The sequence below is a fragment of the Thermovenabulum sp. genome (genome assembly GCF_049723235.1).
In the GTDB taxonomy this organism is placed as follows: Bacteria; Bacillota; Thermosediminibacteria; order Thermosediminibacterales; family Thermosediminibacteraceae; genus Thermovenabulum.
The window spans coordinates 1-55,701 of sequence record NZ_JBNARB010000006.1 but is presented as its reverse complement, the minus strand read 5'-3'; the positions used below and the strand labels follow the sequence as shown (position 1 = coordinate 55,701).

General features: G+C 34.0%; 73 protein-coding genes (1 of these 73 only partly in view). 70 read left to right on the top strand and 3 right to left on the bottom strand.

The features are described from left to right. The 3 genes in view from ACPLOV_RS04870 to rd are tightly spaced (at most 13 nt apart) and all read right to left on the bottom strand, a layout consistent with a single transcriptional unit that may run on beyond the window. Positions 1 to 413 carry the 5' portion of an FprA family A-type flavoprotein gene (locus ACPLOV_RS04870; RefSeq protein ID WP_424908309.1) on the bottom strand. It extends 763 nt beyond the left edge of the window, so the window shows 413 of its 1,176 coding nt (coding positions 1-413); its start codon is at positions 411 to 413; its stop codon lies beyond the left edge, outside the window. A 13-nt stretch (positions 414 to 426) separates the two neighbouring features. Continuing rightward, complete coding sequence (locus tag ACPLOV_RS04865) at positions 427 to 930, bottom strand: ferritin family protein (RefSeq protein WP_424908308.1); 504 nt, start codon at positions 928 to 930, stop codon at positions 427 to 429. Between the two features lie 2 nt (positions 931 to 932). Next, complete coding sequence (gene rd / locus ACPLOV_RS04860) at positions 933 to 1,094, bottom strand: rubredoxin (RefSeq protein ID WP_068748602.1); 162 nt, start codon at positions 1,092 to 1,094, stop codon at positions 933 to 935. A 192-nt stretch (positions 1,095 to 1,286) separates the two neighbouring features. Here rd and ACPLOV_RS04855 point away from each other — a divergent pair, with 192 nt between their 5' ends. The 70 genes from ACPLOV_RS04855 (at position 1,287) to ispG (ending at position 55,662) form a co-directional block, all read left to right on the top strand. Beyond that, on the top strand, positions 1,287 to 1,667 hold the full coding sequence (locus ACPLOV_RS04855) for an RrF2 family transcriptional regulator (RefSeq protein WP_424908307.1): 381 nt from the start codon (positions 1,287 to 1,289) through the stop codon (positions 1,665 to 1,667). Positions 1,668 to 1,687: 20 nt separating this feature from the next. Beyond that, positions 1,688 to 3,316 carry a hydroxylamine reductase gene (hcp, locus tag ACPLOV_RS04850; RefSeq protein WP_424908306.1) on the top strand — a complete coding sequence of 543 codons (1,629 nt, stop codon included), beginning with the start codon at positions 1,688 to 1,690 and terminating at the stop codon, positions 3,314 to 3,316. Positions 3,317 to 3,450: 134 nt separating this feature from the next. Further along, positions 3,451 to 3,963: a YqeG family HAD IIIA-type phosphatase gene (locus ACPLOV_RS04845; RefSeq protein WP_424908305.1), complete on the top strand. Its 513-nt coding sequence runs from the start codon at positions 3,451 to 3,453 to the stop codon at positions 3,961 to 3,963. A gap of 82 nt (positions 3,964 to 4,045) precedes the next feature. Then, the gene (locus ACPLOV_RS04840; protein ID WP_424908304.1) at positions 4,046 to 5,731 is read left to right on the top strand and encodes a GspE/PulE family protein; all 1,686 of its coding nucleotides are present in this window, start codon (positions 4,046 to 4,048) and stop codon (positions 5,729 to 5,731) included. Positions 5,732 to 5,733: 2 nt separating this feature from the next. Beyond that, complete coding sequence (locus tag ACPLOV_RS04835; protein WP_424908303.1) at positions 5,734 to 6,786, top strand: type IV pilus twitching motility protein PilT; 1,053 nt, start codon at positions 5,734 to 5,736, stop codon at positions 6,784 to 6,786. Positions 6,787 to 6,795: 9 nt separating this feature from the next. Next, positions 6,796 to 8,001: a type II secretion system F family protein gene (locus ACPLOV_RS04830; protein ID WP_424908302.1), complete on the top strand. Its 1,206-nt coding sequence runs from the start codon at positions 6,796 to 6,798 to the stop codon at positions 7,999 to 8,001. Between the two features lie 62 nt (positions 8,002 to 8,063). Beyond that, on the top strand, positions 8,064 to 8,411 hold the full coding sequence (locus ACPLOV_RS04825) for a type II secretion system protein (RefSeq protein WP_424908301.1): 348 nt from the start codon (positions 8,064 to 8,066) through the stop codon (positions 8,409 to 8,411). Between the two features lie 101 nt (positions 8,412 to 8,512). Then, positions 8,513 to 9,244, top strand: coding sequence for a prepilin peptidase (locus ACPLOV_RS04820; protein WP_424908300.1), 732 nt, complete (start codon positions 8,513 to 8,515; stop codon positions 9,242 to 9,244). Positions 9,245 to 9,266: 22 nt separating this feature from the next. Then, entirely contained in the window at positions 9,267 to 9,713 is a 447-nt protein-coding gene (locus ACPLOV_RS04815) for a GspH/FimT family protein (RefSeq protein WP_424908299.1), read from the top strand. 25 nt (positions 9,714 to 9,738) lie between these two features. After that, positions 9,739 to 10,122: a prepilin-type N-terminal cleavage/methylation domain-containing protein gene (locus tag ACPLOV_RS04810; RefSeq protein ID WP_424908298.1), complete on the top strand. Its 384-nt coding sequence runs from the start codon at positions 9,739 to 9,741 to the stop codon at positions 10,120 to 10,122. Beyond that, positions 10,094 to 10,621: a PilW family protein gene (locus ACPLOV_RS04805; RefSeq protein ID WP_424908297.1), complete on the top strand. Its 528-nt coding sequence runs from the start codon at positions 10,094 to 10,096 to the stop codon at positions 10,619 to 10,621. The genes ACPLOV_RS04810 and ACPLOV_RS04805 overlap by 29 nt, the downstream gene beginning before the upstream one ends. 31 nt (positions 10,622 to 10,652) lie before the next feature. Continuing rightward, positions 10,653 to 10,925, top strand: coding sequence for a late competence development ComFB family protein (locus tag ACPLOV_RS04800; protein WP_068748591.1), 273 nt, complete (start codon positions 10,653 to 10,655; stop codon positions 10,923 to 10,925). Between the two features lie 12 nt (positions 10,926 to 10,937). Continuing rightward, the gene (gene pilM, locus ACPLOV_RS04795; protein ID WP_424908296.1) at positions 10,938 to 11,813 is read left to right on the top strand and encodes a type IV pilus biogenesis protein PilM; all 876 of its coding nucleotides are present in this window, start codon (positions 10,938 to 10,940) and stop codon (positions 11,811 to 11,813) included. A 1-nt stretch (position 11,814) separates the two neighbouring features. After that, entirely contained in the window at positions 11,815 to 12,342 is a 528-nt protein-coding gene (locus ACPLOV_RS04790; RefSeq protein WP_424908295.1) for a PilN domain-containing protein, read from the top strand. Between the two features lie 26 nt (positions 12,343 to 12,368). Beyond that, positions 12,369 to 12,926 carry a type 4a pilus biogenesis protein PilO gene (pilO, locus tag ACPLOV_RS04785; RefSeq protein WP_424908294.1) on the top strand — a complete coding sequence of 186 codons (558 nt, stop codon included), beginning with the start codon at positions 12,369 to 12,371 and terminating at the stop codon, positions 12,924 to 12,926. A 78-nt stretch (positions 12,927 to 13,004) separates the two neighbouring features. Continuing rightward, positions 13,005 to 14,078, top strand: a complete 1,074-nt coding sequence (locus tag ACPLOV_RS04780) for a M24 family metallopeptidase (RefSeq protein WP_424908293.1) — start codon at positions 13,005 to 13,007, stop codon at positions 14,076 to 14,078. 45 nt (positions 14,079 to 14,123) lie between these two features. Beyond that, positions 14,124 to 14,681 (top strand): elongation factor P, encoded by a 558-nt coding sequence (gene efp / locus ACPLOV_RS04775; RefSeq protein WP_068748586.1) that lies wholly within the window; start codon positions 14,124 to 14,126, stop codon positions 14,679 to 14,681. 18 nt (positions 14,682 to 14,699) lie between these two features. Then, positions 14,700 to 15,212, top strand: coding sequence for a CD1247 N-terminal domain-containing protein (locus ACPLOV_RS04770; protein WP_424910730.1), 513 nt, complete (start codon positions 14,700 to 14,702; stop codon positions 15,210 to 15,212). A 101-nt stretch (positions 15,213 to 15,313) separates the two neighbouring features. Then, positions 15,314 to 16,330, top strand: a complete 1,017-nt coding sequence (gene spoIIIAA, locus ACPLOV_RS04765; protein WP_424908291.1) for a stage III sporulation protein AA — start codon at positions 15,314 to 15,316, stop codon at positions 16,328 to 16,330. Further along, positions 16,320 to 16,841 carry a stage III sporulation protein SpoIIIAB gene (spoIIIAB, locus tag ACPLOV_RS04760; RefSeq protein ID WP_424908290.1) on the top strand — a complete coding sequence of 174 codons (522 nt, stop codon included), beginning with the start codon at positions 16,320 to 16,322 and terminating at the stop codon, positions 16,839 to 16,841. Before spoIIIAA ends, spoIIIAB begins: the two co-directional genes overlap by 11 nt. Before the next feature lie 17 nt (positions 16,842 to 16,858). Then, positions 16,859 to 17,059, top strand: a complete 201-nt coding sequence (gene spoIIIAC / locus ACPLOV_RS04755) for a stage III sporulation protein AC (RefSeq protein WP_068748582.1) — start codon at positions 16,859 to 16,861, stop codon at positions 17,057 to 17,059. Positions 17,060 to 17,088: 29 nt separating this feature from the next. Further along, entirely contained in the window at positions 17,089 to 17,475 is a 387-nt protein-coding gene (gene spoIIIAD, locus ACPLOV_RS04750; RefSeq protein ID WP_424909044.1) for a stage III sporulation protein AD, read from the top strand. 13 nt (positions 17,476 to 17,488) lie between these two features. Next, positions 17,489 to 18,661, top strand: a complete 1,173-nt coding sequence (spoIIIAE, locus tag ACPLOV_RS04745) for a stage III sporulation protein AE (protein ID WP_424909045.1) — start codon at positions 17,489 to 17,491, stop codon at positions 18,659 to 18,661. A 4-nt stretch (positions 18,662 to 18,665) separates the two neighbouring features. After that, complete coding sequence (gene spoIIIAF / locus ACPLOV_RS04740; RefSeq protein WP_424909046.1) at positions 18,666 to 19,256, top strand: stage III sporulation protein AF; 591 nt, start codon at positions 18,666 to 18,668, stop codon at positions 19,254 to 19,256. Then, positions 19,256 to 19,828: a hypothetical protein gene (locus ACPLOV_RS04735; RefSeq protein WP_424909047.1), complete on the top strand. Its 573-nt coding sequence runs from the start codon at positions 19,256 to 19,258 to the stop codon at positions 19,826 to 19,828. The genes spoIIIAF and ACPLOV_RS04735 overlap by 1 nt, the downstream gene beginning before the upstream one ends. A 13-nt stretch (positions 19,829 to 19,841) precedes the next feature. Beyond that, a complete protein-coding gene (locus ACPLOV_RS04730) occupies positions 19,842 to 20,357 on the top strand; it encodes a SpoIIIAH-like family protein (protein WP_424909048.1) in 516 nt (171 codons plus the stop codon). A gap of 88 nt (positions 20,358 to 20,445) precedes the next feature. Beyond that, on the top strand, positions 20,446 to 20,814 hold the full coding sequence (locus tag ACPLOV_RS04725) for an Asp23/Gls24 family envelope stress response protein (RefSeq protein WP_424909049.1): 369 nt from the start codon (positions 20,446 to 20,448) through the stop codon (positions 20,812 to 20,814). 49 nt (positions 20,815 to 20,863) lie between these two features. Then, positions 20,864 to 21,388 (top strand): alkaline shock response membrane anchor protein AmaP, encoded by a 525-nt coding sequence (amaP, locus tag ACPLOV_RS04720; RefSeq protein WP_424910729.1) that lies wholly within the window; start codon positions 20,864 to 20,866, stop codon positions 21,386 to 21,388. A 16-nt stretch (positions 21,389 to 21,404) separates the two neighbouring features. Then, positions 21,405 to 21,620, top strand: coding sequence for a DUF2273 domain-containing protein (locus ACPLOV_RS04715; protein ID WP_424909051.1), 216 nt, complete (start codon positions 21,405 to 21,407; stop codon positions 21,618 to 21,620). A 21-nt stretch (positions 21,621 to 21,641) separates the two neighbouring features. Further along, complete coding sequence (nusB, locus tag ACPLOV_RS04710; RefSeq protein ID WP_424909052.1) at positions 21,642 to 22,058, top strand: transcription antitermination factor NusB; 417 nt, start codon at positions 21,642 to 21,644, stop codon at positions 22,056 to 22,058. A gap of 23 nt (positions 22,059 to 22,081) precedes the next feature. After that, a complete protein-coding gene (gene xseA / locus ACPLOV_RS04705) occupies positions 22,082 to 23,296 on the top strand; it encodes an exodeoxyribonuclease VII large subunit (RefSeq protein ID WP_424909053.1) in 1,215 nt (404 codons plus the stop codon). Further along, entirely contained in the window at positions 23,293 to 23,529 is a 237-nt protein-coding gene (locus ACPLOV_RS04700) for an exodeoxyribonuclease VII small subunit (RefSeq protein ID WP_424909054.1), read from the top strand. The genes xseA and ACPLOV_RS04700 overlap by 4 nt, the downstream gene beginning before the upstream one ends. Continuing rightward, the gene (locus tag ACPLOV_RS04695; RefSeq protein ID WP_424909055.1) at positions 23,517 to 24,407 is read left to right on the top strand and encodes a polyprenyl synthetase family protein; all 891 of its coding nucleotides are present in this window, start codon (positions 23,517 to 23,519) and stop codon (positions 24,405 to 24,407) included. The genes ACPLOV_RS04700 and ACPLOV_RS04695 overlap by 13 nt, the downstream gene beginning before the upstream one ends. 714 nt (positions 24,408 to 25,121) lie before the next feature. Next, the gene (locus ACPLOV_RS04690; protein ID WP_424909056.1) at positions 25,122 to 25,754 is read left to right on the top strand and encodes a hypothetical protein; all 633 of its coding nucleotides are present in this window, start codon (positions 25,122 to 25,124) and stop codon (positions 25,752 to 25,754) included. 13 nt (positions 25,755 to 25,767) lie between these two features. After that, positions 25,768 to 26,565: a TlyA family RNA methyltransferase gene (locus tag ACPLOV_RS04685; RefSeq protein WP_424909057.1), complete on the top strand. Its 798-nt coding sequence runs from the start codon at positions 25,768 to 25,770 to the stop codon at positions 26,563 to 26,565. A 4-nt stretch (positions 26,566 to 26,569) separates the two neighbouring features. Continuing rightward, complete coding sequence (locus ACPLOV_RS04680) at positions 26,570 to 27,418, top strand: NAD(+)/NADH kinase (protein WP_424909058.1); 849 nt, start codon at positions 26,570 to 26,572, stop codon at positions 27,416 to 27,418. Between the two features lie 18 nt (positions 27,419 to 27,436). Beyond that, positions 27,437 to 27,880, top strand: a complete 444-nt coding sequence (locus tag ACPLOV_RS04675; protein ID WP_424910728.1) for an arginine repressor — start codon at positions 27,437 to 27,439, stop codon at positions 27,878 to 27,880. 24 nt (positions 27,881 to 27,904) lie between these two features. Beyond that, positions 27,905 to 29,632, top strand: a complete 1,728-nt coding sequence (gene recN / locus ACPLOV_RS04670; RefSeq protein ID WP_424910727.1) for a DNA repair protein RecN — start codon at positions 27,905 to 27,907, stop codon at positions 29,630 to 29,632. A 160-nt stretch (positions 29,633 to 29,792) separates the two neighbouring features. Then, positions 29,793 to 31,082 carry a SpoIVB peptidase gene (spoIVB, locus tag ACPLOV_RS04665; protein WP_424909061.1) on the top strand — a complete coding sequence of 430 codons (1,290 nt, stop codon included), beginning with the start codon at positions 29,793 to 29,795 and terminating at the stop codon, positions 31,080 to 31,082. A 105-nt stretch (positions 31,083 to 31,187) separates the two neighbouring features. Further along, entirely contained in the window at positions 31,188 to 32,000 is an 813-nt protein-coding gene (spo0A, locus tag ACPLOV_RS04660) for a sporulation transcription factor Spo0A (RefSeq protein ID WP_424909062.1), read from the top strand. A gap of 93 nt (positions 32,001 to 32,093) precedes the next feature. Then, a complete protein-coding gene (gene steA, locus ACPLOV_RS04655) occupies positions 32,094 to 33,221 on the top strand; it encodes a putative cytokinetic ring protein SteA (RefSeq protein WP_424910742.1) in 1,128 nt (375 codons plus the stop codon). Between the two features lie 15 nt (positions 33,222 to 33,236). Next, positions 33,237 to 33,854 (top strand): copper transporter, encoded by a 618-nt coding sequence (locus tag ACPLOV_RS04650; protein ID WP_424910726.1) that lies wholly within the window; start codon positions 33,237 to 33,239, stop codon positions 33,852 to 33,854. 27 nt (positions 33,855 to 33,881) lie between these two features. Next, positions 33,882 to 34,700 (top strand): glycosyltransferase, encoded by an 819-nt coding sequence (locus ACPLOV_RS04645; RefSeq protein ID WP_424909064.1) that lies wholly within the window; start codon positions 33,882 to 33,884, stop codon positions 34,698 to 34,700. Beyond that, complete coding sequence (locus tag ACPLOV_RS04640) at positions 34,697 to 35,767, top strand: DUF3866 family protein (protein ID WP_424909065.1); 1,071 nt, start codon at positions 34,697 to 34,699, stop codon at positions 35,765 to 35,767. Before ACPLOV_RS04645 ends, ACPLOV_RS04640 begins: the two co-directional genes overlap by 4 nt. 17 nt (positions 35,768 to 35,784) lie before the next feature. Beyond that, a complete protein-coding gene (locus ACPLOV_RS04635) occupies positions 35,785 to 36,330 on the top strand; it encodes an NUDIX hydrolase (protein WP_424910725.1) in 546 nt (181 codons plus the stop codon). Next, complete coding sequence (locus tag ACPLOV_RS04630) at positions 36,331 to 37,494, top strand: TIGR00375 family protein (protein ID WP_424909002.1); 1,164 nt, start codon at positions 36,331 to 36,333, stop codon at positions 37,492 to 37,494. A gap of 66 nt (positions 37,495 to 37,560) precedes the next feature. After that, entirely contained in the window at positions 37,561 to 38,190 is a 630-nt protein-coding gene (spoIIM, locus tag ACPLOV_RS04625; RefSeq protein ID WP_424909003.1) for a stage II sporulation protein M, read from the top strand. Between the two features lie 15 nt (positions 38,191 to 38,205). After that, positions 38,206 to 39,093, top strand: a complete 888-nt coding sequence (xerD, locus tag ACPLOV_RS04620) for a site-specific tyrosine recombinase XerD (RefSeq protein WP_424909004.1) — start codon at positions 38,206 to 38,208, stop codon at positions 39,091 to 39,093. 57 nt (positions 39,094 to 39,150) lie between these two features. Next, entirely contained in the window at positions 39,151 to 40,311 is a 1,161-nt protein-coding gene (locus ACPLOV_RS04615; RefSeq protein WP_424909005.1) for a D-alanyl-D-alanine carboxypeptidase family protein, read from the top strand. A gap of 131 nt (positions 40,312 to 40,442) precedes the next feature. Further along, on the top strand, positions 40,443 to 40,787 hold the full coding sequence (gene spoIIAA / locus ACPLOV_RS04610) for an anti-sigma F factor antagonist (protein ID WP_424909006.1): 345 nt from the start codon (positions 40,443 to 40,445) through the stop codon (positions 40,785 to 40,787). Positions 40,788 to 40,798: 11 nt separating this feature from the next. Beyond that, on the top strand, positions 40,799 to 41,233 hold the full coding sequence (gene spoIIAB / locus ACPLOV_RS04605) for an anti-sigma F factor (protein WP_424909007.1): 435 nt from the start codon (positions 40,799 to 40,801) through the stop codon (positions 41,231 to 41,233). Positions 41,234 to 41,243: 10 nt separating this feature from the next. Continuing rightward, a complete protein-coding gene (locus tag ACPLOV_RS04600; protein WP_424909008.1) occupies positions 41,244 to 41,963 on the top strand; it encodes a SigF/SigG family RNA polymerase sporulation sigma factor in 720 nt (239 codons plus the stop codon). An 89-nt stretch (positions 41,964 to 42,052) separates the two neighbouring features. Continuing rightward, positions 42,053 to 42,250, top strand: coding sequence for a hypothetical protein (locus tag ACPLOV_RS04595; RefSeq protein ID WP_424909009.1), 198 nt, complete (start codon positions 42,053 to 42,055; stop codon positions 42,248 to 42,250). Between the two features lie 2 nt (positions 42,251 to 42,252). Next, complete coding sequence (locus tag ACPLOV_RS04590; RefSeq protein WP_068748550.1) at positions 42,253 to 42,465, top strand: dodecin family protein; 213 nt, start codon at positions 42,253 to 42,255, stop codon at positions 42,463 to 42,465. Between the two features lie 47 nt (positions 42,466 to 42,512). Then, positions 42,513 to 42,971: a stage V sporulation protein AC gene (gene spoVAC / locus ACPLOV_RS04585; protein ID WP_424909010.1), complete on the top strand. Its 459-nt coding sequence runs from the start codon at positions 42,513 to 42,515 to the stop codon at positions 42,969 to 42,971. A 9-nt stretch (positions 42,972 to 42,980) separates the two neighbouring features. Next, positions 42,981 to 43,991 carry a stage V sporulation protein AD gene (gene spoVAD, locus ACPLOV_RS04580; protein ID WP_424909011.1) on the top strand — a complete coding sequence of 337 codons (1,011 nt, stop codon included), beginning with the start codon at positions 42,981 to 42,983 and terminating at the stop codon, positions 43,989 to 43,991. Positions 43,992 to 44,005: 14 nt separating this feature from the next. Next, positions 44,006 to 44,359, top strand: coding sequence for a stage V sporulation protein AE (spoVAE, locus tag ACPLOV_RS04575; RefSeq protein WP_424909012.1), 354 nt, complete (start codon positions 44,006 to 44,008; stop codon positions 44,357 to 44,359). Positions 44,360 to 44,368: 9 nt separating this feature from the next. Next, entirely contained in the window at positions 44,369 to 44,740 is a 372-nt protein-coding gene (locus tag ACPLOV_RS04570) for a hypothetical protein (protein ID WP_424909013.1), read from the top strand. 51 nt (positions 44,741 to 44,791) lie between these two features. Then, complete coding sequence (locus tag ACPLOV_RS04565; protein WP_424909014.1) at positions 44,792 to 45,739, top strand: acyl-CoA dehydratase activase-related protein; 948 nt, start codon at positions 44,792 to 44,794, stop codon at positions 45,737 to 45,739. A 3-nt stretch (positions 45,740 to 45,742) separates the two neighbouring features. Beyond that, positions 45,743 to 46,861, top strand: coding sequence for a CoA protein activase (locus tag ACPLOV_RS04560; protein ID WP_424909016.1), 1,119 nt, complete (start codon positions 45,743 to 45,745; stop codon positions 46,859 to 46,861). Next, positions 46,824 to 47,822: an acyl-CoA dehydratase activase gene (locus ACPLOV_RS04555; RefSeq protein ID WP_424909017.1), complete on the top strand. Its 999-nt coding sequence runs from the start codon at positions 46,824 to 46,826 to the stop codon at positions 47,820 to 47,822. Before ACPLOV_RS04560 ends, ACPLOV_RS04555 begins: the two co-directional genes overlap by 38 nt. Before the next feature lie 118 nt (positions 47,823 to 47,940). Further along, positions 47,941 to 48,648 (top strand): 30S ribosomal protein S2, encoded by a 708-nt coding sequence (rpsB, locus tag ACPLOV_RS04550; RefSeq protein ID WP_424909018.1) that lies wholly within the window; start codon positions 47,941 to 47,943, stop codon positions 48,646 to 48,648. 63 nt (positions 48,649 to 48,711) lie between these two features. Further along, positions 48,712 to 49,323 (top strand): translation elongation factor Ts, encoded by a 612-nt coding sequence (gene tsf, locus ACPLOV_RS04545; protein WP_424909019.1) that lies wholly within the window; start codon positions 48,712 to 48,714, stop codon positions 49,321 to 49,323. 73 nt (positions 49,324 to 49,396) lie between these two features. Further along, entirely contained in the window at positions 49,397 to 50,110 is a 714-nt protein-coding gene (gene pyrH, locus ACPLOV_RS04540; protein ID WP_068748540.1) for a UMP kinase, read from the top strand. 39 nt (positions 50,111 to 50,149) lie between these two features. After that, on the top strand, positions 50,150 to 50,671 hold the full coding sequence (gene frr / locus ACPLOV_RS04535) for a ribosome recycling factor (protein ID WP_424909025.1): 522 nt from the start codon (positions 50,150 to 50,152) through the stop codon (positions 50,669 to 50,671). Between the two features lie 251 nt (positions 50,672 to 50,922). Continuing rightward, positions 50,923 to 51,651: an isoprenyl transferase gene (locus tag ACPLOV_RS04530; RefSeq protein WP_424909020.1), complete on the top strand. Its 729-nt coding sequence runs from the start codon at positions 50,923 to 50,925 to the stop codon at positions 51,649 to 51,651. Continuing rightward, complete coding sequence (locus ACPLOV_RS04525) at positions 51,638 to 52,465, top strand: phosphatidate cytidylyltransferase (protein WP_424909021.1); 828 nt, start codon at positions 51,638 to 51,640, stop codon at positions 52,463 to 52,465. The genes ACPLOV_RS04530 and ACPLOV_RS04525 overlap by 14 nt, the downstream gene beginning before the upstream one ends. Beyond that, entirely contained in the window at positions 52,456 to 53,508 is a 1,053-nt protein-coding gene (gene ytvI, locus ACPLOV_RS04520; protein ID WP_424909022.1) for a sporulation integral membrane protein YtvI, read from the top strand. The genes ACPLOV_RS04525 and ytvI overlap by 10 nt, the downstream gene beginning before the upstream one ends. A 21-nt stretch (positions 53,509 to 53,529) precedes the next feature. Continuing rightward, positions 53,530 to 54,525: an RIP metalloprotease RseP gene (gene rseP / locus ACPLOV_RS04515; protein WP_424910724.1), complete on the top strand. Its 996-nt coding sequence runs from the start codon at positions 53,530 to 53,532 to the stop codon at positions 54,523 to 54,525. 48 nt (positions 54,526 to 54,573) lie between these two features. Beyond that, positions 54,574 to 55,662 (top strand): flavodoxin-dependent (E)-4-hydroxy-3-methylbut-2-enyl-diphosphate synthase, encoded by a 1,089-nt coding sequence (gene ispG, locus ACPLOV_RS04510; RefSeq protein ID WP_424909024.1) that lies wholly within the window; start codon positions 54,574 to 54,576, stop codon positions 55,660 to 55,662. The last annotated feature ends 39 nt before the right edge of the window (positions 55,663 to 55,701 follow it).

Genomic DNA, 55,701 nt, shown 5'->3' with positions numbered 1-55,701 from the left:
GTTTCATAAATTTTTATTGAAAAGTCTTTTAATTTAATTACATCATTATCTTTTATTATATTTATCTTTTCTTCAGGTATTTTATAAAGCCTTTTTATAAAACCGGCACATTTTTTTGTACAGAGGATTTTTGCCTTCTCGGCGTAATTTAAAATATGGGGCAGGGAAGAGGAATGATCGTTTTCCGAGTGAAGTAAAAATATATAGTCTAAATTTTGAGCGGGTATTATTTCTTCTATATTTTTTAAAAAATCTTCTGCGTATTTTTCGTAAACCGTGTCTATTAATATATTTTTATCACTTAACACGAGATAGGAGTTATAGGACCCTCCGTTAACGGTAAGTCCGTGAAAATCCCTGAGTTGCCAGTCGTTCACTCCTACCCAGTAAATACCTTCCTGAATTTTTCTCATACAAAAACACCCCTTACATGTTCATCCAGTTCCAAACCTTACTTTCTTCTTCAGAATACCAGATTTCCGATTCCGATAAGTACCTGTAAACATTGTTTAAGGATTCGAAATGTTGTTTCTCTTGTTCCATCAAAGTTTCGAAAAACTCTTTTTCTGTTCCGATTGAATTTTTAGCAAAATCTTTATACATTTCATACCCCTTTTTTTCAAGCTCCATAGCAAGTTTATACCCTTCGATATGGTCAAGGGGTGCCTTTCGCTTTTCTTCATCCATTTCAAAATACACTTTTTTAATATCTTCTTCCATGTTGTTTATTTGCTTCAATTCTGTTAGTCCAATTTCAAAATTACCTTTTTCATAAATCTCTTCAATAAAACGGATATGTTCCTTTTCCTGCTCTGCCAAGGATTCAAAAAGTCTTTTAGCAAGGGGCTGATTCATCTTTTCAGCAATTTCTTTATAAAATTCAAAGCCTTTCCTCTCAAATTCAATGGCCTTTTTATATATTTCGTTCAATGTTAAGCCTCCTCTTTAAACATATCTTTGCCTGCACCGCAAACAGGGCAAGTCCAATCTTCGGGCAGGTCTTCAAAAGATGTTCCCGGTTTTATTCCATTTTCCGGATCGCCTTTTTCAGGGTCATATACATAACCGCAAACATCGCAAATGTATTTTTTCATTGTAATTTCCTCCCTTTGTATTTTTTTTATTTAATATATCAGTAATTCCATTATTTTTCAACATTATTTTAACGTTATTTTAAAATAATTTCAAAAACTATAAAAAAGATATTGACTAAAAGGAATTTAGGTATTAAAATACCTAAATAGAGGAGGTGAAAGAAAATAACCAATATCTTTAAAATGTCGGAAATGCTTTCTCTTGCTTTTCACAGTATGGCTTTAATTGCTTCAACGAAAGATGGAGAATTTCTAAACGTAAAGTCTATGTCGAAAAAACTGAATGCATCCGAAGCACATCTTGCAAAAGTAATGCAAAGGTTATCCAAATCCGGACTTTTGCGTTCCGTAAGAGGACCAAAAGGTGGATTTATTCTTGCAAAGAAACCCGAAGAAATTTCTTTGTACGAAATTTACGAAGCTGTAGAAGGCCCAATTAAAGAAAGTGATTGTCCTTTAGGATACGATAAAAAATGCTTTTTTAACGATTGTATTTTTGAAGATATTCTTGGAAAATTGAATAATGACTTTTTAGCTTTTATTAAAAATAAAAAATTAAGCGATTATATTTAAATAATTTGAGGAGGGGAAATATGTCCATGTTTTGCTTTCAGTGCCAGGAAGCGGCAAAAAATCAAGGGTGCACATTAAGGGGTGTATGTGGAAAATCGCAGGATACAGCCAAATTGCAGGACTTACTTATTTACACATTAAAAGGAATCTCTTATGTTAATCAAAAGGCAAGAGAAAAAGGAGTTGCCAATGAAAAAGTTGAAAAATTCATAATAGAGAGCCTCTTTTCAACTTTGACCAATGTAAATTTTGATGAAGAGTACTTTGTAAAAGCTATTGAAAAGGGATTATCAATCAGAGAAGAGATAAAATCGAAAGTAAAATTAGATGAAAATGAATTACCCGATGCAGCTACCTGGAAAGGCACAAAAGAGGAATTTCTTATGAAGGCGGAAAAGGTAGGAATTCTTTCCGAAGAAAACGAAGATATAAGGTCTTTAAAAGAATTACTAACCTATGGAGTTAAAGGAATAGCAGCTTATGCCTATCATGCATATGTTTTGGGTTATAAAAACGAAGAGATTTTCAAATTCATCGAAAAGGCTTTAGCTCAAACACTAAGAAAAGATATTTTTGCTGACGAACTTTTTTCTCTTGCTATGGAATGCGGAAAATATGCGGTAGAGACCTTATCACTTCTTGACGAAGCAAACACTTCTACCTACGGCAATCCGGAAATAACAAAAGTTAACATCGGTGTAAGGAATAATCCGGGAATATTAATCTCCGGCCACGACCTGAAGGATTTAGAGGAACTTTTAGAACAAACAAAGGGAACAGGGGTTGATGTTTATACTCATGGAGAAATGCTACCGGCCCACTATTATCCAGCTTTTAAGAAATATCCTCATTTTGCTGGAAATTACGGAAATGCATGGTGGATGCAGGATAAAGAATTTGAAAGCTTTAACGGGCCCATAATAATGACAACAAACTGCTTAGTACCTCCGAAGGAAAGTTATAAAGATAGGCTATATACTACAAATGTAGTAGGTTTCGAAGGGGTAAAATATATTCCAACAGGTCCGGATGGGAAAAAAGATTTCAGCCAGGTAATAGATCATGCTAAAAAATGCCAGCCACCGGTAGAAATAGAAAAAGGTGAAATTATCGGTGGTTTTGCTCACAATCAGGTGCTTGCATTGGCGGACAAGGTAATTGAGGCAGTAAAAACGGGGGCAATTAAAAAGTTTGTGGTAATGGCAGGGTGCGACGGAAGAATGAAAAGCAGGGAATATTATACTGAATTTGCAAAGGCCTTACCAAAGGATACGGTAATACTTACAGCGGGTTGTGCCAAGTACAGGTATAATAAATTGAATCTTGGCGATATAAACGGTATTCCAAGGGTCCTGGATGCCGGACAGTGCAACGATTCTTATTCCCTGGCGGTAATAGCCCTGAAATTAAAGGAAGTTTTTGGTTTAAACGATATTAATGAACTTCCCATAGTCTATAATATTGCATGGTACGAGCAAAAAGCGGTAGCCGTATTGCTGGCTTTGCTTTACCTGGGTGTAAAAAACATACACCTTGGGCCTACACTACCTGCATTTTTATCCCCCGGAGTGGCCAAAGTTCTCGTAGAGAAATTCAATATCGGAGGAATTTCTGATGTACAAAGTGATATAAAGTCTATGATCGGGTAGTAGAAATTTGGGAAGGGAAAAATTTCCCTTCCTTTTTTTGATATAAAAATTTGAACATAGATATGAAAGTTTCGAAGCAAATATATATATGCTATAATAAAATATATTGTATTTTGAGAAAGGGTAAAGTTTATATGATAAAATTTCTTGTGCCCGATATTTATTTAAACAGTGTTTATGATCTGGACTTAGAATTATTAAAACAAAAAAATATTAAGGGAATCTTGATTGATCTTGACAATACCCTGCTTCCCTGGAATTCTACAAAGATAGATGAAAAAATGACCGAATGGCTTATAAATGCAAAAAAAATGGGTTTCAAGTTTTGCATTATCTCCAACAACAGGGCGAGTAGAATTAAGGAATGCGCAGAAAAATTGGGAATACCTGCGGTCGAAGGTATTGCCTTTAAACCTGCAAAAAGGGTATATATTAAAGGTATGAAAATTCTTGGAACTGAAAAGGAAGAGACAGCGGTAATAGGAGACCAGCTTTTTACCGATATTTTGGGTGCCAAACGGCTTGGACTTTTTGCTATACTTGTTAGACCATTGGTGGAAAAGGAGTTTTTCTTTACCCGGTTTATGAGGAGGATTGAAGCAAAGATTCTTAAAAGGGTTTTGAAAAAAGAATCTGATAAAAATTGATATAAATCGTCAAAAAATGAAGGAATTATTCATAATATGTTGAAATAAAATATTAATCTTTAAAAGGTTTTGAGGTGCGAAAATGACAAAAAACAGGAAACGTCTTGGGGATATTCTTTTAGAAGGAAAACTGATAACCCCCGAACAATTAAATAAAGCCCTGGAAATACAGAAAAAAACCGGTGAAAGATTGGGAGAAATTTTGATAAAACAAGGTTATATAAGCGAAGAAGAAATGGTGGAAATTTTGGAATTTCAGCTGGGGATTCCCAAAATTAATTTACATAAATACCTTATTGAACCTGAAATAGTAAAGCTTTTACCGGAATCCATAGCAAGAAAATACACGGTATTTCCCGTAAAAGTTGAAAACAATACCCTCACCCTTGCTGTGAATGACCCTTTTAATATTATTGCAATAGATGATATAAAGATGCTTACCGGTTTAAATGTGGAAATAGTTCTGGCTACAAAGTCGGAAATAGAAAAAGCGATTGATAATTATTACTCATCCAAAGAAGTAATTCAAAAAGTGCTTCAGGAAATAAAAACCGAAATCGGAGCGACTGAAGATGAAAGCATTGGCATTGTTGATATCTCTGAAGAAGAGACCGCACCTGTTATAAGGCTTATTAATACCGTTATTAATCAGGCAGTAAAAGAAAACGCCAGCGATATACATATAGAACCTCAGGAAAGAAACATACGGGTTAGGTTCAGGATAGATGGTGAACTTTATGAAGTAATAAGATGGCCCAAAAATTTGCTTCCTTCGGTTCTAACGAGGATAAAGATCCTTGCGGGTATGGACATTACCCAGCGCCGTTTGCCTCAGGATGGGCATTTAGAACTTCAGATAGAAAACAACAACATTGATGTGAGGGTGTCCACCCTCCCAACCGTCCACGGGGAAAAAATAGTTTTGCGTATTTTTAATAGAAAACATTCCCTTTTGGGGCTTGAAGAACTGGGCTTTAATGGCGAACAAATCGAAATAATAGAGAGGATTCTAAAAATTCCTTACGGAATGATCCTTGTCACCGGCCCTACTGGGAGCGGAAAAACCACAACCCTTTATTCCATGCTGAACAAGATAAATAGCCCTACAAAAAACATTATTACTTTAGAAGACCCGGTGGAATATATATTAAACGGTATAAATCAGGTGCAAATAAATATGAAGACGGGTTTTTCATTTGCCAGCGGTTTGCGTTCGATTTTAAGGCAGGATCCGGATATTATTATGGTAGGAGAAATACGGGATGCAGAAACCGCAGATATAGCGGTTCGAGCAGCATTAACAGGGCATTTAGTGTTTTCAACCCTTCATACCAATAATGCAATAGGAACAATTACAAGACTTTTAGATATGGGGCTTGAACCCTATCTTGTTGCTTCATGCCTGGTAGGAATTATTGCACAAAGATTGGTGCGGAAAAATTGCCCTTACTGCAAGGAAAAATACGAACCCTTGCCCCACGAAAAGGCATTTTTTGATGATGAGAAAGCACTTTTTTTGTATAAAAGTAAGGGTTGCAACTTCTGCAGCAATACTGGATTTAAAGGTAGAACGGTTTTGGCGGAAATTCTACCTATAAGCGCTGAATTAAGGGAATTAATCGCAAAAAAAGCCCCCACCAGGGACATCGCAGAAAAAAGCCAAAAGATTGGTTTTAAGTCAATGAAAGATGTCGGACTGGAAATGGTTAAAAATGGGGTAACTACTTTAGATGAAATATTAAAAGTACTTTATTCGGAAGAGGATTGAATATGGAAGAAAAAAGGTTTTTGAAGATATTAGAAAAAGCTTTAAGTAAAAGAGCCTCGGATATACATATTTCGGTGAATCTTCCTCCAGTTTTAAGAATTGATGGAAAACTTTCCATAATGGAAGATGAAGAAAAATTTTCCGTGAAAGATTTGGAAGGGTTAACAAGGATTATATTGACCAGAGAAAAATTTGATAAATTTAGAGAAAACGGAGAAATAGATTTTGCCTATTCAGTTAGCGGTTTGGGGAGATTCAGGGTAAATTTATACCTGCAGAGAGGCACTCCTGCCCTTGCCATTAGGACAATTTCTGACAAAATCCCCTCTTTTGAAGAACTTGAAATTCCTTCTATTTTAAAAAACTTTGCTTTAATGGAAAAAGGTTTAATAATAGTTACGGGACCTACTGGCACCGGCAAATCTACTACCCTTGCCGCTATGATAGATTATATAAACAAAGAGAGAAATTGCCATATAATAACCATTGAGGATCCGATAGAGTACCTCCACCGGCATAACAAAAGCATAATTCATCAGAGGGAATTAGGAGAAGACACCCGATCCTTTGATAGGGCTCTGGTTTCAGCCTTAAGGGAAGATCCCGATGTTATAATGATAGGAGAAATGCGGGATTTGAATACCATGGCTGCTGCTATTACCGCTGCAGAAACCGGGCACCTTGTCATGTCCACTTTACATACTTCCAGCGCTGCGGGTGCAATAGAAAGGATTATAGACATATTTCCACCCCATCAGCAAAATCAGATCAGGGTCCAGCTTTCAGATATTTTGCTCTGCGTGGTGGCCCAAAAGCTTTTACCTAAGGAGGATGGAGAAGGCAGGGTTGCGGCTTTTGAGATTTTAATTGCAACCCCTGCGGTAAAGAATCTAATAAGAGAAGGCAAAACGCATCAATTATTTTCGGCAATTCAGACTGGAGCAAGATTCGGTATGCAAACAATGGAACAAGCTATTCAAAACCTGTTTCAAAGGGGATTAATATCAAAAGAGGTTCACGATAAACATATTGCCGAGTTAAGCTTCATACAGTAGGTGAATTACATGTTAAATTTTTACTACAAGGGAATAAGTCCTCAGGGAGAAATAATTGAAGGTTTTTTTGAATGCAGCGAAAAAAGCGAAGTAGCAGAAATGCTCAAAAAAAAGGGATATATTCCCGTTAGGATTGAAAAAAGAAAAAATAAAAGCCTGATGGATACTCTGAGGCTATTCACATCCCGTATTGGTTTTAAAGATTTTGCGGTATTTTGCCGGCAGTTTGCCATTATGCTGGAAGCGGGAATTCCGTTAATTGATTGCTTAAATATTATTTCTCAACAAACTGCAAACCCGGTTTTCAAAAAGACCTTAGAAAAGATGGTGTACGATCTAAAAAGAGGCTTGACCTTAGCGGAAGCCTTTAAAAATCAAAGCAATATCTTTCCGGAAATTCTCGTAAACATGGTGGAAGCAGGAGAGGTAAGCGGTAGGCTGGATGATGTCTTGAAAAAAATTTCCGTTTACTTTGAAAACCTTTCAAAGCAGACGGAAAAAGTAAAAAATTCCTTAACCTATCCAATTGTGCTAAGTATCGTAGCTTTTTTGGTAGTTGTATTTTTAATGAACAGCGTAATTCCTACTTTTATCAACCTATTTTCGGAAGCAAAGGCAGAACTTCCCTTTACCACAAAGTTGCTATTGATGATAAGTCAGAAATTTAATATTATCTTGTTAATAATGTTACTAACAACAATATTATTAATTGTTACATATTACAAATTAATGGAAAATCCCCAGATAGCATTAAAATTGGACTACTATAAGCTTAACATACCTATAATAGGCAGGTATATAAAAAAAGGGATAACAGCAAACTTTGCCAATACCCTTGCGATACTTATTGCCAGCGGTATACCCATTTTAAAATCCTTAGAGGTTGCGGAAAGGGTAATACAAAACAGGGTGTTCAAAAAGGATCTGGAAAAGGCAAGAGAAGATTTAAGAAAGGGAAAAAGTTTATATGAAGCCCTTGAAAATAGTGAACTACCGGTGATGCTTATAAAAATGATAGGAGTAGGAGAGGAAGCAGGAGCTCTGGAAGATATGCTTACAAAAACCGCGGGATTTTTCGAAAACGAAATGGAATTTGAAAGGGAAAGACTGATGAGCTTGATAGAACCCGTGATGATAGTTTCTTTAGCATTAGTTGTAGGTTTTATAGTAGTAGCGGTAGTCATGCCCATATTTACAATATATAATTTTTATTAAGTCAAAAAATTTTTATTTAAAATTTCAATATAGAAAGAAAGGGGGTGCAAGGGGGCATGTTAATGAGAATTAGAAAAATGTTAAAAGAGAAAAAAGGGTTTACATTGATTGAATTGATTGTAGTTGTCGCAGTTCTTGGTATTTTGGCAACAATAGCAATACCGAGGGTTAAGAATATTACTGGAGATGCTGAAAGAAAAACTGCAGATCTTAATGCTGCTCAAATTAATAATGCTTTAGAAAGGTATTATGTGGAGAAAAATAATTATCCTGATGCTACAGATATAGATACTTTATTGGCTGATTCAGAATTTAAAAATTATATTTCAATCGATAGTAATGGAATAGCAAATTTAAAAAAATATTATCAATATGATTCTACAAATCATAGAATAGTTCCAAAATCCTAACAAAATCTAATCCCAACAAACTTCTTTTTAAATAATTATTGAATTCTTAAATAATTTATTTAATTCAAATATTATAATAATAATTGTTTCGGAGGGGTATAATGCTTTTTTCCTTTATCCTGGGTGCAGTAATCGGAAGTTTTATAAACGTTGTAGTCCACAGGGTTCCTCAGAAGATGTCCATTGTATATCCCTCCTCTCACTGTCCTTTTTGCAAAAAACGGCTTGGGGTTTTTGAGCTTATACCCATTGTAAGCTTTCTTTTACAAAAGGGACGGTGCAGAAATTGCGGTGAAAGGATTCCCATAAGGTATTTTTTTATAGAGCTCTTAACCGGAATCCTTTTTGGTCTTTTATTTTTTAAGTTCGGTTATAATTTAAGTTTTTTAAAATTCGCCCTTTTCGTAAGTGTACTTTTATCTTTAACCTTTATAGATCTGGAGTATTTCATTTTGCCCGACGAAATTATTATATTCGGGTTAATTTGCGGTATTATTTTTATTTTTATCGAGAAAAATTTTTATACTTCGCTTTTGGGCGGATTAATAGGATTTACCTTTATGGCAGTGATTTTCCTGCTTTCTCAGGGAGGAATGGGGGGCGGGGATGTGAAACTCGCCTTTTTGATAGGTCTTTTTACCGGGAAAAGCTTAATACTGCTGTCAATTTTAACTTCTTTTGTGATAGGGGCCTTTATCGGGATAATATTAATTCTCATCAAAAGAAAAAATTTAAAAGATCCCATCCCATTTGGGCCTTTTTTGAGTTTAGGCGCTATATTTTCGATACTTTTCGGGGAAGAATTACTAAACTATTATTTTCACCTTTTTTAAGAAATTTTGGAAAGAGGTTTAAATGAATAAAAATTCAGGTTTTACATTAATTGAATTGCTTATTATTATTACTATTTTTGGCATAATTACAACCCTTGCCCTGCCCAAATTTGAGTATACCTTAGAAAATTTTAAGCTAAATCTTGCCAGCGAGCAGGTGGCAAGGCATATTGCTTTGGCAAGAGAGAAGGCTTTGTCGGAAGGGGTTACGGTAAGATTAATTTTTGATTTGCATTCTAAGGACAATTATCAAATATTAGTTTCTATTCAGGGGAGCAAATTCGTTTTACCTCCCGGAGTAAAATTTTCATATACCAATTTTCCGGGTAATACTTTAGAGTTTTACCCTTCAGGAGTGCCTTCCCAGGGAGGAACCGTTGCAATTGCCGGTAAATATAAGACCTTTTATGTTATAATAACTCCCGTAACTGCAAGGGTAAGAATAGGCAATTCTCCTCCGGTTTATTAAATTTTTTGTATAATGGGGTTTTATTATGAAAGGGTATACCCTGGTGGAAGTTGTTTTAGCTGTTGCCCTCTTAGCTTTGATTTTTGTACCGGGCTATATGCTGTTAAACGATAATTTACTTACTGAAAGCGTAAGCGTGGATAAAACCGTTTTGACTTTTTTTGCAAAGCAAAAAATGGAAGAAATGCTTGCAAAAAGTTTCGGAGAACTTTACGCAAAAATTCCCGCTAATGAAAATTATTACGAAGAGGAAGAAAAGGATATCGAATATAATGGTCTTTTATTCAACAGAAAAACAAAAATTATTTTAAAAAATAACTACTTGCTTCAGCTGGTCGTAACTGTTGAGAGGAAAAACGGAAAAGGCGGGGCGGTTACAATTGCGACTTTTAAAGGAAGGTTTGATTAAAATTAAAAGGCATGAAAAGGGTTTTACCCTGATAGAGGTTATATTAACCGTTGCCATAATGGGACTGATTATATCAGCTGCTTTAGGGGCCTACAGAGGAACCTTATCAACCTACGGAGTAATATTAAAAAAAAGCGATATCTTTTTAAATGCCAGGACTGTTTTAACAAGAATTGAGGAAGATATTAAATATGCAAAAGAGTTAAATTTACTGGATGAAACGTATTCGGGAAGCGGTAATTATAAAAAAATAGAGATCGCATATATAAATTCCCAGGGGCAAAGAGAGACTGTATATTATTATTTTAATAGTGCCAGTAAGACGGTATTAAGAGAAAGCAACGGAACATCTAATCCTGTTGCACAAGTGGAAGATTTATTTTTTTCCTGGGAGGATAGGAATCTGAGTAAGGTAAAAATTGCTTTAAAATTGAAATACAATGAAACAGAATATGTTTTTTATTCCCAAATTATCCCTTTATCGTTATTATTGGATTAATAACATGATGATTTAAAGAGAGGATGAGGGGATGAAAACTTTAAAATTAAAAAATTTTATGGAAGATGTGGTCATTCAGATATTGGATGAAATTTTAACGGAAAAGAAGGATTTTTGTAACTGCGAAAGGTGCAGGCTGGATATCATGGCAATAGCATTAAACCATCTGCCTCCCAAATACACCGTTACGGAAGAAGGGGAGGTTTTTACCAAAATCCAATTATTAAGCCAGCAATTCAGGGCAGATGCCCTGGTAGAAATCGTAAAAGCGATAGAAATAGTGTCAAAAAATCCGCATCACTGATGAGGTGTAAACATGGCGTTTTATAAATCAAGGATTGGTATAGACCTGGGTAGTTTTTATATTAAAGCAGTTGAAGCTTATAAAACAAAAAATGGAATTTATATAAAGAAATTTATTAAGCTGGAAAAAAAAGAGAATGAGGAGATAATCCCGCTTTTGAAGGATATTCGATCTAAATTAGGGAAAAAAAGTGTAATTTTTGGCCTTCCATCAAAACATATTATATACAGGAATATTTCCCTCCCCAAAATGAAGCCCAAGGAGCTGAAGGAAGCGGTTTACTGGGAATCTCAGGATTTTACAATGGTTATAAAGGATGACTATACTTTTGATTACGAGATAATTTCTGAAAACGAACAAAGTGTACAGTTACTCTTAGCTGCAGCCCCCACTTCGGTAATAAAAGAATATATCGAGTCCTTTGAAAAAGCGGGTTTTTATGTAGAAGCGGTAGATGTTTACCCTTTGGCAGTAAGCAGGGTTTTTAAGGAAAGGTTTAAGGATGAAGTGGTAATTTTGCTGGATTTAGGACAGCACCATACTGAGGCCACAATTTTGGAAAACGGCATGTTGTTTTTCAGCAAAACCTTTAGTTATTCTGTTTCTTCTGAAAAAATAAAAGCCTTGGAGTTCATTCAGGAGATTTCAAGATTTATCGATTATTATTCTATTCAGAAAAAAGGCAAACGTATAGATAAGGTGGTACTTATGGGAGGGGGAAGCAAGTTATCGCACATTGGGGGAATGATTTTTGAAAATTTAAACTTAGAAATCCTTTTTGCAAGAGAACTAAACCTCCAGGATTTAAAAATAAAAGTCTTAAAAAATGAAACCCTTTTTGACCTTGCAGATTTTTGCAATGCATTAGGATTTGCGATGAGGGGATAGGATGAGCAGATTGAATTTAATACCGCAGGAAATACTCTTGAAGAGAAAAAATAAAAAAAGATTAGTAGTATCTTCTTTCGTTATAATAATAATATTTACGCTTGTCATTTATTATTTAGGCATTTTTTTTGCCTTTAATTACAAATTAGAGAGAGAAATAGCTTTTTATCAGAACAAGATATCACAGATAAATAACCAGATAGGAGAGGAAAAGGATTTTGAAAAGGAATTAAAAGATCTTAAGAAAAGACAGGAATTATACAATTCTTTGATTAAAGGTAAGATATACTTTTTTGACCTTATAAGTAAAATTGAAAGTAAAGAATCTGCGGATATAAATTTAACATCAATAAATTTGAAAGACCGTACTTCTATTTCGATCGCTGGCTATTGTTCCTCCTTGTCTTCCTGTTCAAATTTTTTAAGAAGTTTAAGGGATATTGAAAACTTAAAAGAAGTGAATTTAAATCACGTTCGTTTCGATTCCTCAAAAAATATATTTTACTTTGAAATTACCCTGAGTTTTTGAGTATTTTATGGACCGGGGGAAAAGGAATGAAAGGAAAACTATTTTCATTAAAAATTAATAATAAACTAAGCCAGAGGGAAAAAAAATTGCTTTTTTTACTTTTGATAGTGGTTATTTTTTATTTTTTTACGAATGTTTTTATCCCCTGGCTTGATGGCTACAAACAAAAACAGGAAAAATTAATCGCTTTAAGGGAAGAATATAAAAAAACGCTGGATTATTATAATGAGCTGGTTAGGGAGAAAAAGAATTTAGAAGAGTATAAAAGGAAAAGAGAAGAATTGAAAAGTGTGCTTCCCGATAGCAGTAACACCGAAGATGTTCTGGTAAATATAGATTTTTTAGCTACTAAAAATAAAGTTAAAATACTAATGATTAAACCTGAGGGTGAAAATAAAGGAGAAAGTGGAGAAAAATATGCCTTTTTTTCTATACAGTTAGAAGGTAGCAAGGAAGGTTTATACTCTTTTCTTTCGGATTTAGAAAAACAAAAAAGGTTAATCTTTATAGATAACTTAAATATTAATTTAAATGACAGCAATGCGGGCAGTGCAGAATTAAAGGTAAAATACTGCTATTTCTAAATTGATAATCCTGTAAATTGTAAAACAAATATGGTAATATTAAGTTGAGCAGTTTATTAAAGGGAAAGGAGGGTGAATTTGGTAAGTTTAAGGATTGAGAAACTTAAAAATGCACTAAAGGAAAAAAATTTATTCTCCGCTGTTATTTTTAAGCCGGAAAACATTTTTTATCTTTGCAACTATACCGGAGAAGGCTTTTTGCTGGTTACCGAAACTAAGATGTACATATTTACAGATTTTAGATATGTGGAACAGGCCAAAAAGGAAAGCCTCCATTGCGAGATAATAGAATACAAACCCGGGGTTTCTTCTTTTAGCCTTCTTGCTCAGGTATTAAAGGAAAATAATATTTTAAATACCGGCATAGAAGAAAATGTAGTGACTTTAAAAACTTATGAAGAATTAAAGCAAAATTTGGAAGGGATAGAAATAGGAAGAATCGGCGGTCTCGTAGAAAAAATAAGGATGATCAAGGAAGAGGAAGAAATAGAAAATATAAAAACGGCTCAGCGAATTGCGGATATGGCATTTATTCATATTTTGGATTACATAAAACCCGGAGTTTCGGAAAAAGAGATTTCCTTAGAATTGGAGTTTTTTATTAAAAAGAATGGGGCACAAGGTTTATCCTTTCCGACAATTGTAGCTACCGGTGAAAGAGCATCCCTTCCTCATGGTGAACCAACGGAAAGAAAATTAAAATACGGAGATTTTATAACCCTGGATTTTGGAGCAAAATATAATCATTACTGTTCCGATATGACCAGGACGGTATTTTTGGGAAAACCCGGTGAAGAACAGGTAAAAATATACCGGATCGTCAGGGAGGCTCAGGAAAAAGCTCTGGAGTACATAAAAGCAGGAATTTTAGGAAAAGATGCCGATAGGGTAGCAAGGGACATAATTGAAAATAATGGTTTTGGCCCCAATTTTGGACACGGATTGGGTCACGGTGTTGGTTTAGAGATTCATGAGGAACCAAGGCTCTCAAAATTGGGCGAGGAGGAATTAAAGCCGGGGATGGTAGTTACAGTGGAACCGGGAATATACATAGAAAATTTCGGTGGTGTTCGAATCGAAGATTTGGTAGTAATTACCGAACAGGGTATAAAGAACTTGACAAAATCCAGCAAGGATTTGATAATCTTATAATGTTAAATTCTTTTACTGAAAATACTAAGAATGGAGGTATCTTATATGATTTCTACAAATGATTTAAGACCCGGTGTAACTGTAGAAATTGATGGAGAGGTATATGTAGTGGTTGAATTCCAGCATGTTAAACCAGGAAAGGGTGCTGCCTTTGTAAGGACAAAGATTAAAAATGTTAAAACCGGTCAGGTCTTTGAAAGGAACTTCCGGGCAGGAGAAAAATTAAACAGGGCTATACTGGAAAGAAAAAATATGCAGTATTTATATGAGACTGATGGTACATACTATTTTATGGATACTCAAACTTATGAACAGGTACCTCTGACAAAGGAACAGCTGGGTGATGCATTGAAATTTTTAAAAGAAAACTTGGAAGTAATGGTGGTTTTTTATGAGGGCAAAGCCATAGGTATTGAACTACCCACTTTTGTTGACCTCAAGGTTGTGGAAACTGAGCCCGGCTTCAGGGGTGATACTGCTACGGGAGGATCAAAACCGGCTACTCTCGAAACTGGAGCGGTAGTTCAGGTACCACTTTTTGTTGAAATAGGTGATGTAGTAAGGATAGACACCAGGACGGGTGAGTATTTGAGCCGAGTATAAATTATAAGGAGGATAATTATGAGTGATTTAAAAGCAAAGGTAGCTTATTTGAAAGGTCTTGCAGACGGGCTGGGATTGGAGGATTCTAAAGAAAAGAGATTGCTTTTAGAGATTATTAATTTACTTGATGCGATGGCTGAAGAAATTGACGAAGTAAAAGCTTTTTCCGAAGCAACCCAGGAATATGTAGAAAGCCTTGATGAAGATCTGGGCAGATTGGAAGAAGATGTATACGGCGATGATGATTACGAAGAGGATGAGGATTATTTATATGAAGATGAAGATGAAGATGAAGATGAAGATGAAGATTTAGATGAGGATGATTACGACGATGAAGATGATGAAGATGATGAAGATTATGAAGAAATTGATTTAGATGAGAGCGACCTTGTGGAATTGGAATGTCCTAACTGCCGCGAGACGATATATATCGATAGGAGCCTTTTAGAAAGCGACAACACGGAATGCCCAAATTGCAAGACGGTAATAAATGTGAATTTTGATGAAGATAGTAAAGAACAGGAAGATTAAGAGGGAATATCCCTCTTTTTTTTTGTCTATTTTTTTATTAGATTAAAGTCATATTACAGGGTTAATTTAAATATAAATTTATAACAAAGGGGGGACAAGGTTTGTACATTGAAAAATTCTTAAAAGTAATAGAGAAAGATATATTACCGGTGTTGCCGTCTAATATCCGGGGTATTATCCAGCAAATCGAGGGAGATTTACTTGAAAAGGTTGAGGAAATAAGAATCAGAGTAGGAAAACCTCTTACACTTGTTTTTACCGGAAACGATTATTTTGTAACACCCCAGGGTACTTTGACTAAGAATCCATCAATAGCTTATGAAATTACTGAAGATGATGCCTTAAGACTTCTTTCAATAATCAGTCAGAATTCAATTTATGCATTGGAAGAAGAACTGAAAAATGGTTTCCTGACGATAAAAGGAGGACACAGAATAGGATTGGTGGGTAAAGCTGTAATGGAAAATGGAAAAATTAGAACTCTAAAGCATATTACAGGATTCAATATTCGCGTTGCAAAGGAATTAAAAGGGGTGGCTGATAAGGTTTTACCCTTTATCATAGATAAAGATGGTCGAATATTAAATACCTTGATCTTATCACCGCCCAAGGCAGGTAAAACCACATTGTTAAGAGACATTATAAGGCAGGTTAGTGATGGAAATCCAAAGCTACACCTGAAAGGTTTTAAGGTGGGCCTGGTGGATGAACGATCAGAAATTGCCAGTTGCTTTGAAGGAAAACCCCAAAAAGATGTAGGAATAAGAACGGATGTTCTTGATGGATGTCCCAAGGCCATAGGGATAATGATGCTTTTAAGATCAATGTCGCCGGAAATTATTGCTACTGACGAAATAGGTAGGGCTGAAGACGTAGCTGCTATAGAAGAAGCAATTAATTCAGGAGTTAAACTAATAACTACAGCTCATGGCAGGGATATGGAAGATGTAAAAAAAAGGCCAATTTTAAAGGAAATTATTGAACGGGGCATTTTTGAAAGATATATAATTCTGGGGTTTTCGCAAGGAGCAGGAACCCTGGAAAAAGTGCTGGATGAAAATTTTGAAATAATTTACAGTATTAATTTGATTAAAGGGGGGTATTTGAATGTGGTTTAAAATCATCGGGGGTTTTTTAGTTCTTTTTTCCTCTTCTTCCATAGGATTTATAGTAGCAAAATATTACAGTGAAAGGCCTAAATTACTAAGGCAGTTACAAAATGCTCTTTCAATGCTGGAAACGGAAATAAATTATTCCAATTCCCCGCTGCCGGAAGCGTTGCGCAATGTTGCTTTAAGATGCGATAAGGATGTTTCCTTTTTATTTTCTAAAACAAAAGAGTATATAAACTCTACGGATGGTTTAACTGCTGCTGAAGCCTGGGAAAAAGCTTTGAAGGCCTTTTCCAGGACAAAATCCCTGAACGAAACAGACATAGAAATACTTGATGCTTTCGGAAAATACTTAGGAACTTCCGACAGGGAGGATCAAATTAACAAATTAAGGCTAACCCTTTCTCAACTTAGGTCCCAGGAGAACAAAGCCATCGAGGAAAAAGAGAAAAATGAAAGAGTATGGAAATACTTAGGGGTAATGACGGGTCTTTTGATAGTACTTTTGCTAATATAAATCGGGAGGAGATGTAAATGGAAGTAAATATTTTATTTAAAATAGCAGCTATTGGAATTGTGATTTCAATTATCAACAGCGTCTTAATAAGGTCGGGGCGGGAAGAACAGGCTCAATTTACCACACTCGCAGGTGTTATTTTAGTTCTATTGATGATTATACCCCTGCTTACCCGTTTGTTTTCTAATATAAGAACGATGTTTCAAATATATTATTAAAGTTAAAATAACTTCGAAGGGGTATGTAAATGGAAATTATTAAAATAGTTGGAATTGGGATAGTTTGCACGATTTTTATTGTACTTTTAAATAAGGATCGTCAAGAAATTGCTATCCAGCTTTCAATTGTCGCGGGAATAGTTATTTTCCTGATTGTGTTAAATAAAATAAATTCTGTTATAGAGGTATTAAGCGAACTGGCTTCAAAATCTAATATTCAGTCTTTTTATTTTACAACCATATTGAAAATTATTGGAATAACCTATATTGCGGAGTTCGGTGCACAGATTTGCAGAGATTACGGTTCTGCTTCCGTTGCATCAAAAATCGAATTTGCAGCAAAAGCAATAATAATGTATCTTTCAATTCCTATTATTTTTGCAGTAGTTCAGACCCTTTTTAAGATAATTCCATAAGAGGAGGATTTCTTTGAAGAAAAATTTATATGTATTGATAATTACAGTATTGATAATTTTCTTCAATATCTTTTTTTCTAAGGCTTGTCTTGCTGACATTACTGATGAAGTGGAAAAACAACTTAAAGAGATGGAACTTAATAGAATAAATTCCTTTTTGCAGGAAATAGAAAAGGAGTATGAGGGTTACGTTCCTTCTTTTGATATAAATTTTATCCTGGATTTCATAAGGGGAAAGAACAGATTTGATATCAAAAACTTTTTTATAGGCCTTTTTGAATATTTTTTTAAGGAAATAAAAGCTAATTATGCCCTTCTTGCCAAACTAATAGCAATGGCTGTGGTTTTTGCTGTTTTAAAAAATATGGAATTAAATTTTGAAAATAATAATATAAGTAATTTAGCGCACAGTGTAGTATACATGGTATTAATTATTATCGCGGTACAAAGCTTTTACGTAGCCATTTCGGCAGGGAAAAATGCAATCGACCGAATGGTTGCCTTTGTTCAGTCTCTTGTTCCGGTTATGATGTCCCTCCTTTTAGCCGTAGGCGGGAAGGTATCCAATGCGGTTTTAAACCCATATATTTTTGCTGCAATTACTGCTTCCAGTACATGGATAAAAGATATTATTCTTCCGATCGTACTTTTAATAGCGATATTAAATATAGTAAACAATATTTCGGATAGTTTTCATGTTTCCCAATTAGCTACTTTGATGAAGCAAATAATGATACTTCTTATAGGTATATTCCTTTGTGTATTTTTAGGAACTATTGTAGTGACGGGGGCTGCAGCTTCTGCGGTAGACGGAATTTTCATCAGGACGATGAAGTTCGCATCAAAAAATTTGATTCCCATCGTCGGCGGAGTATTTGCAGATACTGTAGATGCGGTAATAGGCTGTTCGTTGATCATAAAAAATGCATTGAGTTTGGTAGGTCTTATTGCAGTGATCGTTATTACAGCATTTCCCGTAATAAAAATTTTTTCAATAATATTTATTTACAGAATTGCAGCTGCCGTAATTCAACCTCTTGGAGAAAAATCCCTGGTAAAAAGCTTAGAGGATATAGCAAACAGTTTAGTCCTTGTAATTATTTGCGTCGCATCGGTTTCTATTATGTTTTTTATAGCCATAACGGTAATACTATCGGCGGGCAATGCAGCCACGATGATGAGGTGAAATAATGGAATCAGTGATTTCATGGGTAAAGCAGATAATAATTATAGTCATGTTTTCCGTATTTATCGATTTTTTAATTCCTAACGGAAGCTTTTCAAGGTATGTAAAGGTAGTCGTGGGAATGTTAATTGTATTGGCGCTTTTAAATCCGATAATTGCCTTTTTAGACAAAGACAGAATTTTTGATCAAACTTACTTTGGTATTAAAAACTACATGGATAAACGAGAAACGGAAACCCTTTACCGATTTTCTGCCAATGAAGTACAAAGGAAAAATATAATAAAAAATTACAGGAAAGAAATAGAAGATATTATCAAATATCAAATTGAAAGAATGACCGGATACGAAGTGGAAAAGGTATCGGTAATAATTGACGAAAAACAGAATAAAGATTTTGGAGAAATTGCGGCTATTAATATGGAAATCAGGCCTAAGGGGGAAATGACCGGAAATAAAGTAAAAAAGGTATCGGTGGAGTTAACAAAAAATGTGATTAGCGGAAATGATGATAAAATTAACAACTTAATTGAAACACTAAGCAGCATTTACAATGTACCGAAAGAAAGAATTTACGTGAAGTTGGAGGGGTATTAATGAAAAATTATATGAAGGATGAAAAGATAATAAACTTAGTATTTAATAATAAAATAATTCTAAGCCTTTTTATTATAGGCATATTATTTATGACTGTTGGCGGTTTTATTTTTAAAAAAGATACTAATTTTACTGCAGGACAAAATGAAAATATTCAAAATATGGTCCCTGCGGACTATCAAAAAAATTTAGAAGGGAAATTGGAGGAAGTTTTAAGCCGGGTAGAGGGGGTTGGAAGGGTTAAGGTAATGATAACCTTTGGAAGTCAGGAAGAGGTCGAGCCTGCCTTTAATACTGTGGAAGGAGAGACTATAACGGAAGAAAAAGATAACCAGGGGGGGATGAGGACGGTAACTGAAAAGGAAGTAAATAAACAGGTGGTTCTGGTCAATAAGGACAATAAAAGCGAAGCATTTATTGTAAAGAAAATTATTCCAGAAATAAAGGGGGTATTAATTGTTGCAGAGGGCGGTGAAAGTTCGGAAACGGTGGATAGATTAACAAAAGCCGCATCTACCCTTTTGAATATTCCCGTTTACAAAATTAATGTTCTTCCTTATGTAAAAAATTAAAGGAGGGGTAAAAATGACCTTTTTATTTGAAAGAAAAAGGATAATCGTAGGAGTGCTGGTTTTACTGTTAATATTTTCGGTTTATTTAATGTTAAAAAGTGATTATCCCAAACTCTCTTTGATAAAGGAAAATAAAAGTGAAAAAAATACACTGCAACAGGTAAGTAAAAATGGGCTGGAGAAAAATTTCTTCATAGATTACAGGTTGGAGAGAGATAGATTGAGAAGTCAGGAAGCGGATTATTTAAGAGAAATAATAAATAATCCCAATGCCAGTAAAGAATCAAAGGAAAAAGCTCAAAAGGATTTAATAGCTCTTGCGCAGAAAATAGAAAAGGAAATGATGATGGAAAATTTAATAAAAGCTAAAGGCTTCGAGGATTCGGTAGTTATTTTAGCCGAAAATTCAGCTAATGTTGTTGTAAAATCAGGGGGGCTACAACCCAACGAAGTTGCACAAATTACGGATATAGTGAACAGGATTACGGGGCTTCCCTTAGATAAAATTACCATCGTAGAAAGAAAATAAAAAATATTGTATTCAATTGTAATCGATAGATATTTTTGTTATAATTTAAGATAATTGGATAATATTTGCATTGTGGAGGTAAAAAAATATGGTTATAGACAACGAAAAGGGCTCTGTAAAGATAGCTGACGAGGTAGTTAGTGTTATAGCCGGATTGGCAGCTTCCGAGGTTTCAGGAGTAGCCGGAATGAGCGGAGGAATAGCTGGAGGTATTTCTGAAATTCTGGGAAGGAAAAATCTTTCAAAGGGAGTCAAGGTGCAAATTAATGAAAAAGATGCGGTTATAGATGTCTACCTTATTGTAAATTATGGTGTAAGGATTCCTGAGGTTGCGTGGAAGGTTCAGGAAAATGTCAAGAAAGCAGTCGAAAACATGACGGGATTAAACGTTTCGGAGGTAAATATACATATTCAGGGTATTAATTTTGAACAGACACCAAAAGAGCAGACCAAATAATTAAAGCCCCTTCAGGGGCTGATTTCCATTGAAAGGGGATTATATTAGAATGATAGAAAAAATTTTCCTGGGATTTTATTCTTTTATCATTGTTATTATTTCATTTTCTGCAATTATGTATTTTTTGGATCTTCCTTTTCCTTTGCTGAATTTATGGACAAGTTTTGCAGGAATGGTCGGGAATTTAGAATTTGCCATAATCTTTGGTTTAGTATTTTTATTGAGTCTTTACACTTTGTATCTCTCCTTAAAAATAAAAAGGGTTGAATTGGCGCAAATCAATAAGTCTGAAATTGGTGGTGTAAGCATTTCTTTTAAAGCTATTGAAGACATGGTAGCTATTTTAATGAAAAAATACGATGCTGTAAAAGAGACAAAAATTCATATAAACAAAAAAGAAAACGGCGTAGGCATAAAACTTTATTTATCTGTTACTCCCGAGGCAAATATTCCCGAACTGTCCGCAGATATTCAAAAAACTGTTAAGGAAGCCCTGCAGTCGGCAGCAGGAGTGGAAGTAAATAATGTAAATGTGGTAATAAAGGACGTATTTAAAGCAGCTAAAAAAGCATAACACGAGGGGTGAAAGAATGAATTTTTTTTATGAATTGTGGGAATATCATAAAGGAAAAATAACAGGAGTGATTTTGGGATTCATCGTGGGGCTTTTAATTTTAATCTTCGGTTTTTTTAAAGCTCTTTTTTTAATATTTTGTTGTGCAGTCGGATATTTTATAGGTAAAGCCATTGATAAAAACATTCCGATAAGAGAATTTATAAATAAATTTTTACCACCGTATAAATAGATTAAAGGAGGCAGGATTTTTTTGACCAGAAGATCCGCACGGGAAATAATCTTCAAAATGCTTTTTGCTTACGAATCCGGAGAAAATACTCCTGAAGAATCTCTTTCCATAGCCTGGGAGAAGCCTATTGAAGAAAAGGATAAAGAATATATTTTAAGAGTTTTTGAAGGAGTTATAAAAAATTTAGATTTAATTGATGGCATTATTCAAAAGTATACCATTGACTGGAAATTAGAAAGACTTTTACTTACGGATAAAACTCTGCTCAGGTTGGCGATATATGAAATATTATTTTTAGAAGAAATACCGGAAGGTGTTTCAATAAATGAAGCTGTGGAATTGGCTAAGGTTTACGGGGATTTAAAATCTCCCAAGTTTATTAATGGAGTGCTTGGTGCAATTGTTAGAGATCTGGATAAAATAAAGGAAAATATTTAATTTTTTATAATCCGGGGGTTTCTATGGAGGGTGAAATTTTTTCGGTAGGTGAGGTTACACGATATATTAAATATTTATTTGATAATGATGAAATCTTGACAGGAATTTCTATACGAGGGGAGATTTCCAATTTTAAGTGCCATAATTCCGGGCATTTTTATTTTTCCCTGAAAGATGAAGAGGCTCAAATTCGCTGCGTAATGTTTAAAAGTCGCAATATGAACCTCGATTTTTTCCCTCAAAACGGTTTGAAAGTTATTGCAACGGGTTATATAACGGTTTATGAAAAAAACGGTGAATATCAACTTTATGTGGAAAAACTGGAAAAGGATGGGATAGGGGAATTATTTCTTCAGTTTCAAAAATTGAAAGAAAAATTACAGGAAGAAGGACTATTTGATGATTCAAGGAAAAAAAGTCTACCATTCTTACCAAAAAATATAGGTATAGTTACATCTATTGACGGTGCAGCACTAAGGGACCTTTTGACGGTAATAAAAAGAAGATTTCCCAATGTAAACATTACTATAGCACCGGTTTCGGTTCAGGGTGAGCAAGCAAAAGATGAAATATCTGAAGGAATAGAATTATTAAATATTTATGGAAATGTAGATGTAATAATAGTTGGTCGAGGCGGGGGATCAATAGAAGAATTATGGGCTTTTAATGAAGAAAAAGTAGCGAGAGCAATAGCCGGTTCGAAAATTCCTGTTATTTCTGCGGTAGGTCATCAAACGGATTTCACCATTGCGGATTTTGTTGCAGATATGAGAGCACCAACTCCTTCCGCAGCTGGAGAAATGGTAATACCCGAAAAGGATAAATTAAAGAGCAATTTGGAAATAATGAAAAAGAGATTGTTTAAACGTTTAGAAGCCATAATAAGCACTAAAAGACAGGAAGTGGAATATTTAAAAAGACACTGCACGGAAAAAAAATTTAATGTGATTTTGAATACTAAAAGGCAGGACTTAGATGAGGTCTTAAAGAATTTGATAAATTGTGTAGAAAATATGCTCGATGAAAGGAAGATAGCTTTTAATTATCTTGTTGAAAAGTTAAATGCTTTAAATCCTCTTGCAGTTCTAAGTAGAGGATATAGCATTTGCCAGGATGAAAACGATAAGATTATAAAATCTATCGAATATGTTTTCATTGATCAAAATGTAAAGGTAATGCTGTGGGATGGTTTTATAAAATGTACGGTAATTTCTAAAGAAAAAAGGGTGATAGAATGAAATACGAAGAAGCTATAGACAAACTTTCTAAAATAGTCGAGAGGTTAGAAGAAGGTTCACTTTCCTTAGAAGAATCACTGACCCTATTTGAAGAAGGGATAAGGCTTACAAAAATATGTATGAAAATACTGGATGAAGCTGAGGGAAAGATACAGATTTTAACAAAGGAAATTAATGGGGAGATAAAATTGACAGACTTTGAAGAAGGAAGTGCAGAAAGTTGGAAGAGCTAATTAGAGAAATGCAGGCATGTAAAATACTGGTGGATAAAGCTTTGAATGAATACCTTCCCGATGAAAATTTATATCCTTCGGAAATTTTTAAAGCAATGAGATACAGCATTTTTGCAGGCGGAAAAAGAATAAGACCCATCCTCGTAATGAAAGCGGCGGAGATTTTTGGGCTTTCAAAGGAAATGGTACTTCCTACGGCTTGCGGTATAGAAATGATACATACCTACTCGTTAATACATGACGATTTACCCTGTATGGATGATGATGATTTAAGAAGAGGTAAACCTACCTGTCATAAAATTTTCGGCGAGGCTATCGCATTGTTAGCGGGAGATGCTTTACTTACCCATGCTTTTTTAGTAATTTCAAAGAATAGAGAAATTAAAGGTATTGATGCAAATGCGGTTCTTGATGTAATTGAAAGAATTTCCAAAGCAAGTGGGCCATTAGGAATGGTCTCGGGGCAGGTAGTTGATATTTTAAATGAAGGAAAGGTCATCGATGAAAAACTACTTTATTTTATGGATGATAAAAAGACGGCGGAGTTAATAAAAGTTAGTCTTTGGGCAGGTGCAAGGCTTGCAGGTGCCGATGAAAGGGAACTTGAAAGAATGGAACATTTCGGCGAAAAAATAGGATTAATATTTCAAATTACGGATGATATATTGGATGTGGAAGGCGATGAAAAAGCCATTGGTAAGCCCGTGGGAAGCGATATTAAGAATAAGAAAAACACCTTTATCAATGTATATGGATTAAAGCAATCGAAAGACATTTTAGGAGGTTTGGCGCAGGAAGCAAAAAACCTTTTGCTTGATTTGGAGAACAACGAGTTTTTAATCAAGTTGGTTGACTTTCTCATAAATAGGACTCATTGAGCATAACGACTATTCAGTGAAAATTACTTATCATTAAGGGATTGGTAGCTCAAAAAGGTTTAAATTTGACTATTTTCGCGTTTGTAACCTGTATAATGTTTATGCTATAATTGAATTCGCATCAAGGGCAGGTGGCGCAGTATTCTAGTCGAAATCTGCTTCTCTGAAGACGGGGCTAAAAATCCGTCAAGGGCACATCGATGAAGTTCTTTGTGCTGGCTTTCGACGCCCAGTCGGGGGCTGGTGCAGGGAGTAAGGAAATGGGGCGGCCTGCAACGGCATGCGGGATTGCGACCCTATTTCCGTGGAGACCCAAGTTTGTGGTCTAATCGTCAGGAAAAGGCTACGGCTTGGGGGGTTAACCTGCATCCGATACTTAAGTGTTGGGTGCAGTGTAGCCTGCCTTGAGTGGTATGGGTGGAAAAAGTATTTTTACTTTGAAACCCATGCTGCAAAAGAGGCTAGGAGAAGCGTGATTTCGGTGAGGAAAACTCCTAGACTGTTCCCAAACGAGGGAAGCGGAGCGGGGATTACAGTGCGGACTAAGTGGCAATCCAGTCCTGCTTCTGGCAACAAAGCAGAAGAAGGCTTAAAGGGGAACCGCCCGGGCGGCGACGACGGGTGCCTTCTTGGGAAAACCTACTGGACCTAAGCCGCAATATTTACCCGTTTCGTTGCCTCCTGCCCCCACGGATTACTATGAGGTGCATTTGTTTGAAAAAAGAAAAACTATTTAAAAAAAGTAAATCGAAGATATTGAAAAATGATAACGGAAAACCAAAGGCAAGCTGGATAGTAAAAGTAATAATTCTCGCTTTTGGTTTATCCGTTTTTTTTAGCCTTGGCTCTGAAATATTGATGTCAAGGGTTAATCTAATAATTTCATTTATTATATTAGTAGGAATAATATTTATAGGTATATTATTTGATATAATAGGTACTGCGGTGACATCCGCCGATGAAGCTCCTTTCCACGCAATGGCTGCGGATAAAGTAAAAGGCGGAAGGGAAGGCGTTAGACTAATTAGAAACGCCGATGTGGTTTCGAATTTTTGCAATGATGTAATTGGAGATATATGTGGTATAATAAGTGGTTCGGCTGGAGCAGCAATAGTTTTAAAAATTTTTATTTCAAAAGGCGGGGTAAAAGAAACTTTAACCAGTATTATTATTTCGGGTATTATCTCTACGGTTACAGTAGGAGGTAAAGCGCTTGGGAAGACCTTTGCCATAAATAATTCAAAGGAAATAGTTTATAAAGTTGCATATATTGCCTGCCTGTTGAACGAAAAATTTGGGATAGATATAATTCCTAAAACAAAAAGTAGTACAAGAAAAAAGGGTTAAAGGAGAGAATGCCGTGCCCAAGGAAAGGTTGGATTTATTGCTTTTGAAAAAAGGTTTTTTCGATAGCAGAGAGAGGGCAAAAGCGGAAATAATGGCCGGAAATGTTTTTGTTAACGGTAAAAAGGTGGATAAAGCCGGTACTTTTGTAAAGGAAGATGCGGAAATTTTTATAAAAGAAAGGTCCATTCCATATGTCAGCAGAGGAGGGCTAAAATTAAAAAAAGCCCTGGATTATTTTAATATTAAGGTAGAAGGGAAAATTGCAATCGATGCAGGAGCTTCAACGGGTGGCTTTACCGATTGTCTATTAAAAGAAGGTGCTAAAAAAGTATATGCGGTTGACGTGGGTTACGGACAGTTAGACTATACATTGCGAAATGATGATAGGGTTGTAAATATTGAAAGGAAAAATGTTCGTTACTTAACCTTTGAGGATATAGGCGAACTGGTAGATATAATTACAGCCGATTTATCTTTCATTTCATTAAAGCTTGTCTTTGAACCTTTTAAAAAACTTCTTAAAGAAGAAGGGGATCTGATAACATTAATTAAACCGCAATTCGAAGTAGGCAAGAATGAAGTGGGGAAACACGGTGTCGTAAGGGATATGAGGTTACATGAAAAAGCCATAAGGAATGTACTTTTAGAAGGTGAAAAAATAGGTTTTTACTGCCATGGACTTACTTTCTCACCGATTCAGGGACCGGAAGGAAATATAGAGTTTTTGGCATGGTATAAAACCTATAAATTATCCGGATTAATAGATATTGAAAACGTTGTAAAGGAAGCCCATAACAGTTTTAAGAGGTGAGCATATGAAGCATTTAAGCCTTTTCATCAATACCTCTAAGCCAAAAGCGGTAGAAATTTCTGAGAGTTTAATCGATTGGTTGGAGAAAAAGGATTTTAAGGTAAAAAATAGGTTTGCAGTAGAAGAATTAAAGGATATAGAATTGGATTTAATGAATTCGGTGGAATTTGCCATATGCTTGGGCGGAGACGGTACATTACTTAGCGTTGCAAGAAAACTTGCACCATTAAATATACCCATTTTAGGAATTAACGTAGGACATGTTGGTTTTTTAACAGAAATAGAACTAAAGGACCTTTTCAGGGATCTGGAGTTCTTTAAAACTGGAAAATTTTTTTTGGATAAACGTATGATGATTGAAGCTTTTGTAAAAAGAGGGGATAAAGTACTAAGTAGCTTCCTTGCTCTAAATGATGTGGTTATTACAAAGGGGCCTTTTGCACGGTTAATACGGATAAAAGCTACATCCAATAATTCCTATATAGATACATATCCTGCGGATGGGCTTATTATATCTACACCTACGGGGTCTACGGCTTATTCTTTATCGGCTGGTGGCCCTATAGTCAGTCCAAATATGGAGCTTTTAATTTTAACTCCAATATGTCCTCATACTCTTCAAAATCGTTCGATTGTTGTATCAAAAGATGATATAATAAAAGTGCAGGTTTTTGCAGAACACCAGGAAATTATGCTGACAATAGATGGGCAAGAGGGTTTTAAATTAATGCCTTTTGATGAAGTAATAATAAAAAAATCTGAATATTATACAAATTTGATTAGAATTAAAAACAGAAGTTTCTTTGATCTTCTAAGAATGAAACTAAAAGAACCCAACGGGAAAAGTTATTAAAGGAGGTTACTGGATATTGTGAAATCAAAAAGGCAGATGAAAATTAGGGAAATAATCAAAGAAAAGCCTATAGAAACCCAGGAAGAGCTGGCGGAAGAATTAAAGAAAAGTGGTTTCAGCGTTACTCAGGCTACGGTATCGAGGGATATTAAGGAATTAAGACTGATAAAAGTACTGAAAAATGGTAAATACTGTTATGACGAACCGGAGAGCATTATTACTCCTTCGGAAAAACATTTAAGGATGTTTAAAGATTCCATATTATCCATAGATTATGCAGAAAATCTAATTGTAATAAAAACGTTATCCGGTGCGGCTCAGGCTGCCGCTTTTGCAATAGATAATATTAAATTTGAAGAAATACTTGGGACTATAGCGGGTGATGATACAATACTGGCGGTTGTAAGGTCTAAAGAAAAGGTAAAGGATGTGGTGGAGAGAATTAAAAACATTATAAAATAGCCATAGCTAAAAGGGGGTTAATAAATGCTCCTTAAGTTAAATGTTAAAAATTTGGCTCTGATAGAAGATATATCCATCGATTTTAAGCCGGGGTTAAATGTTTTAACCGGTGAAACGGGTGCTGGAAAATCTATCTTAATAGATTCCATAGGATTGATTTTAGGAGATAGAGCCAGCACGGAATTAATAAGAACCGGAGCTGAAAATGCTTATATTGAAGCTGTTTTTGATGTAAAAAGTGAAGAAGCAAAAAATATAATCAGGGAATACGGTATTGATGAAGAGGAAACTTTAATTATCACAAGAGAAATAACCCTTCAAGGGAAAAATTTTTGCAGAATAAACGGCAAATTGGTACCTCTCTCTGCTTTGAAAAATATAGGAAGATATATGGTTGATATCTTTGCCCAGCATCAAACCTATCAACTTCTTTTTGACAGTGAGTACCATTTGAAAATACTGGATGAATTAGGGGAAAAAAAGGTTGAAACCCTAAAAAAAGAATTAAAAATTATTTTTGAGAAAATGAAAGAAATAAATAGAGAAATTAAAACACTTTTAAAAGAAAAAAGTGAAGCGGAAAAATTAAGAGATAGATTATCCTTTGAAAAAGAGGAACTGGAAAATGCATTTCTTTCTCCTGAAGAGGATAAAATTTTAGAAGAAGAAAGAGAAATTCTTGTAAATTCTGAGAAAATAATGAAATCCCTTATTTTGGCTGAAAGCTTACTGTACGAAGGAAACGATTCCCTTCCTGTACTGGAGCTCCTGGACAAAATCATTGATGCCCTTGAAGGGATATCTATTTATTTTAAAGATATAGATCGCACTTTGAACACAATTAAAGAGTCCTATTATTCCCTTCAAGAAGCTGCCAATGATTTGCGGAAATTTATAAATAGGGTTGATTTTAATCCAGAAAGATTGGACAGGGTTTTTGATAGATTATCCTTTCTCGAAAGACTGAAAAAGAAATACGGTATGTCTTTGAATGAATTGATAAAGTATAAAGATGAAATAAATAAAAAACTTGAAGACATTTTAAACCTGGATGAAAAAATCGAAATTAAAAATGGTGAATACCGGAGTTTGATGGAAAGCTACATGTATAATGCCATTAAATTACATAATTTGAGAAAAGAAATAGCTGAAAAATTAGAAAAAAAGATATTGAAAGAACTTGAGGAATTAGCGATGAAAGGAGTTCAATTTTCGGTAGATTTTAAATTTAAAGATGATATGGAGGGAATTAACTTTCAAGGGCAGAAAATAGCATATGGAGAAGATGGATTTGATTTTGTGGAATTTTTAATCTCTACCAACACAGGAGAGCCATTAAAACCTTTAAATAAAATTGCATCAGGCGGGGAATCTTCGCGGATAATGCTTGCAATAAAAAATATTATAGCGGATGTAGATAAAATTCCTTGTTTAATTTTTGATGAAATTGATACCGGAATTGGAGGGAGAACTGCTCAGACTGTAGGGGAAAAGTTATACAAAGTAGCGAAAAACCGCCAGGTATTATGTGTTACTCATTCTCCGCAAATTGCTTGTCTTGGTGATGCGCACTTTCAAATCAAAAAAATAGTGAAAGATAATAAAACAATAACCGTTGTGGAAGAATTAACTTTTGAAAAAAGGGTAGAAGAAGTCGCAAGAATGTTAGGCGGCACGGAAATTACTTCTAATACAATACAATATGCAAGAGAAATGCTGACTATGGCACAAAGATTTAAAGAGTCAAAATAATTTCATAAAATAAAAAATTCATTATTTATAAACGCCTTTAGGGATTAACTTCCTTAAAGGCGTTTTTATTTTTAGCAAATCATTTAAAAATTGTCTGTATAAAAAAACTGTTAAAGGAAATCTTAAAAATCAGGTTAACCTTTTTTAAAGGAGTGAAAATATGAAATGGAAAAAGCGGCAAATAATAGGATTAACCCTATCGGTTTTAATAATATTATTCTATTTTTTAACAAATACTATTTCCCTGCCGGAAAGGTTAAGCTTGATTGAAGGAAAGGAACAAAAAATCAGTATTAAGGTTCCTTTTACTTTTGAAATATTGTGTGAAAATGGTAATAATTTACTGATAAATGGAGAAAAAGTACAGGATTTTGTAAAAATAAATTTAAGAAACCCGGTAACAATACAATCAGCAAAACTCGGAAGCTATAATTTGGAATGGAGGCTATTCGGGGTAATTCCCGTAAAAAAAACCAGGGTTGAAGTAATTCCCCAGATCGAAGTAGTTCCCGGAGGCCATTCCATAGGTGTAAAATTAAAGCCTAATGGAGTTATTGTAGTGGGGACCGGACCAATTTCTGATGAAAAGGGCAAAACTTATATCCCTGCAAAAGAAGCGGGAATTGAAATGGGAGATACAATATTAAAAGCAAATGGAATTTATGTTTACACAGCAGAGGATCTATCTACAATTATTAATAATGATGATGATAAGATTATAACCTTAACCATAAAAAGAAATGGAGCCATTTTTGATGTAAATGTAAAAGCAATGAAAAATCGAGCCGGGATATATCAATTAGGCCTTTGGGTAAGGGACATTACGGCGGGGGTAGGTACACTTACTTTTTATCATCCTGCAACAAGGATTTACGCCGCCTTAGGGCATATAATATCTGATTCGGATACGGGTAAAATAATTGAAATTGGTAACGGTGAGATAATACGAGCAAAAATTACCTCTATACTCCCTGCAAAGAAAAATATACCCGGTGAAAAACGTGGAGTTTTTGTCAAGGAAGAGGAAGTTATAGGGAATATTCTGGAGAATAATAATTTTGGCATTTTCGGACAGATATATGAGCCACTGGAAAATCCCTATTACGGACAAATACCTGTGGCACCAAGCAGCTATGTACATCCGGGCAAAGCAGAAATTCTTACGGTAGTTGAAGGTGAAAGGATAGAACGATATGAAGTGGAAATATTAAGGGTCTATAGACAGGAGGCTCCTTCTCCGAAAAGTATGGTAATAAAAATTACAGATCCAAGGCTTTTAAGTAGAACTGGTGGTATAGTTCAGGGCATGAGCGGTAGTCCAATTATTCAGGATGGCTTCTTGGTGGGTGCGATTACTCACGTATTCGTTAATGACCCTACTAAAGGGTATGGTGTCTTTGCAGAATGGATGTTAAAAGAAATTGTCAAAATTAATGAAAATATTCCATAAAAAATATTAGATATTTTTGTAAATTTAGCAGGTATTTTCCAATATTTGTCGAATATAAAATATTGTATTAAAATTTCATCAATCATTATCGGGGGAGGGTTTAATTTGGGGGGAAATAATAAAATCAGGGTTCTAATCGCAGATGATAACAAAGAATTTTGCGAACTTTTGCAGACATTTTTAAAAGAGGAAAAAGACATTGAAGTGGTTGGTGTAGCCTATGACGGATATTCCACAATCGAAAAAGTGAGGGAATTAAATCCGGATGTTTTAATTTTAGATATTATTATGCCAAATTTGGACGGTATTGCAGTAGTAGAAAGGCTAATCAACCAGAGTATAAAGCCAAAAGTAATTGTACTTTCAGCGGTGGGACAAGATAGATTTACACAAAAAGCCTTGACAATTGGAGCCGATTATTACATTGTTAAGCCCTTTGATTTTAGCGTTCTGGCAGAAAGGATAAGGGAAGTGGTATTGGAGGGAAATAGATTTATCCCCCCTTCTATTTATCGGGATGGAGATATAGATAAAAATGACGAAAAAGATTCCTCGGTAAATTTAGAAATGGAAATAACAAATATAATACATGAAATAGGGATCCCGGCTCATATAAAAGGATATTTTTATTTAAGAGATGCTATTGCAATGGTGGTGAACAATATTGAGCTCTTAGGAGCGGTAACGAAAATACTTTATCCAACGATTGCCAAAAAATATAATACTACCCCCAGCAGGGTGGAAAGAGCTATAAGACATGCTATTGAGGTGGCATGGAACAGAGGTTGCATAGAAACTATTAACAATCTTTTTGGATATACTATTCCTAAGGATAAAGGCAAACCAACTAATTCGGAGTTTATAGCAATGATAGCCGATAAAATTCGTATGGAGAGATTGGATAATATTGCGGTATAATATTTTTACAGAAAGCGCGGCAAAAACGCGCTTTTTGTATTTTAAGAAAAAGTTTTGGAATACTAAATGTGAAAAAATTTTACCAGGGTGTTTATAATGATTTGCGGAAGAGCTTGTGTTGGTAAAAAAACAAAAAATTTGGTAAACAAAATAAGACCCGGTGAAATCGCTGTAATTTTTCATAAAGATATAGATGAAATAGCAGCAAGTTTTCTTTTAGAAAAAAAGGTTAAAGCGGTTATAAATTTTGAAACTTCCTGTAGCGGAAAATATTACAATAAGGGTCCGGAAACATTAATAAAAGCTAAAATACCTCTTATTGACATCAGATCACCCTATCAAGGAGAAATTAAAGAAGGGGACATAATAAAAGTTAAAGACAACGGGGATATATTTGTAAATGGGAAATTTTTTGCAAAAGGCAGATTCTGGGATTTAGATAGTTTGAATAAATGCAGAAATTTAGCAAAACAAAATATCGATAAGTATCTTTTAGATTTTGTCGAAAATACCATAAATTATATTGAAAAAAACCGGGACATAATAAATTCCAATTATTCCGTTCCGGATGTTAATGTGGATATTAAAGGGAAGCATGTTTTAATAGTAATCCGAGGACACGAGTATAAAGAGGATTTATCAATGCTGAGAAGTTACATAGAGGAAATGAAGCCTGTATTGATTGGAGTTGATGGAGGGGCTGATGCAATTATAGAATTCGGTTATACTCCCGATATTATTATAGGAGATATGGACAGTATTTCCGATGACGGGTTGCTATGCGGGGCAGAAATAATTGTTCATGCTTATCCGGATGGAAAAGCACCGGGATTGGAAAGGATAAAAAATTTGGGTGTTAAATATTCTATTTTTTCGGTAACGGGAACCAGCGAGGATGCCGCATTTTTACTGGCTTTCGAGAAGGGAGCAGATTTAATTGTAGCAGTTGGCACACATACAAGTATGCTGGATTTCTTGGAAAAAGGCAGGAAAGGCATGGCAAGCACATTTTTAGTGAGATTGAAAATGGGACATATCCTCATCGATGCAAAAGGTGTAAATAAACTTTATAAAAGAAAGGAGGAAAATTTCAGCTTAATATTGCCCATGGTATTAACAGGTATCATTCCTATTTTTATACTTTTCTTAAATTCTCCCATTTTATCGCATGTATTTAAATTAATAATTCTGAAGTTAAAACTGGCATTAATGATGTTCTAATCCGAGGTGGTAGAATTGTACAACATAAGAGTAATAAGCCTATTGACCGTATCCATTTTTATTTCCTTTACAATTGGTTTATTAACGGGTTTTTCCGTGAATGGGAGTGAACTTATTGCATACCAACAACAAGATACTATAGAACAGTTAGAAACTACATTGAATAAATTAAAAGAAGTAAATAAAAAACTAAATGCAGAAATAAAGGAAATAATAAAAAAACAAAAAGAAGACTGCGTTTTTTTAGAAGAACATTTTGATGATATTTTTAAAAACAGGCTATTAGGAGAAAAAATTATAATATTAACTTCAGAAAAAAATAATATTGAAATTTTATTAGACTCTTTAAAAATGACCGGTGCCAGTATAGAAATAAAAAACCTTAACGAAAAAACATTTTTTCCGGTAGAATGCGATTTTATTATTTTACTGAAGTATAAAGATGAAAATAATAATGATCTTAACGGCATTATAAAATTTTTAAAGCGTTATAATCAAAATTTCGTAGTTGTTCAGGATTATCCGGCTACTGTTGAAGATAAGAAATATTATGCACGTGAAAAAATATTTTATGTAGATGAAATTAATAATGTAATAAAAAGAATAAGATTAATACATTTTTTATCAAAATAAATTAATATAATCCTTAGAGGGAAAAATATGATGGCAATTCTTACTCTTAATATAGTTTTTTCTAATATTTTATCTTATTATTTGATTACTCAATTTTTAAAATGGGATATAAAAAAAGTAAAAAACTATAAAGGTGAAGATATTCCTACTTCGGGAGGAATTGTTTTTATTATTGTTCAATTTCTTATGAGCATGATTTTATACACTTTTACCAGAGAAAAATTATTTATTTTACTTAATCTTTTTGGAATCCTCGCAATAGGAATAATTGGACTTATCGATGATGTCTTTGGGCAAAAAAATATAAAGGGATTCAAGGGGCATTTTTCTTGTTTTTTAAGAGGTAATTTAACAACAGGTTTTCTTAAAGCTATTATCGGATTTTTCGTTTCCTTTTTCATTTCTTATACAAAAAATAGTCATGATTTAAAGGAATTAATAATAGATACTTTTTTTATCTGTCTTTCTATTAATGCTTTAAATATATTGGATATAAGGCCCGGTCGAGCATGTAAATTTTATATAATTTTTTGTTTAATTGGTCTTTTGAAATTATTTTTTATGAAAAATTATAACATAATAATGACGATATTCCCTATATTATTTTCAGTAATTGTATTTTTGTCCTTTGATTTAAAAGAAAAGGTAATGATGGGGGACACGGGTGCAAACGTATTAGGTCTTCATTTAGGAATATTATTTTCATGGATACTTTCAAGTAAATACAAAATAATTATTTTATTTTTTTTGTTATTTTTAAATATCTTTGCAGAGAAATTTTCAATATCAAAAATTTTGGATAATATAGGGGGGAGAAAAATCTGGAAAAAAGGCCCGGTTTCATGATTAGATTAAGAAAAGGCAGGGTTTTAGATGTAATTGAAAAGAGAGAGGGGATAGAAGAAGTCCTGGTGGAAAGCGAAGGTAATTTACATAAAGCTATTAATTACGTTCCGTTAAGCGGGGAAGTGAGAATTGGCGATGAAGTAATTCTTAATACTACGGCGGTATTTTTAAATCTTGGAAGTGGAGGATATCATTTTATAATACACAATTTTAGAAATTCCCATCTTGATATTGAAAAAAAAGGACATATAATGAAATTAAGATATACTCCTTTTCAAATAAAATGCTTTTCCGTCGAAGAAAAGGAAGATATTAGAAAAATTATTGAAAATACGCCTTCTTTAGATGGAATGCCCGTGGTAATTATTCCTCTTCATAGCGCTTTAGCTCCAGTTTGTGCAGCCATTAAGTGTTATCAGAGAAATGCAAAAATTGCTTTTATAATGACGGATGGAGGGGCATTACCTATTTTTTTTAGCAAAACGGTTTTTTTATTAAAAAAGCTAAACCTTTTGGATTTAACAGTTACAGTAGGGCATGCTTTCGGTGGAGATTTAGAGGCTGTGAATTTATATACCGGTTTACTTGCTGCAAAAGCGTCGGGATGCAATATAGCTATTGTTGGAACGGGACCGGGCATAGTAGGTACTGGGACAAAATACGGAAATACGGGGATAATCCTTGGAGAAGCCGTAAATGCTGTTAATATACTAAAAGGGAAAGCGATTTTTATCCCAAGAATTACAATTTTCGAAAATAGAGCAAGGCATTTTCTGGTAAGCCACCATACATTAACGGCATTATCCGAAATAGCATTAACTAAGGCTATTGTTGTTCTTTCAGAAGAAATAGATTCAGTGATTAAAGATTTGGTTATGAGAAAGTTCTTAGAGTATAAATTAACAGATAAACATGATATCGTTTTTAGAAAAGGAAAGAGAGCTATAGATTTTTTGATCGAATGTAATTTCCCTCTGTATTCGATGGGGAAAAATTATGAAAAAGAACCCTATTATTTTTTAACTGCAGCTTCAGGAGGTGCTTTTGCTGCAGAAAATATTATTTAAGTGAGGAGGAAGAATTAATGGAATTCTTTGAAGAAACAATTGATTCGAAAAAAGTATATCAGGGAAAAATAATTAATCTCAAAATTGAAAGAGTTAAACTTCCGAACGGAAAGGAATCTACCAGAGAAATAGTGGAACATCCCGGTGCAGTGGCAATTGTTCCAATAAATGAAAAAAATGAAGTAATTATGGTAAGACAATTTAGAAAAGCTGTAGAGAAAGTCTTATTAGAAATTCCTGCAGGAAAGATTGAAAAAAATGAAGATGTGGAAGAATGTGCTCAAAGAGAATTAATGGAAGAGACAGGATATAGATCAAAAAAACTCATTTTTCTTGCAGATTTTTATACTTCACCGGGCTTTTCTGATGAAAGAATGTATCTTTTCTTAGCAAAAGACCTCTTTGAAGCTAAGGGGACATTAGACGAGGATGAAATGATAAGTGTTGAAAAAATTCCTTTAACAGAAGCAGTGCTTCGCGCGTATAGAGGAGAAATTAAAGACGGTAAAACTCTTGCAGGACTTTTAATAGCAGAAAAATTCTTAAGTGAGGGAAAACTGTAAATGAAAATATTTGCCGATTTACATGTACATATCGGAAAAGCTCGAAATAAACCCGTAAAAATTACCGCATCAAAAGATCTTACATTAGAAAAAATTTTGACAACAGCTTATTTAGAAAAAGGTTTAAATGTTATAGGTATAGTAGATGCTGCATCCCCCTTAGTTTTAGATGAAATAATAGATATTATAAAAAAAGGAGAACTGGTAGAATTAGACAAAGGTGGATACCTTTATAAAAACTCGGTAATATTGTTTTTAGGTAGTGAATTGGAGACATTGGAAAAAAACGGTGTTGCTCATAGCTTAGTGTTTTTTCCGAAAATTATTGAAATGATCGGTTTTTCTAAAATAATGGAAAAATATATTAAAAATATTAATCTTAGTTCTCAAAAAGCTTCCATAAATGCCCGAGAATTATTAAAAATTGTTGAAGACATGGGAGGCGTTTTAATTCCAGCTCATGTTTTTACCCCTCATAAAAGCTTTTATGCTTGCTATAATCGATTACTTTTTGCCTTCGAAAATTGCTTTGACAGAATAAAATTTATTGAACTGGGATTAAGTGCGGATTCTTTTTTAGCCGATCATTTGAGGGAATTGGAGGAAAAGGTTTTTTTATCCAATTCAGATGCTCACTCATTAGAAAAAATTGGTAGAGAGTTTAATGAATTTTATGCTAAGGATGTTAACGATATAAATTTTGAAACAATTTTTCATGAAAAAGAAATAAGAATTACTGCAAATTTTGGATTGAATCCTAAGCTGGGTAAATACCACAGAACCAGGTGCGAGAATTGTGGTTTTATTGCTGAATCTGAACCTCCGGTAACTTACTGCCCGGTTTGTAAAAATAATAAAGTCACGGTAGGGGTTCTAGATAGAGTATATCTACTAAAAGATAAAGAATATAATAAACCTGCCGTAAGACCGCCTTATTTTTATAATTATCCTTTGGAGTTAATTCCCGGAATAGGCAAAAAAACTAAGAAACTGCTTTTAGATAAATTCCATTCGGAAATTAACGTTATGCATCTTGTTGAAATTAAAGAAATAGAAAAAAATTTTGGAAAAAAAATAGCCGAAAAAATTAGTAAGGTTAGGGAGGGTAAACTGGATTTAATATCAGGTGGAGGTGGAATTTACGGGAAGTTAATTATTGATTAATTTTAAAGTTATATTATCCAACTCCCCCGCATAATTATTTTATAAGTGGACGGGGGGAGATTAATTTTGCGTTACTTTATTGATGTTATTATTGAATATATCAAAAAAAATATTGGCCTTTATATAATACTTTTATTGATTCTTGTAATAGGTATATTATCGGGAAGTTTAACGGTAAACCTGCTTTCCGCGCTACAAAAAGAAGAATTAACCAAATACCTGAATATGTTTTTTATAAATATTAACAATATGGATCTGGATAGTACTAATATCTTTTATTCATCATTATCCAACAATTTAAAAACCCTATTAATTATTTTTTTATCGGGACTTTTAATTTTCGGATTCCCAATTGTTTTTATAATTATTTTTTTAAGGGGTTTTATGCTGGGTTTTACTACGGGATATTTTATTTCCGAATTTGGAACAAAAGGAGTTTTACTTTCTATTTTTGCTATTGTTCCGCAAAACATTTTAATAATTACGGGAATCTTATCAATAGGAGTAACAACTTTATACTTTGATTTTACAGTTCTTAAATCTAAAAGAAAATACTACAGGGAAAGTTATGGGAATCTTATATTAGGTTATTTATTCTCTTTTCTATTCTTTTCTTTATTTTTGCTTTTTGCGAGCCTTATCGAAGGGTATATATCTCCTTTTTTAATTAGAATTATTGCTAATTATATTTCATAAGCAAGGTGATATAAGGTGGAAGAAATATTAGATAGTTTTCTGGATTTTTTGGTGGTAGAAAGAGGTTTATCCAATAATACAGTTTTATCCTATAAAAATGATTTAAATCAATTTATAAATTTTTTAAAGAATAATGGAGTGAAAACCTTCAACGAAGTAAATAGAGCCAATATAATCTCTTATCTTTTATTTTTACAAAGGAAAAAAAGAGCTTCCAGCAGTATTCTCAGGTCTCTGGCAGCTATAAAAACTTTTTACCATTTTCTTTTAAGAGAGAGAATTATAGAAGAAGATCCCACATATAATTTAGATACACCAAAATTAGAAAAAAAATTACCGAGAGTGCTTACTGTGGAAGAAGTGGAAAAGCTTTTAGCTTCACCGGATAAAGAAGACCTCTGGGGACTAAGGGATAGAACCATGCTGGAATTGTTATACGCTACCGGAATAAGAGTTTCGGAACTGATTTCTTTAAAAGTCGAAGATGTAAATTTGGAAATGGGGTACCTAAAATGCATGGGAAAGGGGTCAAAGGAAAGGATTATCCCCATCGGCTCCGTCGCTACATCCTTCCTTAATTTATATATAAATGAAATTAGAAAAAAATTATTAAAAAATAAAGAATGTGACTATCTATTTTTCAATCATCAGGGAAAAAGTTTAACAAGACAGGGTTTTTGGAAGATTATAAAAAAATATGCCAGAAGAGCTAACATTAATAAAGAAATTACACCTCATACATTAAGGCACTCCTTTGCCACTCATCTTTTAGAAAACGGGGCAGATTTGCGTTCTGTTCAGGAAATGCTGGGACATTCAGATATATCAACAACTCAAATTTATACTCATTTAACAAAATCAAAAATCAGAGAGGTATACGATAGAACCCACCCGAGGGCTTAGCTTTATGAATAACATTCCTCCTTCAAGGATAATCTATGATTGAAAGGAGGAATGTCTTTGAAAAAAAAAGTAATTTCTCTTATTTCAGTAATTCTTATAAGTATTTTAATATTTTCCTCATCTTGCCAGGCAGTAATGTTTCAAAACCCGCCAAATATAAAATCTCCTTCGGCAATTTTAATTGATGCGTCCTCGGGGAAGGTTTTATATGAAAAAAATGCCCACCAGAAATTGGAACCAGCAAGTTTAGTTAAAATAATGACTTTACTTGTGGCTTTTGAGTCGGTGGAAAAAGGAAAGGCAAATTTTAACGATGAGGTAAGGGTGAGCGAACGAGCATGGAAAACAGGAGGTAGTCAGGTTTTCCTGGGTCCCGGCGAAGTCCAGACCCTTGAAACCTTACTAAAATGTATTGTCATTTCTTCAGCAAATGACGCATCGGTAGCCGTAGCTGAACATATAGGCGGTAGCGTAGAAGGTTTTGTCAGGATGATGAATGATAAGGCGAAGGAATTAGGGCTTCAAAATACTAATTTTACCAATCCTCATGGTTTACCCGATCCCAATCTTTATACCACAGCCTTTGATATGGCAATAGTAGCTAAGGAACTGATAAAATACCAGAAGTTTTTTGATTGGTCGACTAAATTGGTGGATTATCTTGAACATACTGATAAGAAACGCGAACCTACTATGCTTGCCAATACAAACAAACTAATTGGAAAATACGATGGGTTAGATGGTATTAAAACCGGGTATCACGAAAAGGCAGGATTTTGTTTTGTAGGTAGTGCTAAAAGAGGAGATATGAGGTTGATTTCGGTAGTAATGAATGCTCCTTCTTCTAATGATCGTTTTGAAGATACCAAAAAATTGCTGGACTATGGTTTTGGATTTTATAATTCTGTATCCGTGGCCAAAAAAGGAGCGACGGTAAAAAGATTAAAAGTAGACAAAGGAATAGAAAAAGAAGTTGAAATTATTTATAAAGAGGATAAGAGTTTTCTTGTAGAAAAGGGAAAAGAAAACGAAATAAGTACTAAAATCATTTTACCTGAAAAGATTGTGGCTCCGGTAAGAAAAGGTCAAAAAGTAGGAACTTTGAAAATATATCAAAACGATGTGGAAATAGGAGAAGTAGATTTGCTGGCAAAGCAAGATGTAAGGAAAATAGGATATTTGGATATATTAAAAACTCTTATTAATAGATTGTTTTAAGGATTTTCCCATGGTGCATCAATTAAGATGCACCATATTATTTTTTAAACAAAGATAAGGAAGGATTTTACAAAAGATTGTAGAAATACTATTTAAAACTTCTTAATAACCTGTAGTTAGGGGGCAGTAAAATGCTGCATGAAGGAGTAACTTTTCGTTATATAAATGATGTAATGATAGTAAACTTGAAAGGCGAACTGGATCATCATGTAGCTGCTCGCATAAAAGATGATATTGATTACATGATGAGTAGAAAAAATATAAAAAAAATAATTTTTAATTTTAAAAACGTTACTTTTATGGACAGTTCGGGTATAGGAATGCTCCTGGGGAGATATAAAAGTATTAAATCCATAGGAGGTGCTTTGGGGGTTTGCAATGTTAATGAGCGAATTAAAAAAGTATTTGATATATCCGGCCTTTTTAACATCATACCGTGTTATACGGATGAAAATGAAGCTTTAGAAAAAATATGAGGAGTGGTTTTATGGAAAAGCTTAATGAAATGACAATAGATTTTTTAAGTAAATCCCAGAATGAATCCTTTGCGAGGGTAGTGGTGGCAGCCTTTGCATCACAGTTAGATCCTACATTGGATGAAATTGCGGATATAAAAACTGCCGTATCTGAAGCTGTTACAAATTCTATAATCCACGGTTATGAGGATAGTGTAGGGAAAATTAGAATTAAAGCTGTATTATACGAAGATGGGATAGAAATCTGGGTACAGGATTGGGGGAAGGGGATAGAAGACATTGAACAGGCAAGGCAGCCTTTATGGACTTCAAAACCGGAACTTGATCGTTCGGGAATGGGTTTTACTATAATGGAAAATTTTATGGATTCTTTGGAAGTAGAATCAAAACCGGGTGAGGGCACTATAGTAAAAATGTATAAAAGATTAAAAACAAAGAAACCTTGAGGTAGATAGCATGGGCGATGAAAATATTGAACTTATAATAAAGGCAAAAGGCGGAGATCATGAAGCTAAGGAAAAGCTAATACAGAAAAATTTGGGACTTGTATATAATGTGGTAAAAAGATTTGAAAATAGAGGATTTGAACTGGAAGATTTAGTCCAGATTGGCACCATAGGATTATTAAAGGCTATTGACAGGTTTGATTTATCCTACAATGTAAAATTTTCCACCTATGCCGTGCCAATGATTATCGGAGAAATTAAAAGACAGATAAGGGATAATAATCCTATAAAAATTTCAAGAAAAATAAAGGAGATGTATTATAAAGTACAAAAAACAAAAGAATATCTGGAAAAACTGCAGGATAGAGAGCCAACAATTACTGAAATAGCAGAAGAGATGGGAATTTCAGTAGAAGAATTGAACATATATCTTGAAGCATCAAAACCAATTATATCTTTAAATGAAGTAGCTTTTCACGATGATACTAATCCTATATACGTATTGGATAGAGTCGAAGACGATAATGAAGCTATGATTACAGTACTAGATAATATCTCTTTAAAAGAAGCCATTTCAAAACTTGAAGGAATAGAGAGAAAAATAATATTTTTAAGATATTTTAAAGATAAAACTCAAACCCAGATCGCTCAAATATTAGGAATTTCTCAGGTGCAAGTTTCCCGCCTTGAAAAAAGGATTTTACAAAAAATAAGAAATATGATGATATGAAAACTGCAAAAGACTGCAGTTTTTTATTTTTTAAATTGTATAAAAAAGCTTACTGTGTAAAATAATACGTTTTAAAGGGGTGTTTGAAAATGGGAAATTTTAAAACTAAGCTATTAGTTGCTATAATTTGTTTTTTAATGCTCATATTAAGTTTCGGTGGGCTATTTTATTACAGAGAAATTAAAAACAAAATACCAAAAAGCGCCAAATTTGTAATAGTTTTAGAAGAGAATATTGATAAAAAGGAAGGGAAAAATATTAATGTAATTAATTTTTGGGAGGGATAAATATGACCGTGAAGGTTATAGAAGTTGTTGGGGAATCAAAAAATAGCTGGCAGGAAGCAATAGAAAATGCTGTAAAAGATGCTTCAAAGACGATAAGAAATATAACCGGAGTTGAGGTATTGAATCAAACTGCCAATGTGCAAAATGGCAAAATTGTAGAGTATAAGGCAGATGTAGCCATTGCATTCAAAGTAGATGGGACCACAGAAGCTTAATTAGCGAGCACTATAAAGTGCTCGCTTTAATATGGAAGGAGATGTTTATGGCCAGATCTGATATTACTTTGGAACAAAAAAAGTACAAAGAATTTATAAAAAACAAAAGGCCTAAACCACCCGTTATGCGAAATGTAATTTCAGCTTTTATCGTAGGAGGAATTATTTGTACTATTGGCCAAATAATATTAAATTTTTATATTAATATAGGACTGGATAAAGTAAAGCAAGCACCTGCAGCTACTTCAATTACAATGGTATTCCTGGGGGCCTTTTTAACAGGATTGGGAATATACGATCAGATAGGCAAAAGAGCAGGGGCCGGGTCAATAGTTCCAATTACAGGATTTGCAAATTCCATTGTTTCTCCCGCTATGGAATTTAAAGCAGAGGGTTTCGTTCTGGGGGTAGCCGCAAAAATGTTTGTAGTGGCAGGTCCAGTGATAGTATACGGTGTTACGGTTTCTATGATAATAGGAATTTTATACTACTTTTTGAAGTTGTGAGGGGAAAATATGTCTAATAAAAAAGTGGGAAAGCAAACAATAATGCTTGAAAACGCGCCTGCCATTATTGGAGTGGCATCAATTGTAGGACCCAAGGAAGGGCAGGGTCCTTTAAAAGATTATTTTGACTTAATAATAAACGATATGTACTTTCAGGAGAAAAGCTGGGAAAAAGCGGAAAGAAAGATGATGAAAGAAGCTGTGGAAATGGCTATAAAAAACAGTAAACTGCCTTATGATGCTGTGGAATATTTTATTGCTGGGGATTTGCTCAATCAAATAATTTCAGCCGGTTACACAGCTCGGGATATTGGAATACCCTTCTTAGGGATCTACGGAGCATGTTCTACAATGTCGGAAGGTTTAGCCCTTGGAGCAATAATAGTTGATGGTGGATTTGCAGAAAATGTAGTAGTTGCTACTTCCAGCCATTTTTGCACTGCCGAAAGACAGTTCCGCTTTCCTCTTGAATTGGGTAATCAACGTCTTCCTACTGCCCAAACCACTGTCACAGGGGCGGGTGCTGCTGTGATTTCCTTAAAAAATGATAATCCAAGAATTACATTTATAACCATCGGTAAAGTAATTGACATGGGCGAAAAAAATCCCAATGATATGGGGAGTGCAATGGCTCCGGCAGCAGTTGATACTATATTCCGTCATTTCGAAGATACAAAAAGAAGTCCGGATTATTATGACCTTATAGTAACCGGAGATCTTGCCAGTATAGGGAAAGACATTGCAGAAGATCTTTTAAAAGAAAAGGGCCTGGATATTTCTAACAAATATTCGGATTGCGGTTTGATGATTTTTAGTCCAAATCAGGATGTCCACGCAGGAGGAAGCGGATGTGGTTGTGCAGCAACCGTTTTTTGCGGATATATATATAAAGAAATGAAAAAGGGAAGGTTTAATAAGGTTTTACTTGTGGCAACAGGGGCATTGATGAGTACTACCAGTACTCAACAAGGAGAATCAATACCCTGTATAGCCCATGCCGTTGCTATTGAAAATTTGTAAAAAGGGGATTAGAAATGGAATACTTAAAAGCCTTTATTGTTGGTGGACTAATTTGTGTAATCGGACAGCTTTTAATGGATCTTACCAGTTTAACTCCTGCTCATGTTCTTGTTTTATTTGTTTCCTTGGGAGCGATATTAAGCGGATTGGGAATTTATCAACAACTTGTTGATTTTGCTGGTGCAGGAGCATCTATCCCTCTTCCGGGTTTTGGTCATACCCTTACAAAAGGTGTAATTGAACATGTTAATACCTACGGGATTTTGGGAATTTTTACCGGCGGTTTTACTTCTGCCGCTGCGGGAATAAGTGCAGCAATATTTTTTGGTTATTTAATGTCTATTTTATTCAACCCAAAACAGAAATGAGGAATTCATATGTTTGTAGATTTAATAGGACTAATATTAACTGTATTATTTATAAATTTTAATTACTGGTACATTCTTTTATTATTAACCTTTGCGGGGGTAATATTTGAATTTTTATTATTCACAACTTTGAATATGAAGATAATGAAGGTATCCGCCGGTGGTATTTTTAGTGAAATTGTGTTAGATAATTCTGTTTATAATTTAAACTGGATTATTCCAGTTATTTTCATTGTATTGGGAGTTTTTTTTATGGATCGTAAGGATATTGACATTATTAAAATTTTAGACCCTTCTGCAAAATATAATAAACCTGTACCTGTTTTATTAATTAAATACGGGTTAGCTCGAATACTGATTTTAATATTGATGAATCGATGAAAGAATAACTATGGAATAATATGGTAAAACTAATTAAGAGGTGTTATCTCAATGGTGATAGGAATCCCAAGAGGATTATTTTTCTATTTGTATTTTCCTTTATGGAAATCCTTTTTCGAAAATTTAGGTTGTGAGGTTGTATTATCTTCAAAGACCAATAAAAAAATAATGGAAGATGGTTTAAAAAACTGTGTGGATGACGCATGCCTTCCTGTTAAGGTGTTTCACGGTCATGTAATGGATTTAAAAGGAAAATGTGATTATATATACATCCCTCGAATAATTAGTACAAATAAAAGGGAATATATTTGTCCAAAATTTATGGGGCTTCCCGATATGGTATACAATTCAATTGAAATAGATATTCCGATTATAGACGATGAAATTGATTTATATAAAAGTAACATGAGCCTCTATAAACATTTCTACGGTATAGGACAAAAACTGGGAAAACCCAAAAAGGATGTTATAAAAGCTTTCTTATTAGCTTTGCATAATTTTAAATCCCATATAAAACTTATAAAGAAAAAACAAATAATTCCCTACGTGTCAACTATTGAAAATTCTGAAGGTGGATATAAATACAACGTATTGCTCTTAGGACATCCCTATAATATTTATGACGAATATATCAGCATGAATTTAATCAAAAAATTAAGCAATTACCGGGTAAAAGTACTTACTCCGGATGTCATTGATGAGAAAGAGATATTAAAGGGTACTTCTTATTTAAATAAAAAACTTTTTTGGACCCTGGAGAAAAATATAGTGGGAAGCGCCTTTTCGAAAATTTATAGTAAAGAAGTGGATGGCATTATTTATGTTGCTTCTTTTGGGTGTGGCCCCGATTCTATTATAGGGGATTTATTGAAAATAAAAATAGAAGATAATTATGAAATACCCTTTCTTCAATTGAATTTGGATGAACATTCCGGACAGGCAGGATTCGATACCCGTTTAGAAGCTTTTATTGATATTTTGGAAAGGAGACAAAATTAAAAAATGAAACTTACCTTTCCGCATATGGGGAATTTATATATCCCTCTAAAAACCTTTTTTGAAGGAATAGGAAATGAGGTAATAATCCCACCGCAATGCAGCAAAAAAACTCTTGAAATTGGAACTAAACTTGCTCCTGAATATGCTTGCTTACCCTTAAAAATTAATCTTGGTAATTTTATAGAAGCTTTTGAAAGAGGAGCCGATACAATAGTTATGGCAGGAGGTATTGGCCCTTGTCGCTTTGGTTACTATTGTGAAATTCAGAGGGAGATATTGAAAAAAAATGGTTATGATTTTGAAATGATAGTTTTAGAACCTCCAAGAGGGCAAATGCTTAAACTAATTAACAATATTAAAAGACTTTTAAGGAAAGATATTTCTACATTAATAAATTCTGCAAGGTTTGCATGGAAAAAAGCCATCATTTTAGATAACCTTGAAAGAGTAATATCAAAAAAAAGGGCTATAGAGAGGAAAAAAGGGGAAACAGAAAAGGTATACAAAGAATTAATAAACAGGCTTGAAAATATTTCCGAAGAAAATATGTTGGAAAAATTTTCAGTAGAAATAGAAGAAAAATTAAACCTGATTGAAGAAGACAACAAAGAACCTCTTGTTATAGGCATTGTGGGAGAAATATATACGGTGTTAGAACCTTTTGCGAATTTAAATATAGAAAAGCAATTAGGGGAATTAGGTGTAGAAACAAAGAGAAATATATATATTACAGACTGGGTAAGAGAAAATCTATTTCCCAAGTTTTTAAAACCCAAAAATCTCAATGAAATAATTGAAAAAGCTTTTCCTTACATTAGACATTTTGTTGGAGGCCATGGTCAGGAGTCAGTAGCACAAATAGTCAATTTTTCTAATAAAAATTTCGATGGAGTAATCCATTTGTTGCCATTTACTTGTATGCCGGAAATAGTGGCCAAAAGTGCGATTCCTAAGGTTTCTAAAGATTATAAAATACCGGTTATGACATTGGTATTAGATGAGCATTCTGGAGAGGTAGGTTTTAGAACACGATTAGAAGCTTTTGTGGATTTGATTGGTCAAAAAAAGGAGGAATACTTTTTAAATGAAAGGTTATTTGGGAGTGGATATAGGGTCGGTTAGTACCAATATTGTGTTATTAAATGAGATGGAAGAAGTAGAATATAAATTATATTTGAGAACAATGGGAAGACCTATTGATGCGTTAAAATCAGGTCTGGAAAATCTTTTGATACAATACGGAGAAAACATTGAAATTATTGGTGTAGGGACTACAGGGAGCGGTAGAATATTGGCAGGAACAATACTTGGAGCTGATGTCATAAAAAATGAGATTACCGCTCATTCGATTGCTACGATTAAAGAGTTTCCCGATGTGAAAACTATAATTGAGATCGGAGGACAGGATTCAAAAATTATTATTATAAGAAATAAAGTTGTGGTGGATTTTGCTATGAACACTGTCTGTGCTGCAGGAACCGGGTCTTTCCTCGACAGACAGGCTGATCGTTTAGGAATCCCAATTGAAAAGGTTGGTGAAATTGCTTTAAGATCCAAAAATCCTACAAGAATTGCTGGTCGATGTGCAGTTTTTGCTGAATCAGATATGATTCATAAACAACAAATGGGCTATAAAATGGAAGATATTTTAAAAGGGCTATGCAAGGCATTGGTCAGAAATTACTTATCAAATGTAGCGAAAGGAAAAGAATTAAAACCTCCCTATGTGTTTCAGGGTGGGGTTGCAGCAAATACAGGTATTAAGAAAGCTTTTGAGGAAGAGCTGGGAGAGAATATTTATATCCCGAAATATTACGATGTAATGGGAGCCATTGGTGCAGCGTTACTTGCAAAAAGATATATTAATTCCACTTTAAAAAAGACAAATTTTAAGGGATTTAAAATTGTCAATTCAAGAATTGATACGGAAATGTTTGAATGCGATGGATGTTCTAATAGTTGTGAAGTTGTTCAGATTTATTGTGAAGGTAAAATTATCGGGAGATGGGGCGATAAATGTGGAAAATGGTCTAATTCTTTAAATTTAGAAAGATACGATATTGCACAAGAAGCCATTTTATGATATACTTACATGCGGTAAAATACGGAATACTCACGCCGGCGATTCCAGAAAGGGTGCCTTAATAGGTCTTTTTGGAAGATGAACTGTGCGGAGGAAAAAACAAAAGGAGGTATATTTAATGTCAATTATTTCAATGAAACAATTGCTTGAAGCAGGGGTTCATTTTGGACATCAAACCAGAAGATGGAACCCTAAAATGAAGGAGTATATCTTTACCGAAAGAAATGGAATCTACATCATTGACCTGCAAAAAACCGTTAAAAAATTAGAAGAAGCTTATGAATTTGTTAAAAACTTATCTGCAGAAGGTGGAAAAATTCTCTTTGTCGGTACTAAAAAACAGGCTCAGGAATCTGTCATGGAAGAAGCCAAAAGATGTGATATGTTTTATGTTAATCAAAGATGGCTGGGCGGAATGCTTACCAATTTCAGAACTATAAGAAAAAGAGTGGAGCGCTTAAAGGAACTGGAAAAAATGGAACAGGAAGGAACCTTTGACGTTTTGCCCAAAAAAGAGGTTCTAAATTTAAAAAGAGAAAAAGAGCGCTTAGAAAAGTATTTAGGTGGAATAAAAGAAATGAATTCACTTCCCGATGCTCTATTCATTGTAGATCCAAGGAAAGAAAAAATAGCGGTTTCTGAAGCCAGAAAATTAAATATTCCTATTGTAGCTATTGTAGATACCAATTGTGATCCTGATGAAATTGATTATGTAATTCCTGGAAACGATGATGCCATTAGAGCTGTAAAATTGATAGCTGAAAAAATTGCAGATGCCGTTTTGGAGGGCAAGCAGGGAGAACAATTGAACGCTGCTGAGGCATAAGACGGAAAGGTAAGGACGGCATTATGTCCTTACCTTAAGTATATATTACAGGAGGTATAAAGGATGATTTCATCAGAACAGGTAAAAGAACTTAGAGAAAGAACAGGTGCTGGAATAATGGATTGCAAAAAGGCTTTAGCCGAAGCTGATGGAGATATGGAAAAAGCTGTTGTTATTTTAAGGGAAAGAGGATTAGCTAAAGCTGCGAAAAAAGCTGGAAGAGAAGCAAAAGAAGGCATTATTGATTCATACATTCATGGTGGAGGCCGTATAGGAGTGCTTTTAGAAGTAAATTGCGAAACTGATTTTGTAGCAAGAAATGATGAATTCAAATCCTTAGTCAAAGATTTAGCTATGCAGATTGCGGCGGCTAATCCAAAGTACATAAAAAGAGAAGATGTACCTGCTGAAATTATAGAGAATGAGAAGCAGATACTCAGAACTCAGGCTATTAATGAAGGTAAGCCCGAACATGTTGTAGATAAAATCGTAGAAGGCAGACTGGAAAAATTTTTCGAAGAAAATTGCTTATTAGAACAACCTTTTATTAAAGACCCTGATAGAAAAGTTTCGCAAATCATTATGGAAAAAATTGCCTTATTGGGAGAAAATATTACTGTTTCAAGATTCGTAAGATTTGAAAAAGGAGAAATGGATACGGCAAGCAAAGTATAATTTTTAAAAAAGAGACACTATCCGTGTCTCTTTTTTAAAAAATAAAACAATTTTTTAAAGAGAGGGTTTATAAATGCAGAAATTAAAGTACAATAGAATTGTATTAAAAATTAGCGGGGAAGCTCTGGCAGGAGAGAAAGGATTTGGTATAGATCAGGAAGTAGTGGATTCTATTGCTGAAGAAATAAAAGAAATTAGGAAGTATGGAATTAGCGTAGCAGTTGTTGTAGGAGGAGGCAATATCTGGCGCGGTCGGAATTATCCACAGCTTGATAGAGCTACTGCTGATTATATGGGGATGCTGGCTACGGTAATAAATGCTTTAGCTCTTCAGGATGCACTGGAGAAAAGAAATATAGAAACAAGGGTTCAAACAGCTATTGAAATGAGAGCAATAGCAGAACCTTATATTAGAAGAAGAGCTATTAGACACCTTGAAAAGGGAAGAGTAGTGATCTTTGCGGCGGGTACAGGCAATCCCTTTTTCTCCACAGATACTGCGGCAGCTCTTAGAGCTGCTGAAATCGAAGCAGATGTAATACTGCTTGCAAAACGGGTGGACGGTGTTTATGATTCGGATCCTTTGAAAAACCCAAATGCTCAAAAATTTGAGAGCCTTGATTATATTGATATTTTAAATATGGGGCTTGGAGTTATGGATTCTACCGCTACATCCTTGTGTATGGATAATAAAATCCCAATAATAGTATTTGGTCTCAATCAACCGGGGAATATAGTTAAGGCGGCATTGGGAGAAAATATAGGAACTTTTGTTAAAGGGGGTTAAATTGTGGATAAAAAGCTATTTAAAGAAACCGAGGAAAAGATGAATAAGGTTATTTCCCTTTACAAACAGGAATTAGCAACCATTAGAGCCGGTCGTGCTACCACAGCTTTGCTTGACAAAGTTATGGTTGATTATTACGGTACCCCTACACCCGTAAACCAGGTTGCAACCATAAACATCCCGGAACCAAGAATGATAGTAATTCAGCCCTGGGATGCTAAAATGCTTCAACCTATAGAAAAAGCAATCTTAAAATCTGATCTGGGATTAACTCCCAATAACGATGGAAAGGTAATAAGGTTAGTATTGCCGGTTTTAACTATGGAAAGACGAAAAGAACTAACAAAAATGGCCAAACAAAAAGCTGAAGAAGCTAAGGTACATATTAGAAATATAAGAAGAGATGTAAATGATCAATTGAAGAAAATGGAAAAAAACGGAGAAATATCGGAGGATGAGCATAAGAGAGCCCAAGAGGATATTCAAAAAATGACGGATAAATTCATTGAAGAAATTGATAAAATTTATAATTCTAAGGAAAAAGAGATAATGGAGGTATAAGTATTTTTATTGAAGAATTAACAGGTATTGAGTTAAAAGATGCTGTTGAAATTTTAAATAAGCAAAATGTAGAAATAAATTCAATAAAGTATTTATTTCCCTTCAAAGAAGTAAAGGGTTTTACCAGGGAAGTTGTGGTAAGGGTAAAATTAATTGATTCAAAAGCTGATATTCTGGTAGCTTATTTTAAACCTTAATAGGAAATCCCCCTTTTTTTATAAAAGGGGGTATGGATTTATTTAGGAGGTATTATGATAGATAAAATTATTCCTTCGCATATTGCTATAATTATGGATGGGAACGGCAGATGGGCTCGTTCAAAAGGTCTTCCGAGAATAGCGGGACATTGGGCAGGTGCAGATAGTTTAAAAGAGATTGTGGAATGCTGTGCGGAGATAGGAGTAAAAGTATTAACAGTTTATGCTTTTTCTACCGAAAATTGGAAAAGACCCTATGAAGAAGTAAGTACAATCTTTAATTTACTCAGATATTTTTTACAAAAAGAGACAGATAGGTTAAAAAACAACAATATTAAAATTAAAGTATCTGGAAATATCGAAAGATTACCCAAAAAAGTTATAGAAGAAATAGAAAAGGCTTTAGAAAAAACTAAAAATTGCAGTGGTTTAATATTAAATATAGCAGTGAATTACGGTGGAAGGGACGAAATTTTAAGAGCATGCAAGATCATTGCAGATGAGGTAAAAAAAGGTAAGATCGAAATTGATGAGATTGATGACTCATTGTTCAAAAAATACTTATTTACAGGAGATTTACCGGATCCCGATCTTTTAATTCGCCCCAGTGGAGAATTAAGAATCAGCAATTTTTTACTTTACCAGTTAGCTTATACGGAGCTTTGGTTTTGTGAAAAAACCTGGCCTGATTTTAAAAAAGATGATTTGATGAGGGCTATCTCGGATTTTCAGAAAAGAGATAGAAGATTTGGGGGTTTAAATAATAACAATGATAAAAAATGAATTTCTTATAAGAAGTATAAGCGCTGTGGTGGGGATAATATTACTGGGGTATGTAATAAATGTAGGAAAAATAATTTTTCTAATCTCACTGGGGTTACTCAATACAATTGCAAATTGGGAACTTTACAATGCTTTTAAGAAAATAGGCATAGACATTAAACTGGGTTACGTCGTTTTGCTAAATTTATTTCTGCTTTTTTTTGTTTATTTTGTTCCGAATATTCAGCTCGTATTTTTCCCTTTTTCGATAATAATAATGATGAGTTTTTTGACTACTTTAATAAATAATGATAAAAATAATTTAACCGATATAGTTTATACCTTGTTTAGTTTTATTTACACTTCAATAATGTTTTTACATTTTTTACTACTCAGGAATTTAGAAAACGGGATAAATTACGTATGGTGGGTTTTTGCCTCTACATGGGCTTGCGACACCTTCGCATATATTGTAGGTATGCTTTTTGGGAAACATAAACTTATACCGTCGGTAAGTCCTAAAAAAAGTATTGAAGGTAGCATAGGAGGTATAGGAGGAAGTATCTTAATAAGTATTTTTTTTGCAAAATATTTTTTACCTGCCGTAAAACCGTTTGAAGCTTTTATTTTAGGACTTCTCATTGGAATATTTTCCCAAATTGGGGATTTATCCTGTTCTTTAATTAAACGTTTTTGCAAAATAAAAGATTTTTCCAGGATTATCCCTGGACATGGAGGAATTTTAGATAGATTTGATAGTACTCTATTTTCGTTTCCTGTAGCATATTATTATATAATGATCGTTATAATAAAAGGAGGGTTAATATGGTTTTAAAGAATGAATATAAACCCCTCCTTTACCTCGGAATTTCTATTATTATTGCCACAATAATCGTTACATTAACAATTAGATACCTTTTGCCCTTTGTATTCGGAGTAATAATTGCTTTTTTAATCGAACCCCTGGTCAAATTTGCTGAAAGGCTCAATATTAAAAGAACGTATTCTTCTTTAATAATTTTATTAGGGATTTTTACTCTTATAATCTATATTATTATTTTAAGTATATCGAGAATCACGGTAGAATTGGGTAAGCTTGTAACGATCCTTCCCAAGTATTATAACTTAATTTATGAATTATGGAATAAATTGAATTTTGCTCTTTATAATATTTCCAAGTACATACCCAAGGAAACGCTTGATTATTTAAACAATAACTGGGATCAAGTAATTTCTTATGTTTCTACGTATATCTCAAATTTTTATAGTTTTCTACTCAATAAGCTTGTCTTGATACCCGGAGTAATTGTATTTTTAATTTTTACTTTTCTTGCCAGTTACTTTTTTTCAAAGGATAAGCATAAAATTTTAGATACATTAAAGAGAATTCTTCCCGCTTCCCTTCATAAAAAATTGGAAAACATACAGATTGAATTGTTTTTATCATTTATAGGTCTAATAAAGGCACAAATAATACTGGTAATAATTTCTACTGCAATTACCATCGTAGGTTTTTACATATTAAAAGTAGACTATGCATTAACCCTTGGATTAATTTGCGGGCTTTTAGATATACTTCCCTTATTTGGTCCCAGTCTAATTTTTATTCCGTGGATATTGTATCTAATAATAACAGGAAGTGTAAGTTTTGCCCTATATATTTTGATAATATATTTAGTGGTTATCGGAACAAGACAAATTCTTCAGGCAAAAGTTATAGGTAGTAATTTGGGATTGGATCCTACTCTGGCATTAATAGCTATATATTTAGGTATAAAAATTTTTGGTTTTCTTGGTCTTTTTTTAGGTCCGCTTATTGCAGTAATTATAAGGGCTGCTGTGCACTCAGGTTTAGTACCTCCTCTGAGTAAAAAGTAATTTTCATGGCAGGTGATAAAAATGGGTAATACCATTATTATTTCTATAATAATCTTAGGTGCTCTCGTAATAGCCCATGAATTTGGCCACTTTATTATGGCAAAAAAAAGCGATATGAAGGTAAATGAATTTGCTATAGGCTTTGGTCTAAGTATTTTTTCGAAAAGAATTGGAGAAACGGTTTATTCGTTAAAAATTTTCCCCTTAGGCGGCTATGTTAAAATTGAAGGAGAAGATGAAAAGACAAATGATCCCCGATCTTTTGCTAATAAACCACTTATATCAAGAATGGCGGTAGTATTGGCAGGCCCATTAATGAACCTCTTATTAGGTGCTTTGCTTTTTTCGGTGGTAGCTTTTTTTACCGGTATAACTACTACAAGTGTAGAAGTAATTCCCGATTCACCCGCTTTTAAAGCCGGTATTAGAGACGGTGATGTTATTTACAAAATTGACGGAGAAAAAATAAGTTCCTGGGAGAATATAGTGGATATAATAAGCAATAGACCAGATAAGGAAATAAATATTGAGATAAAAAGAGGAGAAAGTATTATACCTTTAAGAGTAAGAACTCAAATCGACCCACAGACAAAAAGGGGTATAATTGGAATAAAATCAAAAATGATAAAATATTCTTTTTTTCCGAGTTTAATATTCGGTTTTAATAGAATGTTTTACGTAGTAAAAATGATAGTGATTTCCTTAGTCACAACAGGTATTAGAACTCAGGACTTGGTAGGGCCTGTAGGCATGGTACATATTGTAGGAGAAGCTGCCAAATTTGGAATATTTAACGTTATTTTTCTCGCGGCAATAATTAGTATAAACCTGGGTTTATTTAACTTATTTCCAATTCCTGCATTAGACGGAAGCAGAATAATTTTCCTGCTTATTGAATTAGTAAGAAAAAAGCCCGTAGATCCAGAGAAAGAGGGTATGATTCATTTCATAGGTTTTGCTATTCTGATTATACTGGCTATTTTTATTGCCTATAAAGATTTTATAAAATTTTACTAAAAAATACTGAGAATTACATCTTATGTCAGAATTTGAGGAATGATAAAAATGGATAGGGAAGTAATTAAGAGAAAATCAACAAAAAAAATCAGAGTGGGAACCATTTATATAGGCGGTGACGCTCCAATTACAGTACAGTCAATGACCAACACCAAAACTGAAGATGTAAAATCTACGGTAGAACAGATCTTGAAATTGGAGGAATGTGGCTGCGATATAATAAGAGTGGCTGTTACCAATGTAGAATCAGCTGAAGCGATAAAATCGATAAAAAAGCATATACATATTCCCATTGTGGCAGATATACAGTTCGATTACAGGTTAGCAATAGAGTCAGTTAAAAACGGTGCGGATAAAATAAGGATAAATCCGGGGAATATTGGTGACAGGCAAAAATTAATAGAAGTGGTTAAAGCACTAAAATATTATGGAGTACCTTTAAGAGTAGGAGTAAATTCAGGGTCTTTAAAAAAAGAACTCCTTATTAAGTATGGAATGCCCACTGCTGAAGCTCTTGTAGAAAGCGCTTTAGAAGAAATTAGAATTTTAGAAGAGCTGGATTTTCAAGATATAGTTGTTTCTATTAAATCCTCCGACGTTATAACTACAATAAAAGCTTATGAGCTTATTTCTCAAAAGGTAGATTATCCTCTGCATTTAGGTGTTACTGAAGCTGGAACATTGATAAAATCAACGGTAAAGTCCTCGATTGGTATTGGAACCCTTCTTTATAAGGGAATTGGGGATACCATAAGGGTTTCTATAACCGGGGATCCGGTAGAAGAAATAAAGGTGGGTATTGAGCTTTTAAAAAGTCTTAATTTAAAGAAATCAGGAATCGATCTTATTTCATGTCCGACTTGTGCAAGATGTAATGTAAATTTAATTTCGATAGCAAAAGAGATAGAACAAAGGCTTTCTAATATAAAAGAACCTTTAAAAGTAGCGGTTATGGGATGTGCGGTAAACGGACCCGGGGAAGCTAAGGAAGCGGACATTGGATTGGCAGGAGGAAATAAAAGTTTTGTTTTATTTAAGAAAGGAAAGATTGAGAGAACCGTTGGAGAGAGTGAGGCAGTGGAAGTATTAATACAAGAAATTAAAGAGTTATTAAAGAAGGGGAGTGAATTGCGATGATCAGAGAAACAGATGAAATAGCGATTTTAGGGCATTCAA

Excerpts from the sequence above, each read along its gene's own strand:
- rd (WP_068748602.1), bottom strand. The coding sequence starts at position 1,094 with ATGAAAAAATACATTTGCGATGTTTGCGGTTATGTATATGACCCTGAA.
- ACPLOV_RS04855 (WP_424908307.1), top strand. The coding sequence starts at position 1,287 with ATGCTTTCTCTTGCTTTTCACAGTATGGCTTTAATTGCTTCAACGAAA.
- hcp (WP_424908306.1), top strand. The coding sequence starts at position 1,688 with ATGTCCATGTTTTGCTTTCAGTGCCAGGAAGCGGCAAAAAATCAAGGG.
- ACPLOV_RS04845 (WP_424908305.1), top strand. The coding sequence starts at position 3,451 with ATGATAAAATTTCTTGTGCCCGATATTTATTTAAACAGTGTTTATGAT.
- ACPLOV_RS04840 (WP_424908304.1), top strand. The coding sequence starts at position 4,046 with ATGACAAAAAACAGGAAACGTCTTGGGGATATTCTTTTAGAAGGAAAA.
- ACPLOV_RS04835 (WP_424908303.1), top strand. The coding sequence starts at position 5,734 with ATGGAAGAAAAAAGGTTTTTGAAGATATTAGAAAAAGCTTTAAGTAAA.
- ACPLOV_RS04830 (WP_424908302.1), top strand. The coding sequence starts at position 6,796 with ATGTTAAATTTTTACTACAAGGGAATAAGTCCTCAGGGAGAAATAATT.
- ACPLOV_RS04825 (WP_424908301.1), top strand. The coding sequence starts at position 8,064 with ATGAGAATTAGAAAAATGTTAAAAGAGAAAAAAGGGTTTACATTGATT.
- ACPLOV_RS04820 (WP_424908300.1), top strand. The coding sequence starts at position 8,513 with ATGCTTTTTTCCTTTATCCTGGGTGCAGTAATCGGAAGTTTTATAAAC.
- ACPLOV_RS04815 (WP_424908299.1), top strand. The coding sequence starts at position 9,267 with ATGAATAAAAATTCAGGTTTTACATTAATTGAATTGCTTATTATTATT.
- ACPLOV_RS04810 (WP_424908298.1), top strand. The coding sequence starts at position 9,739 with ATGAAAGGGTATACCCTGGTGGAAGTTGTTTTAGCTGTTGCCCTCTTA.
- ACPLOV_RS04800 (WP_068748591.1), top strand. The coding sequence starts at position 10,653 with ATGAAAACTTTAAAATTAAAAAATTTTATGGAAGATGTGGTCATTCAG.
- pilM (WP_424908296.1), top strand. The coding sequence starts at position 10,938 with ATGGCGTTTTATAAATCAAGGATTGGTATAGACCTGGGTAGTTTTTAT.
- ACPLOV_RS04790 (WP_424908295.1), top strand. The coding sequence starts at position 11,815 with ATGAGCAGATTGAATTTAATACCGCAGGAAATACTCTTGAAGAGAAAA.
- pilO (WP_424908294.1), top strand. The coding sequence starts at position 12,369 with ATGAAAGGAAAACTATTTTCATTAAAAATTAATAATAAACTAAGCCAG.
- efp (WP_068748586.1), top strand. The coding sequence starts at position 14,124 with ATGATTTCTACAAATGATTTAAGACCCGGTGTAACTGTAGAAATTGAT.
- ACPLOV_RS04770 (WP_424910730.1), top strand. The coding sequence starts at position 14,700 with ATGAGTGATTTAAAAGCAAAGGTAGCTTATTTGAAAGGTCTTGCAGAC.
- spoIIIAB (WP_424908290.1), top strand. The coding sequence starts at position 16,320 with ATGTGGTTTAAAATCATCGGGGGTTTTTTAGTTCTTTTTTCCTCTTCT.
- spoIIIAC (WP_068748582.1), top strand. The coding sequence starts at position 16,859 with ATGGAAGTAAATATTTTATTTAAAATAGCAGCTATTGGAATTGTGATT.
- spoIIIAD (WP_424909044.1), top strand. The coding sequence starts at position 17,089 with ATGGAAATTATTAAAATAGTTGGAATTGGGATAGTTTGCACGATTTTT.
- spoIIIAF (WP_424909046.1), top strand. The coding sequence starts at position 18,666 with ATGGAATCAGTGATTTCATGGGTAAAGCAGATAATAATTATAGTCATG.
- ACPLOV_RS04735 (WP_424909047.1), top strand. The coding sequence starts at position 19,256 with ATGAAAAATTATATGAAGGATGAAAAGATAATAAACTTAGTATTTAAT.
- ACPLOV_RS04730 (WP_424909048.1), top strand. The coding sequence starts at position 19,842 with ATGACCTTTTTATTTGAAAGAAAAAGGATAATCGTAGGAGTGCTGGTT.
- ACPLOV_RS04725 (WP_424909049.1), top strand. The coding sequence starts at position 20,446 with ATGGTTATAGACAACGAAAAGGGCTCTGTAAAGATAGCTGACGAGGTA.
- amaP (WP_424910729.1), top strand. The coding sequence starts at position 20,864 with ATGATAGAAAAAATTTTCCTGGGATTTTATTCTTTTATCATTGTTATT.
- ACPLOV_RS04715 (WP_424909051.1), top strand. The coding sequence starts at position 21,405 with ATGAATTTTTTTTATGAATTGTGGGAATATCATAAAGGAAAAATAACA.
- xseA (WP_424909053.1), top strand. The coding sequence starts at position 22,082 with ATGGAGGGTGAAATTTTTTCGGTAGGTGAGGTTACACGATATATTAAA.
- ACPLOV_RS04700 (WP_424909054.1), top strand. The coding sequence starts at position 23,293 with ATGAAATACGAAGAAGCTATAGACAAACTTTCTAAAATAGTCGAGAGG.
- ACPLOV_RS04680 (WP_424909058.1), top strand. The coding sequence starts at position 26,570 with ATGAAGCATTTAAGCCTTTTCATCAATACCTCTAAGCCAAAAGCGGTA.
- recN (WP_424910727.1), top strand. The coding sequence starts at position 27,905 with ATGCTCCTTAAGTTAAATGTTAAAAATTTGGCTCTGATAGAAGATATA.
- spoIVB (WP_424909061.1), top strand. The coding sequence starts at position 29,793 with ATGAAATGGAAAAAGCGGCAAATAATAGGATTAACCCTATCGGTTTTA.
- ACPLOV_RS04645 (WP_424909064.1), top strand. The coding sequence starts at position 33,882 with ATGATGGCAATTCTTACTCTTAATATAGTTTTTTCTAATATTTTATCT.
- ACPLOV_RS04640 (WP_424909065.1), top strand. The coding sequence starts at position 34,697 with ATGATTAGATTAAGAAAAGGCAGGGTTTTAGATGTAATTGAAAAGAGA.
- ACPLOV_RS04635 (WP_424910725.1), top strand. The coding sequence starts at position 35,785 with ATGGAATTCTTTGAAGAAACAATTGATTCGAAAAAAGTATATCAGGGA.
- ACPLOV_RS04630 (WP_424909002.1), top strand. The coding sequence starts at position 36,331 with ATGAAAATATTTGCCGATTTACATGTACATATCGGAAAAGCTCGAAAT.
- spoIIAA (WP_424909006.1), top strand. The coding sequence starts at position 40,443 with ATGCTGCATGAAGGAGTAACTTTTCGTTATATAAATGATGTAATGATA.
- spoIIAB (WP_424909007.1), top strand. The coding sequence starts at position 40,799 with ATGGAAAAGCTTAATGAAATGACAATAGATTTTTTAAGTAAATCCCAG.
- ACPLOV_RS04600 (WP_424909008.1), top strand. The coding sequence starts at position 41,244 with ATGGGCGATGAAAATATTGAACTTATAATAAAGGCAAAAGGCGGAGAT.
- ACPLOV_RS04595 (WP_424909009.1), top strand. The coding sequence starts at position 42,053 with ATGGGAAATTTTAAAACTAAGCTATTAGTTGCTATAATTTGTTTTTTA.
- ACPLOV_RS04590 (WP_068748550.1), top strand. The coding sequence starts at position 42,253 with ATGACCGTGAAGGTTATAGAAGTTGTTGGGGAATCAAAAAATAGCTGG.
- spoVAC (WP_424909010.1), top strand. The coding sequence starts at position 42,513 with ATGGCCAGATCTGATATTACTTTGGAACAAAAAAAGTACAAAGAATTT.
- spoVAD (WP_424909011.1), top strand. The coding sequence starts at position 42,981 with ATGTCTAATAAAAAAGTGGGAAAGCAAACAATAATGCTTGAAAACGCG.
- spoVAE (WP_424909012.1), top strand. The coding sequence starts at position 44,006 with ATGGAATACTTAAAAGCCTTTATTGTTGGTGGACTAATTTGTGTAATC.
- ACPLOV_RS04570 (WP_424909013.1), top strand. The coding sequence starts at position 44,369 with ATGTTTGTAGATTTAATAGGACTAATATTAACTGTATTATTTATAAAT.
- ACPLOV_RS04565 (WP_424909014.1), top strand. The coding sequence starts at position 44,792 with ATGGTGATAGGAATCCCAAGAGGATTATTTTTCTATTTGTATTTTCCT.
- ACPLOV_RS04560 (WP_424909016.1), top strand. The coding sequence starts at position 45,743 with ATGAAACTTACCTTTCCGCATATGGGGAATTTATATATCCCTCTAAAA.
- ACPLOV_RS04555 (WP_424909017.1), top strand. The coding sequence starts at position 46,824 with ATGAAAGGTTATTTGGGAGTGGATATAGGGTCGGTTAGTACCAATATT.
- rpsB (WP_424909018.1), top strand. The coding sequence starts at position 47,941 with ATGTCAATTATTTCAATGAAACAATTGCTTGAAGCAGGGGTTCATTTT.
- tsf (WP_424909019.1), top strand. The coding sequence starts at position 48,712 with ATGATTTCATCAGAACAGGTAAAAGAACTTAGAGAAAGAACAGGTGCT.
- pyrH (WP_068748540.1), top strand. The coding sequence starts at position 49,397 with ATGCAGAAATTAAAGTACAATAGAATTGTATTAAAAATTAGCGGGGAA.
- frr (WP_424909025.1), top strand. The coding sequence starts at position 50,150 with ATGAATAAGGTTATTTCCCTTTACAAACAGGAATTAGCAACCATTAGA.
- ACPLOV_RS04530 (WP_424909020.1), top strand. The coding sequence starts at position 50,923 with ATGATAGATAAAATTATTCCTTCGCATATTGCTATAATTATGGATGGG.
- ACPLOV_RS04525 (WP_424909021.1), top strand. The coding sequence starts at position 51,638 with ATGATAAAAAATGAATTTCTTATAAGAAGTATAAGCGCTGTGGTGGGG.
- ytvI (WP_424909022.1), top strand. The coding sequence starts at position 52,456 with ATGGTTTTAAAGAATGAATATAAACCCCTCCTTTACCTCGGAATTTCT.
- rseP (WP_424910724.1), top strand. The coding sequence starts at position 53,530 with ATGGGTAATACCATTATTATTTCTATAATAATCTTAGGTGCTCTCGTA.
- ispG (WP_424909024.1), top strand. The coding sequence starts at position 54,574 with ATGGATAGGGAAGTAATTAAGAGAAAATCAACAAAAAAAATCAGAGTG.